Origin of the sequence: Vreelandella olivaria (assembly GCF_023507745.1) — a bacterium.
In the GTDB taxonomy this organism is placed as follows: Bacteria; Pseudomonadota; Gammaproteobacteria; order Pseudomonadales; family Halomonadaceae; genus Vreelandella; species Vreelandella olivaria_A.
On record NZ_JALPZO010000111.1, the window covers coordinates 1 to 56,334 of the forward strand.

The window sequence follows — 56,334 nt, forward strand, 5'->3', positions numbered from 1 at the left end:
ATCCAGGGCGGCAAGGGAGTCCGCGACGGCCTCCTCCACCGGGCAGGAGCGGGACTTGAGCGCCACCACCACCGCATCCACCTCGCTCAGATCAACCGCTGCCGGAGGCACACCCATCACCTGCAGGCAGCGCATGCCACTGCGCACCAGATTATTGGCGAGGTCGGTGGCCCCGGTGAAGTCGTCTGCAATGGCGCCTAATACGATTGTCATACGTTACTTCCGTCGTCAGGGGTTAGGGCGTGGCGGCTTTCATACGCGCGCGTTTAATCAGCGGCGTGATCACCGTGACTGCCAGCAGCAGGGCGGCGATAGCCAGTAGCGTGGCACTGATCGGGCGGGTGAAGAAGATGGAAATATCACCCTGGGACATCGATAGCGCACGGCGTAGTTCACTCTCGGCAATGGGGCCGAGCACCAGGCCAAGAATGATCGACACCAGCGGGAATTTGAGTTTTTCCAGCAGGTAGCCCATCACACCAAAACCGAGCATTAGCCACACATCAAACATGGAGTTGCATACTGAGTAGGTACCCACGATGCAGCACATGATGATGATGGGGCCAAGGGCCGAGTAGGGGACGTTCAGCAGCTTGGTAAACAGGGTGATAAACGGCTTGGAGAACAGCAGAATCATGAAATTGACGATGAACAAGCCTGCGAATACCGCATAGATCAGGCTGCTATGGGTCATCATAAACATCGGGCCAGGTTGCAGGCCGTGCATGATAAACGCGCCCAGAATCACCGCAGTGGTACCGCTTCCCGGTATTCCGAGGGCGAATAGCGGTACCAGGGCGCCCATCGCAGCGGCGTTATTGGCGGACTCCGGCGCTGCGATACCTTCAGGTGCCCCTTTGCCAAATTTCTCAGGGTGTTTGGACCAGCGCACTGTTTCGCTATAGCTCACCATCGCGGCAGTACTGGCGCCGATACCCGGCAAAATGCCGATGATGACGCCAATAATGGAAGAGCGCGTTAGCGTGGTGCCGATCTGGCGCAGGATGGGCAGGTCAAAAATTTTGACTTTTACTTTCTTGAGAGGTTGGTGGGTATCATGATCCAGGGAGCGCTTCATGACTTCAGAGACGGCAAAGAGACCCACGATCATGGGGATCAGCCCTACGCCTTCCATCAGGTTCAGGTTATTGAAGGTATAGCGGCTTGTGCCGGTGAGTGGGTCGATACCGATCGAAGCAATAAATAAACCCAGCGTGGCACCTATAAGACCATAAATCAGTCGCCCTCCCAGCGAGGCGACTACTGTCAAACCCAGTACTGCTAGGGCGAAATACTCAGGAGAAGAGAATCTCAGCGCTAGCTTGGCCAGCATGGGCGTAAAGATAATCAGTGTAATAGTGCCTACCAGCCCGCCAATCACCGAGCTAAGTATACCAATGCCCAGTGCTTTGCCGGCCTGACCCTGCTGGGTCATCGGATAGCCATCAAAAGCCGTCATTACCGCCTCTGGGGTCCCGGGGGCGCGGTAGAGAATGGCGGTAATCAAACCTGAGAAAACGGTCGCACCGTAAATGGCGGTTAACACCATAAAGGCGGTGGTCGGCTCCATGCCATATGTGACGGGCAGCAGAATGACCACCAGAATAACGCCGCTGATACCGGGCAGGGCGCCACCGATAAAGCCAATAAAAACGGCAGAGGTAAGTAGTAGCAGGTTGAGTGGCTGCATCACCACGGCCAGCCCGCCTAGAAAGTTCTCTAGCATCGTTAACTCCTGAAGAGGAAGCAGTAACGGTTATCGGGATGCGTCATCATGGACGGACTCATAGCGGAATACCGAGCAGCATGACGAAAACGCCCTGCATCAATACCGCAGCGACCACCACTGTGATCAGCACCGTGCGCCAGGAGTGCGCACCCAGCAGTAGTGTGCAGACGAAAGTGAACGTAATACTGGCGGGCAAAAATCCCACCAGACTGATAAGCCATGTATAGAGAACAGTGGTGGCGATCAGCCACCAGTGGCGGGTGGATGCGAAGGTGAGGCGTTGAGTGGTCTCCCCCTGGGGGCTGGGCGTAGCTTCCTGCTCGTCGTCATAGCGGGTGCCGCGTCGTGCATCACGCCAAGTGATCAGCAGCAGCGCACAGCCCAAACCAATCAGCGCGATTAATAGCGAGAGAGGCCAGACACGAGGGCCAATAAAGGTAGACACTTCCGCGGAACTGGGAAATTGCAGCGTGGGCACCAAACTGGCCAGTCCTAGCAACACCACCGCAATCGCGAAGAGAGAAATCCTGGCGTACATGATCAACCCCGGAGGGAACGTGGCTGGGCCGCTTTAACGCAAAGAACCCATACCGGTGAGTATTGAAAGGCAGGCAATATGAGTTGCCTACCTGCCCCTAGTGGTTTATTGGCTGCTTATTATTCGTTACTTAACAACCGAGAATAGAGTTGGTAGTTATTTTCCAGCCGTTGGCGGTACTCGCCGCTGCTCATCCAGCCCTCGCGATAGGTCAGGTTCACCCGCTCCGCGTAGGACTGGTAGTCTTCCGAGTCGAAAATGCCTTTCAGAACTTCCTCAAGGCGCTGGACGAGAGGAGCTGGTGTGTCTGCATGCACAAAAATTGCCCGATCATTGCCATCGGTCAGGTCCCAGCCATGTTCTACCGTGGTGGGGACATCGGGAAAATCTTCCAGGCGCTCATCGCTGAACACTAAAACAGGCATCATTTGCCCAGCTTCGATGTAGCTCAAAAGGGGGCTCAGCGATGTGGTGGTGGCATCGATATTGTTGCCCAGCACATTGGCCGTGGCATTGCCGGTGCTATCGTAGGGAATAAAGCTCATGTCCAGGCCGGAAGCGTCGCGCAGTGAAAGAAACGCCACATGGTCTGGGCTGGCCGTGTGAGTGCCTCCCACCGTTACTTTCCCGGGGTTGGCCTGGGCGTACTCCAGGAAGGATTCAAAATCAGGGTAGCGTTCTGGGTTGACGAACAGTGCCATCACGTCCGACTGCATGCGTGCCACCGGCGTGATCTGATCCAGGCCCACTGGATTTTGCCCTGCCGCCAAAGAGGTCACGTAAGTTGTAGAGGCAAAGTCCAGTGTATGGCCATCCGGCGCGCCAGTTGCAGTACGCTGGTGGGCCAGGGCGCCAGAGGCGGACGGCAGGTTGATAACGGTGATGCGCGCACCGCCAAGGGCTTCTTCAAACATGGGGCGAACAACACGAGCAAAGTTGTCGACCCCGCCCCCGGCACCGGCGGCTACCAGAAATTGAATGGGTTGCGTTGGGTAGTTGGCTGCATCGTCCGCATGTGCCACACCAGCGGCGCTGAACAAGGCCACGCCGAATGCGGTCATTTTAAGAGCGTGCTGGGTGAGCAAGAGCTTGGTAAGCATGGTGTTTCTCCTATCTGATTGTTATTGCATTGTTATTATCGCGCGTGATGCGCTTAGTGGGCCCATTGCCCTGGTGATTCCTTAGGCCAGCGTACTGGTGGTATCGACCTTGGTGGCCGGGTGGTGGTGCTGAAACAGCTCATCTTGCTTGATACGCAGCTGCTTCAGAGATGAATCAGGTAACGCAACATCCGCTAAGGTGATCGGCTGGTTCGGCTCAATATCGCGAATCACGTCGGCGCCGGGAAGCAGATAAAACGGAACTTTTTCAGTTGGGGATAGCGGCGCAGCGGGATGAAGTTCCGGGCGTAACCCTTCGATATGCCGGTGATGTCCGCGCATCTCAAGACGCTGCCCTGCCTTGATGGTCTGTGTTGTTCGTGCCGTCAGATCAAATTTAGGGGTGGTGGCGTGCCCGCCTCCGGATGTCAGGCCATTGAGCACTACATCCAGTAAGGAAATCGGTGCCTCCAGGCCCAGCAAGTGGCGGGGCAGGTAAATCATGGCGCTATGCTCATTACGGCTCAGCACATGGCCTTTATCCCGTAGCAGCGCCCATACATGGGGGTCTTCGCAACGTACGACAACAAATACGCCACCTGCAAAGCTCAACTCATCCGGGCGGCGTAAGCAGTTAAACACTTCCAAACGCCCTGGGCCTTGCAGGACACCCCCTTGCGGCTGAAGGTCCAGCAGAGTGGGGACTTCAGTGGTGCGCAGAATCATGGCGTGAAACTCAGGGCGATCCGGGCTGAGTCCGGTAGCGTTGGCCACGTTGACCATTTCGCATAGGTCGGGCACTGAAATTTGTGGGATGGCCGCGAGCAGCTTGCTGCGCGCTTCCACAACATCACGTTCGCGACCTACTGGTAATTCCCACAGCTCATCCAGGCCAGGGGCAGGAAAGGCTGTGCCATTGCAGGTAACCGTGGCGCTGGCCTCATCCCAAATAAAGTCATATTCGCTGCTTTTGCCCGCCGCAATGATTTCAAAGCCGAGGGTTTTGGCCCAGGTGAGCAAGCCGATCAAAAGGCTCGGCTGGTCGCCATCCAATGGCGTAAACAGGCGACCCTGCTGGTAGGCCAAACGGGTCAAATAAGGCCCAACCACTGATTCGGTTTCTTTGGTGGCAATGCCTACATGCTTGTCGGCAAGCAGAGCTGCTTCGGCATAGCGCGCTCCCACGTCAGGAATACCGGTGGACTCCACCAGAATATCGAAAGGGAGCGCCTGAACGGTCTCAAAGGAGGCTGTGGCGATAAAAAGGCCATTTTGCCACGCTTGCTCCGCGTCTTTGCCTGAATGGCATACCATTATTTGCGTATCTGGAATACCCGCGTGGTGCAGCGCCTCGGCGGCTTTTTCGGGGTTGATGTCGATCGCAATACGCGCAGAAAACCCTTTCATTTGTCGCGCCTGACGTAATACACCACGCCCAAAGTCGCCAGCACCCGCGATGCAGGCCTCAACCACCCTGTCTGTTTCAAAATGTTGTAAGTAGTTCATAAGGTGTGGGTATTCCCTTTGCTGGACGGTCTGCAACGGCGGACACGTAAAGTTGTGAACAGGCTGTTGTGATCAGAGATATGGTTTTTACTGTGTGTGAAATGTAGTGGTATACCATTTTGTGGGTCAATTGGTTGGCGGTAAGACTTTGGTATTGAATGGTATCCTTGCATGTTTATCTATTTGATATTTATGTATTTAAAAATAAGCGAAATATGCGATGTTAATTTGAAAGGATGATTTTGGTATGCCATTCTTGGCATTCGCTTATTATGTGAATACGCCAATGCAAGAAGTCGCCCAGTCAAATCAGCCAGGTCTGGTAGAGAAAGTTGCGAACTACTTACGCGAACACATCGTGATGGATCACTTCCAGCCTGGGCAGCGCCTGCCCGAACGAACGCTGGCGGTCGAGTTGCAGGTGTCGCGTACGCCCTTACGGGAAGCGCTGAAGATTCTCGCCGCTGAGGGGCTGGTGGTTATTTCACCTAACCGTGGTGCGGTGGTGGCGGATGTCAGCCCCGCCGATATGAAAGAGAAAGCGTATGTATTAAGCGTGCTGGAACAGGCCGCAGCAGAGCTAACCTGTGCCAATGCCAGTAATGATGATATTGCGGAGTTGCAGGCGCTTCATTATGAGATGAAAGCCTCCTTTTTAAGGCGCGATCGGCAAAACTACTTCCGCTTAAACCAGGATATCCACAACCGGATTGTGGCACTGTCTGGTAATGCCACGCTGATTGATATGCACGCAAACCTCAGCCGCCAGCTCTATCGCGTTCGTTACCTGTCGAATCAAAAAAATGAAAAATGGGCAACGGCCATGGAGGAGCATGAGGCGATTATGGCGGCGCTGGAGGCCAGGGATAGCGAGCGAGTGGGGCGCGAATTACGCAACCACCTCGGCAAAACCTGGGTCAAGTATGCCAATGGAGAGATTAAACAGCGTTGATGGCGTCGCTCTTTTATAGCGGCTTGGCTAGGATAGAGGGCAAGCTTTCAAAAGAGATAGACCATGGCAGCCACCCTTGAGCAGCGTGCTCTGAAAATATCCATTCTGGTCACCCTGGGGGTATCTACCCTGGGCATTGTCTTCGGCCTCTTATCGGGCTCTCGTTCTGTTCTTTTCGATGGTGTTTTTTCATCCATTGATGCCGCCATGTCGGGTCTGGCACTGGTGGTCGCGCGCCTGGTGGTGCGTGAAGCCAGCCAACGCTTTCAGCATGGCTACTGGCATCTGGAGCCGCTGGTAGCGGGCCTGAATGGCAGTATCCTGCTACTGCTCTGTTTTTACGCGTTTTTGAATGCTGTGCAGGGGCTGATGGATGGTGGTAATGAGCTCGCATTCGGAATCGCCATTCTATATGCCGTTGTGGTCACGGCGGTATGTACTGCCATGGCTCTCTATCAGCGCAAATTAAATCGTCAGGTCGGCTCGGAACTGGTGCGAATTGATATGCATGGCTGGGTGATGGCGGCGTCAATTACCGCGGCATTGCTGCTGGCCTTTGCTGTGGCGTGGGTGATGGAGAATACCGCCTATGCCCACTTAACACCTTATGTGGACTCCCTGCTGCTCGCGGTGCTGACACTCTGCCTGCTGCCTGTCCCCATCAGTATTGTGCGGCGCGCATTGCGGGATATCTTCCTGATTGCCCCCAGTGCTCTGGACAGTGAAGTGCATGCGGCAATGGCGCCGGTAATGAAACGGGAAGGTGTGCTGTCCTATACCAGCCATGTGGCCAAAAGTGGGCGCGGCTATTTTATCGAGATTCATATTGTCACATCGCCTGATTTTGCCAGTGATCAAGGGGTGGCTGAGCTGGATGTTATCCGCGACCAGATTGGCCAGGGGATCTCCATAGCGCCTGAGCACTGCTGGTTTACCGTTGCGTTCACAGCCGATGCACGCTGGGCCTGACGTTGGTTCGCGCAATTGCGCGGTGTTGACCATACTGATCAGGCAAATTGCCCTAACAACTCACTCATGGATGATAATGCAATGAGATACTCTCACCTGAGCCTGACCGCTGTGTTGACTTCACTGCTGCTGGCAGGCTGCACCACGGCCTCCACCCCCAGTCATGATCCACAGGATAATTACCCCCAGGCCGACTATCGCTGTGACGATGGTACGGAACTCACCGTGATTTTCGATCAGCAGGAAGATACCGCACTGGTCATGGTAGGGGGTGACACACTCCGGTTGGAAAGCCAGCGTCCGGCTTCGGGTATGTGGTATGCCTCGCCCAGGCATGAATTCCGCGGTAAAGGGGATGAGGCTACCTGGACGGTGGGACGCCGCGTGCCCACCGAATGCCGAGTGATATAAGCGTATTGTTTAGCATATGGCTCCCCCCGCCTGCAGGTGGCGTGCCATTGATGAGCGTAGCTTATAGCGTTCTCCGGGGTGAATCAGCCGGGCATAGCTGATCAGGTTCTCACCGGACCATGTTCGCCGGGTCATGCTCAGGCACGGGCTGGTGGTATCAATCTCCAGGTGTGAGGCGGTGGTGGCATCCACCAGAACCGCCTCTACCACATGCTCAATATCGGTAATCGGGCAGGCGGCTACCAGTACCTCGTTGGGGGTATGCTGGGTAAAGTCTGTTGCCAGATAGTCGGGAACCCAGCGTGGATTGACATAACGGTTCTCTAACTGAATGGGAATGGCGTTTTCGCAGTGAACAATCAAGGTATGGAACACCTGGGCGCCTAAGCGCACGCCCATATGCAGCGCTACCTCATCGTCGGCAGCCACGGATTCACTGTGAAGCACCTGGTTGCTATAGCGATGGCCGCGGTGACGCACTTCTTCGGCGATATTATGCACATCCACCAGCGATGATTCCGCTTTGCGGTCGGTAACAAAGGTGCCCAACCCAGGGTGGCGAACCAGATAGCCCTGCTGCACAAGATCGCGAATGGCCTTGTTGGCCGTCATGCGGCTAACGCCGAAATCCTTTGCGAGTTGTTCTTCGGGTGGAATCTGATGATTGGCGAGCCACGTACCGTTGTGGATGTTTTCCAGCAGATGATGCTGGATCTGCAAATAGCGGGGAACGGCAGTGGCCATGCAGCGGTGTCTCTTTAGCTGAAATATCTATACACAGACTACCATACCCCGCTTCAAGGAGGGCAGCTGTTCGCCTGGGCGTTACTGGCGGGTCGTTGGCTCGGGACGTGTCGCCAGCCATAAGGCAACGGCAGCCAGCAGGGCAACAATGACCCAGCGCAGCCAGCCTTGCCCCAAATGCCATAACAGCAGCATGGCACTGGCAAATATCATGCTGATTGCCACGTACTTCGCGCGGCGTGGAATGGCGCGCTCGGTTTCCCAGTTTTTGATCAGTGGCCCCACGTAGCGCCGCGAGCGTATCCACGCTTCGAACCTGGGTGAGCCCTTGGAGGCGCAGTAAACGGCAGCCAGCATAAACTCGGTGGTTGGCAGTAAGGGAAGAAAAATCCCGATAACGCCGATACCGAAGCTCAGTGCCGCAAGGGCTACCCAAAAGGCGCGTGCAAGCGGGCTACGGGCTGGTGATCGGTTTTTGGGTGGCGTCTCGCTCATGCTTCTGGCGTCTCAAGGTGGTGATGGTTAGTCATGGAAGGCGTCACTGAAATAGTAAGCGATTTGTTGGATATCGGCATCGTCAAGCCGCCCCGCTTGCCAGCGCAGGCTTAGCCACGCAACAAGATAGTCGTAACGGGCACGAGCCAGGTCGCGCAGCGCTTCAAAGCGCTCTCTTTCTGCATCCAGCACGTCCAAGTGGGTGCGTTCGCCACCCTGGAGGCTGCGCTGTGTTGCTTCCACTCTCAGGGCTGCTGCCTCGACAGATTGCCGATAGGCCTCTTCCCGCCGTTGGCTGCTGCGTACCAGCCGATACTGCCGTTCAACATCATTGAGAATGTCGGCGGTAGCGGCATCCAGTTCATGACGTAGCTGCTCGTAGGTGCTGTCTGCCTGACGGCTGGCTGCCACCACCCGCCCTCCTGAATAGAGCGGCAGGCTGACCTCAACGCCGATGCTATCTGTATCGTAGCGCTGACCAATAGTGTTTTCGGCACTGGAGTCGGATAGTTGGCTGCGAGCGTAAAGCTGTACCGTGGGCAGGTGCCCGGCATTCTGGGCCTGCACATGGTGCCGTGCCGCCTCCAGAGCGCTGCGCTGGGCCGCCAGTTCAGGATTATGAGCGAGCGCAAGCGCCTGCCACTCTGCCAGTGATATATCAGCCACCTCCTGTGACGATGCCAGTGCTGATCCCCACGCCACCGTGCTTAGTGGCGTCAGGGGAGAGGCTGGACGTGAACCCATCAGTAGGCTCAAGGCGTTGTGGGCATCCTGTAAACGGTCTTCGGCTTCGATCAGGCGCGCTTCGACAAGGCGGCTTTGGGCAGCAATCTCCAACTGGTCGGTGCGAGTACCCTCGCCGTGTGCCATAAAGTAAGCGCTCTTTTCAGACTCCTCTTGCAGAGAGCGCAAGTGTGCTTCGGCCAGCGCAATATCATCCTCGGCGTAGAGCACATCGGTATAGGCTTGTAGTACACGCACGGCAAGTGCTTGATAGGCGCGCTCCAGCGTTGCCTCGGCAGCATTGGCGCGTGCTTTACCCGCCTGATACTGGGCGAATGCCGCCGCATCCAACAGAGGCTGGGTCAGTGTGATCGCTGAGGTGTAGCTGGTATAGCGCATATCGTCGGTGGTGGTGCCGAGAGGGGTGGACTGTTCCACCTCCGAGCGGTTACGCGCATGCGAATAACGATAACTTAGCGAGGGCAGCAGCCGGGACCGGCCCAGAGCGTGCTCCTGTTGACCGGCATCGCGTTCGCTTTGGGCTGCCAGCCAACTCGGGTCGTAGCGGCGGGCATAGTCGTAGGCTTGCTGAAAATCCAACGCCTGAGACGATAGTGGCCAGCAGAGCCATAGGCACGCGCCAAGCGCGATAAAACGGAGAGGCAATAAACGCATCATGCATCTCCCCATGCCGTGCGCGCCCGGTCGAACAGTGGTTTGAACAGATAGTTGAGTAGCGAGCGCTCACCTGTGCGTACGAAGGCCTCTACAGGCATCCCGGCTTTCAGCGGTGCGTTGCCCAACGGGGAAAGGTCTTCGCTGGTGACTTCAATATACAGCCGATAGTAGGGCAGGCCGCTGATATCATCGACAAGACGGTCTGCGGATACCTGTTTGACCGTGCCGGGAATGCGCGGTGTACTGCTTCGCTCGAACGCTGTAAAGGCCAATTCCACCGGCAGCCCTGCCTGCACCCTGTCAATTTGATCAACGGGAAGTTGCCCCTCCACCAGCAAGGGCTCATCCTGGGGCACAATTTCCATTAGCAAGCCCCCCGGCGGCACTACTCCTCCTTCTGTATGCAGCGTCAGCCCTACCACCTGCCCTGAGCGGGGCGCACGAATCAAGGCGTGCTCAATGTCATAGGTGTTATTTTCCAGCCGCCCGGCCACCTCCTGGCTACGCAGGCGTGCCTGGGCCAGTGCATCCCGAACATCACGCTGGTACTCCTCGCTGCGTTGGGTCAGGCGCAACTGCAATTCATCCATTTGGCGCAGGGTTTGTTGCAAGGTACCGCTTTCACTGGCGATATCACCCTGCAACTGTGCGTAGCTGCCTTCGAATTCCAGTAAGCGGTTACGGGGAATGTACCCACCTGAGGCCAGTTCACGTAAGTTATCGCGCTGTTCGCGGAGTACCGACAGGCGGGCGCGTTGCTGGGCAAGTGATGCTTCCAGCCCCGCTGCTCTGGCCCGCTGGCCATCCAGGCTGGCTTCAAGGCCGGAAAGCTCAGCCGCCAGCGCGCTGCGGCGGCTGGCAAACAGTTGACGTTGCAAGGCGAGTAGGGTGTCGATCTCGATATCGCCCGTATGGGCCAGTGCTGGCGGTATGGTGATACTGTCCTGCTGGTCGCGCTCCGCTTCCAGGCGGGCCATTTCCGCCAGGGCCGAGGCATGTTGAAGGCGCAGCACTTCCGCTTCGTTTTGCAGCCGGGTGGTATCAATACTTACCAGCGGTTGCCCCTGTGTTACCTGGTCGCCCTCGCGTACCCATAACCGCTCTACCGTGCCGCCGGTGGGGTGTTCCACGGCCTGACGATTACCTGAAACCACCACCGTGGCCGGTACGGCGATCCCGTTATCCAGCGGTGCCCAGGCCGCCCAGGCCACGAACAGTAACAACCCAACCAGCAGGCAACCGCCGCCCAGGCGCCAGGGTTTGCGGGTGCGCCGCGTAGCCAACGCCTGCCAATCGGGTGGAGCGGTCGTGCCGGGTGCCTGGGGGGATAGAGGAAAGGGGTGACGTATCATGCGCGTTGCTCCTCCTGGCCCTTGATCGCTACATTGCCGTAGGTATAAGCCCCTTGTGCATAGGCGCTGTTCAGGGACGTGTTGATGGGAGCGTTGGCAGGAGCCGCTGCCTGCCGGGCGGTGTTCAGGGCCTGCAAGATTTCCTCGGTGGGGCCAAATTTCTGCAACCGGCCTTCTCGCAGCACCAGCAGGTGGGTGGTTGCCTTGAGCACTTGGGGCCGATGGGTTATCAATACCACCGTCGCCTTGCGTTCGCGTAGCTGGGTAAGGGCGGCCAGCAGCGCTTTTTCGCCGCTTTCATCGAGATTGGCATTGGGTTCGTCCAGTACGACGAACGCCGGTGAGCCATACAGTGCCCGGGCCAGCCCAAGCCGCTGGCGTTGCCCGCCCGAAAGCCCCAGGCCACCTTCTCCCAGTGGTGTGTCATACCCCTGGGGCAGGCTGAGTATCAACTCATGCACCCCTGCCATGCGGGCGGCCTCTACCACCCGTTGCGGATCGGGAGCGTTGAAGCGTGCAATGTTTTCGGCCACGCTACCGGCAAACAACTCCACGTCCTGAGGTAAATAACCAATATGTGGCCCCAGTTGCGTCTTATCCCAGCGCTGAATATCGGCACCATCAAGCCGCACGGCGCCCACTCGGGGTTTCCATACACCCACCAACAGCTTTGCCAGTGTCGACTTACCCGAACCCGACGGCCCAATCACCCCCAGCAGGCTGCCGGGTGGGAGCGCGAAGCCCACCTGAACCAGGGTTGGCGCACTGCTACCGGGTGGCATGGCACTGAGTGGTTCCACATCCAGTTGCCCCTGTGGTGTGGGCAGCGTCATGCCCGGCTGGCGGGCCGGGTGAGCCGTCAGCAGGTTACTCAAGCGCTGGTACGCCAGCCGGGTGGAACTCCACTGCCGCCACGCATTGATCACCTGATCAATGGGGCTGAGTGCACGGCCCATCAGGATAGAGCCCGCGATCATCGTGCCAGGGCTGATCTGCCCCCCAATGGCAAGCCAGGCACCCAAGCCCAACACCAGCGATTGCAACGCAACGCGCAGGCTCTTGGAGATAGCGGTGACCAGCGCGGTACGCTCGCTGGCGATCCCTTGCAGCGCTACGAAGCCGTCGTGCAGGTACCCCCAGCGTTGGGTGAACGCCGCTAACATGCCCATCGATTCAATGGTATCCGCATGGCGTAACTGCGTGTCTGCCATGGCATTGGCCTGCACGGAAAGCGCGCCAGCATCACGCAGCGGCGGCTGGGATAGCCGCTCATTCAGCCATGCCAACAGTACCAGTACCACAGCACCCCCCAGGGCAAGGCAGCCAATCCAGGGGTGGAACATAAACATCACCAGCAGGTAGAGCGGAAACCAGGGGGCATCGAAGAACGCAAATACCGCATTGCCGGTGATAAATTGGCGCAGCGAATCGAGGTCGCGGGTGGCCTGCCCCGCCTGAGCAGGCTGGCCACTTAGGCCACGCTCAAAGGCCGCGCTATAAACGCGCCCGCCCAGTTGCTGGTCAAACTGCTCCCCAATATGGATAACCGCCAGGCTACGCACATACTCCAACGCCCCCATCAGGCCAAGCAGCCCCAGCGCCATCAGCGTTAGCATCAGCAGGGTAGTGGTGTTGCCGGAGGCCAGCACACGGTCGTACACCTGCAACATATATAGCGGTGGCACCAGCATCAGTAGATTAATAACCGCACTGAAAAGGCCTACCGAACGCAGTGTGCCGCGATAGCGGCCAAGCGCCTGATTGAGTTCATTACCGGGCTGGCGGCGAGGGAGGGCGGGCATGGTGGCGTATCCTGAAAATGACATGACAAAACAACGAACGCGCTTGGGCCTTGAGGCCCCGCCATTCGTCTCGAATCCGGTCTCTCATTGATATGTTCGTCACGTCCTGCTTGACATTACGTCGAAACTGACGAGAATGCCCAGGCACCGCACCCCAGGCGCAAAGCCCGTGGTGCGGTGTTCGAATGTTGCGGCAAGGGGGCTCCCCTTGCCTTTTTTATTAGGTAGTTATAGCGATGGCGTTGCTCACGCAGCCAGAGCGAAATCGAATTCGTTGAACTCTTGAACGCCGGTTGCGGAAGCCGGAAGAGGGAAGAGGTCTCCCAGCTCTGCGGTATCAAACTCGTTCTGAGTCAGCAGACCTTCAGAAACGATGTAGCTTTCCAGCGCACTGGTATCACCGTTCATCAGCCCCCAGACGATATTGTGCACGTCATTTCCTGCTCCGCTACCAGTAGCATCAAGGCCTTCGATGGTTAGTTCCCAATTATCCAGGTCGAATGAGCCACCGGATGGCCCAGTTAGGTCGTAGCCAAACTGCACACTGTCCAGGTCACCGGCCAACACATGAGCGCCGATGTCATATTCCAGTCCGTCGGTCGTGTCACTGCCTGCAATAAACGCATATGAGTTACCTGAACCGGTAATGGCATACTCCTCTCCGGACAGGCCGCCAGTGTTGAAACCACCGGTATTTGAGTCGCCATGGTTAGAGTTTTGGAATTCGTATGACCAGTTCTCCAGATAGTCAGCCAAAGTCCAGTCGGCATATTGGGCATCGTAGGTAATGTTGAATGACATGGTAATACTCCTTTTTGGTTTAAATGAAGGGGGCTCATCCCCCTTCATGGTATTCACCCGCTTGGGTGAAGTCGTTACTCAGGGTCTAGAAGCGGTATTCCAGCATGCCCTGAAGTGTTCTGCCGCGGGCCAGTGCCACGTTTGCAAGATTCGTATCACCCATCGCGACCATATAAGCCTCGTCGGTGACATTATCCATGGCCAGGCTGAAAGTAAGGTTGTCGTTCATGTGATAAAACGCATAGAGGTCATAAACCTCGTAGCGTGGCCAAACGGCCAGAGCGTAATTGGTATAGTCGCGCTCTGCGTAGTCAACACTATTGCCTTCGCTGTAGCGCCACCGTCCGCCTACATCCAGCCTCCCATTGAGAAAACGGAGCCCCAGTGTGGCTGAAGCGCGATCCGCTGGCATAAAGACAGCATTGCCCATGGCGGCACCGCAATAGACGAGGCTGTTGCTCTCAGGATCATCAACTGAGATAGAGCCATTTTGGCGTACTGTGACGACACGGCCACTAGAGAGCGTACGCTCTTGTTCAAAGACTTCTCCGCTAGGCTCCCTGCGGCTGGCGCCACCGAGATAATATGGGTGATAGCAGAACTCGTTACTGCCCATCATCTGGGTATAACTCAAATCCGCGTAGACAAAGCCCGCATCGTAATTAAGTTGATATTCAACACCACGGAAGCGAGTGCTATTCAGGTTGTTAACGTAAGCAGATTGACCTAAGGATGCTGCATGAAAGGCACCGGGAAGACTTACATTCGTAGCCATATAGGTGAAATTATCAATTCTATTATCAAAATAGGCCACCTTGGCGGCGAAGCGGTCATTGCCAGTCAACAGCCCATTTCTGATAATATTAAAACCTGCTTCCCAGTTTTCCGAACGCTCAGGTTCTAAGTACGGGTTGGGGTACATCCTTTCGTAGCCACCACCGTGTGGGCGGCCTGTTTGAAAACTCTCTGTTACCGCTGGCGGCCGCCAGCCCTGGCCATAGCTGGTATAAAGCTGTAGCCAATCTAAACCGGGGTTAATTCCGATGCCTAACGTGGGAGATAGGCGCCCATCATTTCGATCAACATCGTAGGTGACTGGGACTTGACGCACTTGCCCGTCCGGGTCCCAACTCGGTGTGTTGTCTATATACTGGCGTACCGTCATGCCAGTTTGCCCTTTTAGCCGGTAGTGGTCGTAACGTAAGCCCCCCCAAACTGACAGCCAGTTGCCGTATTGATAGTCAATGTTGGCAAACAAGCTGCCCATTTGGCGTTCGCCTTCCGGTGTTAGCCCCTCGACATACGGCAGGTCGGTACTAATCGATGGTGAAGCCTGTTCGCCACCAGGCTTAAAGGTGTCCTGGAATATTTCGGTGCCATAGTTGATGGCCAAATCGCCCGCACTACCGAGGTAAAAGCGGGAAGTGTTTGCTGCCTGAGCGCCTAACGTATCGGTACGATAGAGAGAGGTATAAGCAGGAGTTGTGTAGGAGGAGGTAACTAACTCGTTGTTCCACTGTTCATTTTCAGTAGTAACGAAATACACTTTTGATGAAAAATCGACTAGCTCATTGTCGATAGGGTTATAGGTATAATCCAGGCCATAGCTGGTGGATGTGATATCGTTCTCACCCAATAGCCGATACTCAATATCTTCAAGCACACCTGATCTTGTGGTATTTTCAAAGCGTGCATCGTAGGACCTGGCATTTGTATCCAGGTAGGTAAACTGAAGTCTGTGATCCGGGTTGCCATCTATATTCCAGCCAAACTTGGCCAGCCTGGAATCCATATTGCTGGAGGAGTACTCGACAGGATTGTCGATCAGCATCTGCAGCCGCCCTGGCTGTTGCCACTCCTGGGCAATTTCGTCACTAAGGTTGCCTACCCCAGAGGAGCCAGCATAGTAGTCGCCAAAGTTTCGTTCACTATAAGCCAGTAAACCATCCACTTCTTCATTGCCGAAAGCGACGACTGCACTGCCAGTGAAGTGTGTACCATTCCCTTCATCGCCTATACCGTGGCCTGCCCGTAAGCGACCGCCATAACCTTTCTCTGTGTCCAGAAAGTCACTGGCGTTGATGGTATTGAAGGTGGCAATACCACCCAGGACACCCGCCCCCCCTTGGCCTGCGCTTGTTCCCTTATCGATAATCACCTCTGAGATCAATTCAGGGTCGATATACATGGTCCCGTTACGTTGCTGGTGAGCATTCTGGTTGTAGTTCTGCCGCATGCCGTCAATATTCATATTGACGCGCCCATAATCCTGGATGCCGCGGATGTTGACCGACAGGCCAGGGTCGCGTTGGTTAACGGCTGAATAAACGCCGGCTGTTTCTTCCAACATATCAGCGGCATGGCGAGGAGGGCGGCGATCAATCTGCTCACGGCTGATCACACTCACCGAGCGGGGTTCGTGGTAGACCCAATCGTCGCCGATTCGCTCTGCTTCTACCGTCAGGGTGCTAAACGCTGTTTGGTTGCCCACGGTGGCCGAGGTGGCGGGGGGAAGTAACTCGGCGGTGCGACCATTACGGTAGGAAACAGTGAGCGATGAGTCGGCCAGCAGGGTGCGTAGTGCTTCATCGGCGGTCATATCACCGTGCAATGCCGGTGCAGTGCCGTCAATAGGCTGGCCATCCTGGCGAGTTACTGCAATCTGGGTAACGCTGGTAAATTCCCCCAGTGAGTAGAGTAGGTGCTGTTCGGGAATATTGAAGCTATAGCGTTGCTGCAAAGGACCCTGTTGTGCAACCGCACTTTCGCTGGATGACGACTGCGCCTGTGCCTGTGTCGCCAGCAAGCCGAGCATGATAGCGGTAGTGGTTGTTCTAAGGGCAGGCCGATACGCGGATGCCAGACTATCTGCGAGCAGCTTGCGTGGGAAACCCGTAAAGTGCATGGAAAAAATACCCCCTTGAGATCTTAATAATAATCGTTTGTATCCTCATTAACGATTGGGAGCGCATTTTTCCTCATCAAAAAATGTAATTTTTTTGAATATGGGAGCCAGTAAAGAAATTTATTTGTTATAAGATGATGAAATATAAATGTTTTTTGGTTGTTGAGCAGGCCGCTGTAACAGGTGGCAGTTGGTTATCATAAAAAGCAAAAGGCGGCATTGATAATAAATGCCACCTTTTGGGTTCGACATGAGGGAGGCGTATCCCCTTCATGGTATTCACCCGCTTGGGTGAAATCGTTACTCAGGGTCTAGAAGCGGTATTCCAGCATACCCTGAAGTGTTCTGCCGCGGGCCAGTGCCACGTTTGCAAGATTCGTATCACCCATCGCGACCATATAAGCGCGATCCGTCGGCATAAAGACAGCATTGCCCATGGCGGCACCGCAATAGACGAGGTTGTTGCTCTCAGGATCATTAACTGAGATAGAGCCATTTTGGCGTTGAGTGTAGGTAAAGTCATTGGGAAGCATAACTTCTCGTTAGTTAGTTGCTCGCATCCTGCGCACGGTGTGCCAATGTTTCTACAAATCTGAATGCGTCACCAGCAGCTGTCACTGCTTGGGTAAGTTGCTCATCAGTGAGAGGCACGGCATCTAATTGGGCGACGAAGTTACGCCAGTGCAAGCCACGGCCATCTTCGCTGGGCGCCAGATGACGAGCGCCATAGTTAGTCGAGAGGCCAAGCTGCGCTGCGTATTTGAGTAGGAACGCGGCGCCAAGGTTTGAGCCTTCATTAACATACAGCCAGCCCAGTGCTGCTGCCTGTGAAGAGATAGTGGGGGGCGTTACGCTATCCAGCTCGGTGATGGTTAGATCGAGGGAGAGGTCTTTGCCATCACGTTGGATGGCTTCGTAGCGGCATCGCTGGGGGAGTCCTTCGAAGAGTTCGATCAGTTCGGGTTGTTCATAAAGGGGGGCAGTATGGCGTTGGAACTGGTACTGAACGCGTAGAAAGCGTTTGTACCCTTCCAGGCTGGCAAAGGGGGATAGTGCCATGATGGCTTGGTCAACACGCTCATGGGCTGCATGGGTTTTGAGCTTGAGGCGTTTGCTGAGGGGGTGCAGGTTATGCTGGGGTGTTTTGGTTGATAGTGCTTGCATGGGGATTCCCTGGTGGTGGAGTTATCACTGTTTATTAACGTCTCGGATTGAAGACGAATGAAAAATAAAATCAGTCACCGGGCGGCCAACTTTTTAGCCTGAACGGTAGGTTGGTTCTGCCGGCAAGTAGGTCGGCCTATTCTTGTGGATTCATGTTGGGCCATTGGGATGATGGTGCTGTGGTTCATGTGAAACAGGTGTTGTGGCTGCCACGCTTAGCGCGGCGATGATGGTGACGGCATGTAGCAATAAGCCGCCGATAAACGCTATCAACAATGACCAACCCAGAGAGTGGGTGCCCTGGAGTACGGCGTAAAGCGCACCGACTCCCATTGCAAAAAATAGGGTCAGGCAAAGCAGAGCGCTCCACCAGTTGAGTAGCTGTATGGCGATAGCCAGGCAATAGGAGCGTCGTTTGGGTTTCCTGTGTGGTGTTATTGGGTGCATGTGTGTTCCCTTTATGTGTTATCAGTATGTTGATTAGTACTTGTCAAAAAAGAGCTTTAATGTGTAGTGCCAAGGGTTCCCAGCCGCTAAGGGCATCCTGGGCACTGTTTGTCTTTGGCCGCTTTTTTATGTTTCCTGAAAACAGAAACGTCTCCCTCTGTGCCGTGCAGCGTTACCCATTTGTTCAGGGGCTGCTTAGCTGGTACTCGTTGCGCGCAACCAAAGCATTTCGCCAGGAAGGTAATGGGCCTCCATGACAGCCAGGTCTACCAAGGTATCAATGAGCGTGTCAGGCTGATTGGCGGGAAAGCTGCCTGAGAAGCTCAACTCCGCAAACTCCTGGGCATTAAAAAGTATGCGCCCCGGATGCATTCGCTCGAGCTGTTCGACGATGTCGTCGATACTTGCCTGGTTGAAGATGATGCGACCCTCTTTCCAGGCCAGTGCCAGCAAAGGATCGACTTCCTGAATGTCACCAAACTCACCATTCTGGACGGTGAGTTGCTGCCCGGCAGACAGTAGTGTTTGTCGGTGTTGGGCATCGCTGACGGTGACTGCTCCTTCGCCCACGGTAATGGTGGTGCGGGAGTGAAAGCGGCTAACGGAGAAGTGGGTTCCCAGCACCAGGATGGAGACTTCTCCTGCATTGATGAGCAGGGGGCGTTGTTGCTGGGCAGCATCCATCCACAGCCGTCCGCGTCGCAGGAATAGTTCCCGCCCGGTTGCGTTCATGGTGATATCGATAGCGCTATTGCCATCCAGCAGGAGGGTCGATCCATCCTCCAGCAGTGTGCGCTGCAATTGGCCCGGCGGGGTAGACATGTCAGCCATCCAGCGATCCATTCGTGCAGGGTCGCGCCAGAATTCAAAACCCAGCAGCATGGTTAACATGAGTACAGCGGCGGTTGCCCAGCCCCACCGCATTGAGCGTTTCTGTGGGCGGTGTGGTAACGAGCGAGGGCGGGCACGTTGTTGATGCCGCTGTTGGTACAACAGCAGGGCGGGGAGCTCAATCTCCTCCCACAATTGGATCGCATTCTGATAGGCGACTACATGATGCTCACTTTGGTTCATCCATGCCTGGAAGGAGTGGCGGTCCTGATCTGAAGCGCTGTCATCCTTGAGGCGTAGATGCCAACGGATAGCGGTATCCAGCAGCTCTTCGTCAAGCTGTGATGAACGCGCAGAGTCGCTGGTAGAGGTTGATGAGGTGGTCACGGTATTACCTCTTGTCAGAGTGCGATGTTGCATTATTAGTACAACGTTTGAGGCACCGTTTTTCCTCATCTGCGTACTGTTGTTGCCACTGGCGGCACAAGCGCATCGCACGCATCATGTCTTTCTCGACTGTACTGATGGAAAGCCCCATCCTCTCGGCGATAGCGGTGTAGGTTTCCCCTTCGACTCGGTTAAGTAAAAAGACCTGTTTCGCCCGCTCAGGAAGGGTATCCAGTTGATCTGTGAGGGTTTGCCACTGTTGCAGCGTTACCGATATCTGTTCTGGGCTGGGGGCTTGAGGTGGCTCGTTAGCAGCGTTATCCAGCTCTTCCAGATGGTGGCGCTGGCGCACTTCTTGGGCGCGCAGATAGTCCAATGCCAGGTGGTGTGCCGTGCGGTGCAATAAGCCGGGGGAGTCAGCTTCTTTTAGCGGGCGTTGCCATAGCTTGACAAAGGTATCCTGTACTAAATCCTCGGCCACGCTGGTGCTGCCAACCACCTGCCGGATGCGCTTAACCAGGCGCTGTCGTTCATGTTGGAACATACGCAGCAAAGCAGACGTGGACTTGGTCATGAGAGATTCTTCATCGCATGAATAAGAGCACCTAAGGCGCCAGCGCGAGAAAAGGGGAGTTCGCTGTACTGCTGTTGGGCGGTTGTAGCTCGGCTCCATACACGTCTGCAATGGTCTCCGGGGTTAGTACCTGTTGCGGCCTGCCATGGGCAATGCGCTCCCCTTTATGTATCAGCCATATCCGGTCAGCGTAGGTACCCGCCAGATTAAGGTCGTGGAGTACACCTACAATCGCCATCATGTGCTGTGCTGCCCAGGCGCGCAGTTGGCGCATCAGGCGCTGTTGCTGGCCGATATCCAGTGCGCTGGTCGGTTCATCCAACAGTAACAGACCGCCATCCCTGGCCTTGGGTGTACGGCGGGACAGCAACTGACAGGCGCCCCGGGCAATCATGACCCGCTGGCGTTCGCCACCGGAAAGCGAGAGCACACTGCGTTTGGCCAGATGGGTCAGATCCAGGTCATCCAGCAGTTCAGCGATCAGTGCTTTGCTGGGGTTACTACCCAGGCTAACCAGTTCTTCGGTTTGCCAATCAAAGCCTGGTAGTTCCTGCTGGGCAACCAGTGCCCGCCGGTTGGCAAGCTCGGTGATAGGCCATTCATGCAGTGGCTTGCCGTCCAGGCGTAGCTGCCCTTTTTCACAGGGGCGGTAGCCCGAGAGCATGGACAGCAGAGTGCTTTTGCCTGCGCCGTTTGGGCCAACAATGGCGAGTAACTCACCAGGGCGCAGCGTGCCACTCAAAGGGGAGATGGCAGGGGTGGTGGTTAATCCTGCCTGATGGAGTGTCAGCATGCCCGGTTCCTGCGCATCAATAAGTAAAGGAAATAGGGTCCACCAAGCAGGCTGGTGAGTAGCCCGACGGGAATTTCCGCTGGGGCGCCCAGGGTGCGGGCCAGGGTGTCGGCGACAACCAGCAGCAGGGCACCTCCCAGCATTGATGCGGGCAGTAGTAGACGGTGCCCTGGCCCCAGCCAGAGCCGCAAACAGTGGGGTACCAGTAAACCCAGAAAGCCAATAACCCCGGTGAGGGCAACGCACAGCCCCACACCTAATGATGTTGCGACAATAATGCGCCATTTTAAGCGGACGGCATCCAGCCCTGCGGCATGGGCAGTGGCTTCACCAAGCTGAAGCAGGTCAAGCTCGCGGGCGCTGCGAATCAGCAGCCACAGGGCCACGCTGATCAGTACCAGTGCGATGCTGGTGGTGCGCCATAATGCATTTGTCAGGGTGCCCATGCCCCACAGGCTGAGCTGGCGTAGTTGCTCGTCACTGGCAATAAAGGCTAAAACCCCACCACCGGCCCCCGCCAGGGTGTTAATCGCCAGGCCTGCCAAAAGAAGTGACATGACCGCCGCGCTACCACCCCCTTGGCGCCGGGCAATGGCAAAAATCACCACGCATACGCTCAACGCCCCAAGAAACCCTGCCGCAAACTGGCCGTACAGGCTGCCAGCACCACTGCCCTGGAACAGCACGATCCATAACGCCACAAATAGCCCTGCACCACTGGCAAGGCCCAGTAAGGTCGGGTCGGCCAGTGGGTTGCGAAACAGTCCCTGCATGGCGGCACCACTGCCCGCGAGCATAGCGCCTACCACCACACCCAGCAGTAGACGCGGTAGGCGTAGTTGCCACCATATTTGAATACTGAGTTCACTGGCGTTGCCGCTGATTACCATCCAGGGCGAAAGGCCTAGCGCTCCAGAGGTGGCGCTCCAGCCAAGAGCAATCAACAGCGCCAGGGTCAGGCCCACCAACACCCGTGTCTGACGGTTCATCGGCAGTAGTAACCGGTTGCGATAAACGTTGACACTAGAGATCATCGGCTTACCTGGGCAGTTTTTGTTGGCCTTAGCAGTGCTTCCGCGTTTTGACGCAAGGTGAACAACTGGTCTGGCGTGCGGGGGCCAAATCCGAGTAGAGCCTGGTCATCAATAACAAGCAGTCGTTGCTGGCGGCCAGCCGGTGTCAGGGCCATGCCCGGTAGCTGCCATAGCGCGGCTTCGCCCCCTATTGCCACCAAGCCCCGCTCGGACATAATCACCAGCTCTGGTGCCTTTTCTGCCAAGGCTTCCGCAGAGACACTGTGATAGCCCGTCATGGTGCCAAAGGCGTTACTCAGGCCTGCTGCTTCCAGTGCCGTGTGCGCAGCGGTGCCGCTGCCTGCTACCCGTGGTGTTAGCCCACTGTTCTGCAGGATAAACATAGCGGGCGCCTCGGGCAGTGGCGGCAGTTCGGTCAGCCGTTCCAGCGTTTCTGTGAGTGTCTGCGCTAGGCTTTCCCCTTCCTGCTGGCGGTCTGTCAATTGCGCAACGGCCCGTACTTTGGCGGGGATTGCCTCAAGCGTTGCCGGGGCGTCAATGCGTTCGACATCAACGCCCACCGCTGTCAGTTGTTCCAGCACTTCCTGGGGGCCGGCATGGCTTGCGGCCAGCACATGGTCCGGTGAAACCGAGAGTACGCTCTCTGCCGAGAGCTGGCGCAGGTAGCCCACCGAAGGCAGTGCCTCCATCTCCGGTGGATAAACAACTGTATCGTCTCGGGCCACCACATCAATATCAGCATTGAGGGCGGCGATGGTTTCTGCGATATCACCGCCCAATACCACCCAACGTTCGTTGGCTTGTGCGGCCCCAGTGGCCAGCCAGCCGACCAGCAGTATGCCCATGGCACCGAATGCGAAGCGTGTTGCGCTCATGCCACTGCCTCTTGACTGCTGAGTTCGGCAAGCAGCTGTTGCCACTCCCGGCGCTCGGCTTGGCCCTCCTGGCGCTCAGCATAAATCTGCAGCGCCAGGGAGCCTTCGGCATCGAAGGCTTCCACACTGGTAACACCGCCATCACGGTTAGGTTTGTTAACCTGCCAGATCTGATCGATAGCCGTGTCGTTAAGGTGCAGGGTAAAGTGCTCGCCAAACAGGTTCAGCCAGCCGCGCGCACGTTGCGGAGTGGGCAGGATACCAGTACGAATTTGCACGCAGCCTGGGCTTGCCACAAACAGCATGAGCGGCAGGGCGCGCTGGCTGGCGCGATGCAGCAGCGTCTCCAGGGTATTCGCGGGCAGGGCGCGGGTGAAATTGCCGTCCATTAGTTGGTTGGCTTCCAGGCGCTCCAGTTGGTGGCGCTGGAGCAGCGAGAAGAACTGATGTACATCGCTCATCGCAGCCCACTCAGTGGCCAGCGTGGGGGCTTTGGGCAACGCACGTTTGACACGTGGCACGCACTGAGTAAATGCCGGGGTATCCGTATTGCCCAGAGCGGCTAACGCCCCCCAGGGGCGTGGCTGTGGGTTTTCCAGGGCAAAGCATTTGTGAATAGCGCAGCCATGCTGGTTAAAGATTTGCAGGCTCCAGCGCCACTGCTCTTGGCCATTCTCCGTTGGCATGGGGTCGCGAATCAGGCAGGCCCAGTGCCAGTGGGCGTAGAGCAGGCGCAGGTCCAGGCCACCTGGGTCCAGTAGTAAGCCTGTTTGTGTTCCTCCGCTTAGCTCGGGGTAGTCACCGGATTGTTCCAGAACGGCCAGACGCGAGCGGGTAAGTGCTTTAACACGGCCAAGCTGGGGCAGCCAGGCGGCAACATCCCCGGGTGCGAGGGGGAGCGTCCATACGTCGCGTCCCAGCCGGGCAGCCTGTAACTCACCTTCACTAATCGATAAGCGCTCGGCTATATCAATGGCTGGCAGGCGTGGTTGCGCAGCGCGGGCTGCATCAAACGCTTCCAGAATAGCGATCTGTTGGGACTGAATCATGCTTCACCTCCGTGGGGTTACCACTGCCAATTGAGTGTTGCGAACAGGCTGCGCCCGTCGCCCAGGCTGCCATCGGGTCGGTACCAGACTTTGTCGCCAAGGTTGGCCAGGCGCAGTGAGGTATCGATAGCGGGTGAGAGGCGCCATGCCAGATGCACATCGTGCAGCCCGTAGCCGGGTAGACGCTCGTCATCACCCTGCTTATCAAAATCGCGGGCAAATCGGCCTTGCCAGCCTACCCGTACATCACTGTTGTAAAGTGCCACTTCACTGCCCAGTGTCATCTCCAGGGGGGTTTGGCTGCCCAGTGCTTCACCGCTATCACGGTCTTTGCCGGATACTTCCGAAAGTCCGACAAAGCTGGTCAGCAACGGAAGGGCGCTGGGTTGCCAGGCCACCCTGGCGTCGTAGCCCCACAATTGGGCGCGCTGTACGTTCACGGCTTGAGTGGTGCCCGCTAGAATGTCCACCTGGGTGTCGATAAAGTCATCGGCGCGGGTATCGAAGTAGCTGGCGCGTACCTGCCAATCGCCCTGATGCCACACCACGCCACTTTCCCAAGTGTGGCTGGTTTCAGGAGAAAGGTTGGGGTTGGCAACCCAGTAGTTATCAGGAACGCAGAAGAATGGGCCCGAACAGAAACCGGCAAAGTGGCGCTCATTGGCATACAGTTCGGAAAGGCTGGGAGCGCGGAAGGCTTCGGCATAGCCGGAAAACAGCATCAACCCATCATTTGGCCGCCAGGCCAGCCGAAAACGCGGTGATATCCGATCGTGAACGCTATCGGTATCGTTTTGGCCGGTGGCATCGTAGCGGTCATAGCGGGCTCCAAGGCCAACGTCAAACTGCCCGGCGCCGCCATCTGCCAGGTAGTTGCCCGCAGTGAGAGTGGACTCAAGGTACGCTGCCTGGGTGTCGATATCGGCTCTGGGGAAGCCACTGGCCTCTCCGTCCGGGCGTTGGCGTGCCTGCTCCAACTCAGCGCCGAACACCACAGTTTGCGAGAGCCAGCCATGCTCCATGGTGTGGTAACCATCGCTTTGCAGGCCAACACGTTCAAGGGTGCGGTTGGCTTCCGACTCGTCAATATCCTGTTGGCTGAAGGTGAGGCGCGATGTTATCTCTGTTACGTCAGCCGGTTGCCAGCGGTGCCCAAGCTGTACATTGTTACTTTCAACATTCCGGTCGCGGAGTAGATTGCTACTACTGCTTGTCAACTGCTGTGGGTTGGCTGGTTGGGTGGCGCGTTCATCGTAATGCTGCCAACTGATGAACACCCGCTGTTCACTGTTTGGCTCCCAGCCACCTTTCAGTAGCAGGCTGTTGAGGGTGGCATCCTCTTCTGCCTCGTCACCTCCAGCGCGGCGAATATCGCCAGACTCGCTGCGGCCTACGGAAAACAGGCCGTCCACTTGGCCGTTGGCGGTATCGCGGCGACCAAAGGCAGTCAGGCTGCCGCGTAGCTCATCACTGGCGGTGGCGCCTCCCAGGGATAAGCGTGCTCCGCTATCTTGCCCAGGGGCCAGCAGGTCGCTAGCCTCAACACTGGTGAAACTGACGACGCCCCCCATCGCATTGCTGCCATATAGGCTTGATAGTGCGCCGCGGGCTATCTGTACATCCTGAATAAGTGCTGGATCAAGGAAGAAATTACCTATATGGCCGGTGGTAATATCCTGACGTACGCCATCCAGACGAACCAGCACTCCATCGCGACCAAAGCCACGCATGCTGAGGGTTTGGCCGTTTCGGCGCCCTTGGCCAGCAACATGCAGGCCAGGCTGGCGACTCAGCACATCTTCTACACGGCTGGCTGTCGCCAGTTCTGCATCATCACGATCAATAATGTCGATAATGAGCGGTGCCCGGGAAAGGTCAGTGGGTGCTCTGGTGCCGGTCACCGTCACGGTGTTTAGGTCATTTTCATCTTCATCGGCATGAGCAGCCAACAGAGGCAGTAAGGTAAGGCAGAGGGCTAGGGTATGGGTCGGTTTCATGAGCCGGACAGTTCCAACAGTGCGTGATGGATAATGTCGCTGGCTGGGTGCTATGAGCTACCTGGCTGGCTGGTTAAGGAAGGTGGTGTCAACGTAAGTAACGAGCCGCTTAGGCCGTCAGAATCAGTTTGCCGCTCTTCGTTCTGCGCAATACATAGCGCCGCTGTTCATGGTGGATCACAAGCTGCCCGTCCTGGCCGAGCAGCGCTTGGCTTTCTACCTCACGGGGGGCAGTGTTAGATGTGCCCCTCCTGCCAGCGTTTTTAGTGTCGGGCTGCATGAGAGGTTATTCCCTGTGTTAATGATAACTATTATTGTTAGTTTATCAGTAGCTGTCCGGCGACTCAATAGAGTATTGATAGGGAAAAATGGTATCGGGTAACAGTGGCTGCGGGGGCGGTTCTTTGCGGGTAGCCAGGAGGGAGACGCAGCGCACCATGCGCTGCGAGTGGTGAGGTGGTATCCCCGTCAGTAAGGCATTGTTTGCGACTGGCGGGCACGGCGGCGCCGTAGCCACTGGCTCAGGACGCCATAGCGAGGACCGCCAAGGAAAGCCAGCATGAGACAGACGCCGGTCATGATCGCCATCATGCCGCCAATGGATACGTTCCAGTAAGCTGCCAGGTAGTAGCCTGAAACGCTGGAAATGACCGAGATGCATGAGCCGATGACGAACATCATCCACAGACGATCCGTCAGCAGATAAGCGGCTGCGGGCGGGACAATGGCAAAGGCGATGAACAGTACGGCCCCGACTGCATCGAAGGCTGCGACGGCCGTTGAACTGGTGAGCATCAACAGTATGTAAAACAGTAGTGTGGGTGTGAAGCCTAATGTTTTGGCCAGTGCCGGATCAAACGTGGCCAGTTTCAGCTCCTTGTAGAACAGCGCAATGAAGCCATAGTTGATGAGCGTCATAATACCCATCGATACTAAAGCCTGAGGGAGGTGATAGCCAAACAGCTCTGTCGTGTCGAGCCATACAAAGCCGATTTCCCCAAGCAGTACGGTATGGGTATCGATATGCACATCGCTGGCATACAGGTTGAGTAACAGCACGCCGATGGAAAACAGCGCTGGGAAAACCAGGCCGATAGCGGCATCCTGCTTGATGCGCTTGGTGCTGGCGAGCGCCTCGGTGAGAAACACCGTCAGTAGCCCCGTTAAAGCGGCTCCAATGAGTTGTACTGGGCCACTTTGTTGATGAGTCAGCAGCCATACGACAACGATGCCAAAGACGATGGAGTGACTAATAGCATCCGATAGCATGCTGTTGCCGCGCAAGATGAGAAAGGTGCCGACAGCAGATGATGCAATGCCAACCAAGGCTCCTACCAAAATAATTTGCAGTTCGATGTTATCCAGCATCACTGAATTTTCCCTTCGAGAACAGCCGTGAGCCTTTGAGCCTCTGTGATGCCGGATTTGGTTAAACTCCAGCCGGAATATGAGCGATCACTGTGTTCCCGTGCCAGGAACCCTTCTCGATATAAGCGCAAAAGAGCTAGTCGCGGCCAGAGCAATCCCTGGGCCTGGGAGCGTGTATGCGAGGAAGCATTGGCTAGCTGCCACTTGTACATGGTGTAAAGCATTTGCTGTTTGTGCAGTGTCCATTTCTGCCGGTAGTGCTTTAATACTCCCCAGAGGAGGCCGCGCTGGGGAGCAATGGCAAGCGAGACGATGACGATCGCAGAAGCCGTGAGAATGATGAGCGGCCCGGTTGCCAACCCTCTTGACAGTGTGCTGATGGTGGCGCCGGTAATGCCGCTGACAACACCGAAGCCGGCAGCAAGCACCACCATGGAGCCAAGGTGGCGGCTCCACTGTCGTGCTGCCGCTGCCGGGGCAACGATCATGGCCGCCATTAAGACGACGCCGACCATCTGTAGACCGACGACGACGGCAAGCGTGACCATGACAGTGAGCAATGCCTCGATGAACGTTGCCGGTATGCCCAGTGTGCGGGCATACTCCGCATCGAACGTGACCAGCTTGGCCTGTTTCCATAGCGCTGCCAGCAGTAGCAGCGCACCTAGTGTAATACTGCCCATCAGCCACAGATCTGAACGCAGAGTGGCAGCCGCCTGACCGAACAGAAACGCTTCCAGCCCACCTTGGGAGGCGTTATTAGTGCCCTGAAGATAGGTCAGTAGCACGATGCCAACCGCGAAGAACACACTGAGGCAGATGCCTAGCGCTGCATCGGTTTTCAAACGGCTCATACGGGTCAGAGCCAGCATGACCAGGGCGGCAAGCGCGCCGGTCGTCAATGCGCCGAGCATGATGCTTCCCATGCTGCGCCCGCCAGAAATGATGAAACCCAGGCAAATGCCAGGCAATGCTGCATGGGAAATGGCGTCGCCCAGAAGGCTCTGGCGGCGCAGTACGGCAAATGTACCCAGCGCGCCGCTGATCATGCCTAACAAGGAGGCGCCGACGATGACGTTTTGAAACGTGTAGTCATTAAGCAGAAGTGACCACTGCATGGTTTATCTCACAACTTTGGAGGCGGGAAACATCAAGGCATCGGTATCGTTGAGCAACGCGATTTGTCCGCCATAGGCCTTGCGAAGGTTATCGATAGTGAATGTGTCACTCGCTTCGCCACTTGCTATCACCTGGACATTGAGCAATAAAAGCCAGTCAAAGTAAGTACGTACCGTTTGTAGATCATGGTGTACTACGATCAGTGTCTTACCTTCATCGCGCAAGCGCCTCAGAATATCGACGATGGCGCGTTCTGTCGTGGCATCCACGCCCGCCATGGGTTCATCAAGAAAATAGATGTCGGCCTGTTGAACCAATGCGCGTGCCAGAAAAACCCGCTGCTGCTGCCCACCGGATAGCTGGCTGATCTGGCGGTCAGCAAAGTCGCCCATACTCACCATATCCAGTGCTTCCAGCGCTTCCCTTCGCTCTTTACGCCCTGGTCGTTTGAGCCAGCCCAGGCGTCCATAAAGCCCCATGGTAACAACGTCCAGCGCTGTGGTCGGGAAGTCCCAATCGACGCTGGAGCGTTGGGGAACATACCCGATGCGCTTACGCTGTTTCGCGTAAGGGCGCCCGTAAACCGCTACATCACCTGATAAGGTAGGTACCAGCCCCAAAAGACTTTTTATCAGGGTGCTTTTGCCTGCACCATTGGGGCCGACGATGCCTGCCATTACCCCGGAAGGAATGTCGAGGTCGATATCCCAGAGGACCGGCTGATTATGGTAACTCACCGTCAGGTTTCTAATGCTTAGGGCTGTGCCTGTTTCGTCGGGTATAGCCATACTTAATCCGCTTTCTCTGGTTACGATTAGTGAGTGATATCCCACTGGTCAGCCCATTCGGCTAATGCTGTAGGTAGCGGCGCAAGAGTTCCACCCAATGCTTCTACGATGTTTTGGGTATTACTGTAAATCATGCCGATATAGGTGCCATCGGCTGTTCCGTCATCTCCCATCGCATCGGAGTACAGCTCACCGCCGATGATCACGTCATGTCCGCGTTGCCTGGCAGCATCAATAACGGCTTGAACTGTACGCGGGTTGATCGTGCTTTCAATAAATACGGCGGGCACGTCTCGTTCAACGACGACATCCGTCATGCTACGAATATCTGCAATACCCGTTTCAGTCTCAGTACTGATGCCCTGTATACCTTCCACTTCAATGCCATAGGCGCGGCCAAAGTAATTGAACGCATCGTGCGCTGTCACAAGAATGCGCTGCTCTTCGGGAATGTTGGCAATGCTCTCTATTACCCACTCATGCAAGGCTGTCAGTTGTGCCTCATAGCGCTCGATATTGGCTTCAATCATCTCTGCGCAATCGGGGCGGGCTTCGCTAAACGCAGCGCCGATGGTGGGAAGGGTTTGTGCCCAGAGTGATACATCCATCCACAGGTGAGGGTCGATACCATAGACATCCTGTGCCGTGATCAAGGAAGCAGGCTCAATGGATGCCGGTGAAACCGCAAGTGTCGGGGTGCGCTCGGAGAAGTTTTCCAATACATCTCCCAGTTGGCCTTCCAGTGAATAACCCGAATAGAGAATTTGCTCGGCATCTCTTAGTAACGCAACATCCCTGGCGCTTGCCTGATACAGGTGTGGGTCCACTCCAGGGCCCATCATGGCATCTACAGTGACGCACTCCCCTCCCACTTCTTGAGCCACATTGGCAATCATGCCGATGGTCGCCATAACGTTAAGCGGTGGTTCATCCGCTAACGCTACCGTTGCCAGGGGGAGTGTGCCCAATAAAGCGGCCATACGTTTCATCACCATTACCAAGCTCCTATATATCCATAAAGTGTTAGCGCGTCACTGGTGCAAAGCGTGATAGTTGTTTTTCTGAAGCAACAAAAATAGCCTTTGCTAAGTTTGTTACCTTAATGAAATATTGTCAATACTGGGTGAGTTGATTGGGCAGGGGTAAAAATAAGCGGCCAACGCCTCCAGGTTGCCTTGCGGTTTCGCTAAGGACCACTGGTGAGTGTTAGCCGCTGCTGGTAAGTAGGGTGAAAAACCATGTTTTTACCGATACTTATCGGCTGGTTTGATTCGCCTGACCGGAGGTGGGGGCGGGATGAGGGGGTTGCTGCCGGAGTGCTTCCAGTGTGTGGATGGCATCGACGTTATATGGTAATTGGTTGGCCCATAGAATGTCCTTACGAGAGTGCCCCATGTCGTTCAGCAACTGATCATCATAGGCCAGTAACGGTAAGATATGGCGACGGAAAAGCCGCCTGCGTCGATATCTCCACCAGCGCATCTCCAGTGTATGGATTAATCCCAGGGGCGGCATGGCAGGCATATAAAATTCAAGCCGGGGTGGCGCTGGTGGTGGCGCCAGACGGCTGGCTTTCTCCCATGCCCGGCGGACATGCTGTGTATGTTTTTCATCATTCATCGCGCACCTCTCTTCACCACGTACAGTGCAGCACACAGTCGCCAGCGTGCTGACTGGCAAGTGATATCGGTAACTGGGTAAGTGGAGGGTCGCGACCTCTAGCCAATAGTTTGTTATGCAGCTTTGGATCAATCAAACGAAAAGAACTACAATGAGCATTCAGTTTTTCTGAAGGGCTGGTGAGATGAATCAATTGTCTAATGCGGCTCCTGCCCGAGGTGCTTTGCCGCTGCTGGATAGTGAAGTGTTACGTACCTTTGTAACGATTGCAGAAAGTGGCAGCTTTACGCGAGCCTCTCAGCAGCTGTTCCGCACCCCTTCCGCGCTTAGCATGCAGATCAAACGCTTGGAGGAGACGCTTGGGCAAACACTGTTTGTACGCGAGGCGCGTTATGTACGCCTAACAGCAGAGGGGGAGATGCTGTTAGGGTATGGGCGAAGATTGCTGAAGCTCAACGCGGAAGCCGTTACGCAATTTTTGGCACCCACATTAGAGGGGCGGGTGGGGCTGGGGATGACAGATGATGTGGTCGGTCATATTCTGCCCAATGTGTTATCCCAGTTTGCCCGCTCGCATCCAGCGGTACAGGTAGATGTGGTGGTTGCCCGGAGCGTAGAGTTGCTGGCAAGGCTGGATGAGGGGGAGCTGGATTTAGTGTTGGTCATGGCCGGGGAACCTGGTCAGCCGTCACGGGGTGACATTGTCCATAGTGAGCCGCTTGTATGGGCTGGTCGTGTCGATGGAGTTGCTGTTCAGCGTACACCGTTGCCGGTCACCCTGGCCCAACAGGGATGCGCCTGGCGCAGAATCGCGCTAAACGCCCTGAACAGTGCGGGTGTTAATTACCGTATTGCCTACTCGTGTGATCATTGTGCCGGTCAGGAGGCTGCGATGTTGGCAGACCTTGCCATTTCACCGTTTCCCAAAAGTTTGGTCCGGCCCCCTCTTAAGCGGTTGAGCAGTGAATGGTTGCCGCCGTTAAGTGATTATCAGGTAGCTCTTGTTAAGCGCGCGGGTAGTGGTGGTGCCAGTGAGGTGCTGGCTGAACGCGTAGTGGAGGCGTTTCGGGAGGGTTAGATGCTAACATTATGCACTAATCGCCCATTAGCGTGCGAAGTGGCAGTTGTTCTTTATTAATGGGTGTCTTGATAACGATATAGCTGAAATATTTTTCAATGCCGATTTCATCTTCAATGAGTGTCTCCATAACGCGCTGATAATGCGCGATACTGCGCGCAATAAATCGCAGTAGATAATCATAGCCGCCACTAACCAGGTGGCACTCCATCACTTCATCGATTTGACGGATTTTTTGCTCAAAGCGTAGAAAATCTTCTCTATGATGGTCTGAAAGGGTGACTTCGGTAAAAACGGTAACGCTTTCCATCATTTTCGAAAGATCGAGCCGAGCTTGAAACGAGGTGATATAGCCCGCTGCCTCTAATCTTTTAACTCGTTGGAGGCAGGGGCTGGGCGAAAGCCCAACTGCATCGGCCAGGTTGACGTTAGTCATTCGTCCATCTGATTGAAGTTGGACGAGAATATTAATATCAATACGATCAAGACGAACGCTAGCTACCATGTGAAGTCCTTTACTTGCTAAGGGGCGCTGAGAGACGCTCCATGGGTTTCATATGCTACCTTTGTCTAAATCAATTCGCCGCGCAGGGCAAGCTGATGCGCATAAATAAAATCGCTTAGCGAAATAAAAGCCTTTCCTATGGGCTGGTTGGCTATAGCATTACGGGTTATACGGCAGTGTCCCGCCTGGCTATTGGTTGAGGCAGGGCCAGCTGTTAATAGCAAGACATTGCTATCCGTTTCTATCTCCCGAATCTTGGAGCGAGCAGCAACAAAACTACCGGTAGTTAGTCGCTCAAGGCCTGAAAGCCCCATGCGTTGATTAAAAGCAACAAACTCCTGCTCATTAAGAGATGTTACAACTTTGAGTTGATAGAATTTTCGTAAATAGTGAATAGCTCCAGGAGCATCTTCATAAAGTGTTCCAAACCCTAGTGAACTGGCGAATTCGATGCTTTGTTGCCAGCCTGTTTCTACCCCCCACCGGTTGGCCAGAGCTCGGTAGACAATGCAGTGAGCCGACACAGCGCCCATCTGCTCATCAGTTAGCTCATGCAGTGCATGCACATAGTCTTCCAATATCTGTTTTCTGGGAGGCGGCTTAGGCATCATCGCCAGCAGTGATGACAGGCCCCGTAAAATATCTCTGTCCCGATCAATCAGCACACCATGTGCGTCCATGCATAGCGTCGTATAGTTGGTCAATTGCATGACGTCCTGCTCTCCTTGCGGTCGCGATTAACTAGTGCGTGGCGATGGATAATACGTTATCCAAAATTGCCAGTGCCTCGTCGATTTGCTGGTTACTGGTATTCAGTGGAGCCAAAAAACGGATCACATTGCGGTAAACGCCGCATTTAATAACCAACAAGCCTGCTTCGCGACAGTTATCAATGATTTGTTGCACCAGCGCGGTATCCTCTGGTGTAGCTCGCAGGCCCTGCATAAGTTCAATGGCAAGCATTGGCCCCTGCCCGCGGACCTCGGCCACCAGTGGGTGCTTGGCTTGCAGTTGGCGTAGTCCTGCTTCCAGGTACTTGCCCATGGCTAGGCCACGTTCAAGCAGTTGCTCATCATCAAAAATATCGAGCACCGCCAGTGCTGCTGCACAGCTCAGCGCACTGCCTCCATAGGTACCTCCAAGCCCACCAGGTGAGGGGGCTTGCATGATCTCGGCGCGTCCAACGACCCCGGAGATCGGTAAACCTCCGCCCAGGCTTTTAGCAACAGTGACGAGATCAGGCAGGATATGGCTGTGTTCAAAGCCGAACATTTTGCCCGTGCGCCCGAAACCGGTCTGGATTTCATCGGCGATCAGCACAATACCGTGCTGTTCAGTCAATGCGCGAAGTGCCTGCATAAACTCAACCGGTGCAGGAAGGAAGCCACCATCACCTTGTACTGGCTCAATCAGGATAGCGGCGACCTGGTCGGGAACGACTTCTGTGGCGAATAGTGTCTCCAGCTCAGCCAGCACATCCTCACTGCTGATGCCACGCAGTGCATCCGGGTAGTTAACATGGTGAATGGCAGGTGCAAAAGGCCCAAAATTTTGTCGATAGGGTTGGCTCATGCCGGTGAGCGTGGTGCCAAGCAGTGTGCGCCCATGAAAGCCCCCGCGAAAGGCAATCACGTTTGGTCGTCCAGTGTGGGAACGGGCAATTTTGATGGCGTTTTCCACCGCCTCTGCACCGGAGGTAAATAGCACGCTTTGGTATGTGTTGGTGCCACCTATTAGCTTGGCCAGTTGGCTAGCGAGTTCTATATAGCCAGGGTAGGCAGCCACCTGGAAGCTCATGTGGGAAATACGTTCAACCTGGGCCTGAACAGCCGCCACCACCCGGGGATGATTGTGGCCTACATTGAGTACGCCGATGCCACCGACGAAATCCAGGTAGCGTTGGCCATCCACGTCAAAGACCTCGCTGCCGTGGGCATGAGAAATCACGATAGGGTGAGCATTCACAATACCACGCGGAATACACTGCTCGCGCTGGTGTAGCATAGGGTGAGAAAAGTTGGTGTCGCTATTCATCTGTAGGCTCCAGGAACTGTCACTATTATCGTTGCTGTTGTGTGTTGGAGCCGCTTGGAAAACCGTGCAAAGCGAGCGCCAACACGTTTATGAGCTTACCGCTGTTACTAAAACAGAGGAGCCTGCCATTGCCTTGGTAACCGCGTAATCCTGCTTATTTTCTAGCTTGCGCAGCATGATCCACTGTCAATGGGGAGTGCAGTGTAATCTGCGTCTTCATCACGGATTTAGGCGCAATGTATCGCGTTATAACAGCCAAAACAGTATCTGCTGCCTCTCATGCCACCGTAGGATGAAGCTTTGGCTAAGGACACTATCCATGGTACTGCTATATAAATCTGACCCGGAGCGTGGCGCTCGCTGGAAAGAGCTTTTTGCCCAACATGCGCCTGATATTGAGTTTCGCCAATGGCCTGAGGTTGGCGACCCAAACGAGATTCGCTATTTATTGGCGTGGCTGCCCCCGGAAAACTTAATGCAGCGCCTGCCATCCCTTGAGGTGCTTTTTGCCACTTCCGCCGGTGTCGATCAGTTTGATGTTGCCTCATTGCCTGCGGAGCTGCCGGTTGTACGTATGCTCGACCCTGCCATTGAGAGTGGGATGATTGAGTACGCCACCTTTGCAACGCTGTGGTTGCACCGCCGGATGGGCGATTATGTGCGCCAGCAGCGCGAGAGAAGATGGCAGGCGCATATGCTGGTGCCTGCGGTTCATCGGAGTGTCGGGGTCCTTGGTTTAGGCCAGTTAGGCAGCGCTATTGCCACGCATCTGGCTGCCTACGGCTTCGCTGTCAGTGGCTGGGCCCGATCCCCGCGACAAGTGCCAGGTGTTGCCTGCCACCATGGTGAAGAAGCGCTGGATAGTTTCCTCTCTTTGAGTGATATCCTCATTTGTGTGCTGCCGCTAACTGATGCTACCCGTGGCGTGCTCAACAAAGCCCTCTTTGAGCGTCTGCCGGAAGGAGCCGGGTTGATCAATATAGGCCGTGGCGAGCACTTGGTTGACCACGACCTTACTCAAGCCCTTGAGGATGGGTATTTGAGTGCGGCGGTATTGGATGTGTTGAGTGAAGAGCCACCAGCCGATGATCATCCTTTCTGGCGAGATGAGCGTATTTTGTTGACCCCTCATGTGGCAGCCATGACGCAGCCCGATAGTGCCTTTCCAGTACTGCTGGACAACCTGCGTCGTTATCAACGCGGTGAGCCAATGATTGGCAGGGTTGATGGTAAGCGTGGTTACTAAGGTGACAGCATGAAGTGCCCGCGATACCACGTACCACGGGCACTTCGATGGCGTTACCAGGGCTAGTTCAGCCCGCCCATGTGAAACGCTTTTTCCTCCAGGTATTCATCAAGTCCCTGCCGGGCGCCTTCCCGGCCTAAACCAGACTGCTTCATGCCGCCAAAAGGGGCCACTTCCATTGAAATAGAACCGGTGTTGAGGCCGATCATGCCGAACTCCAGTGCTTCGCCGACCCGCCAGGCGCGCCGTAGGCTTTCGGTAAAGAAATAGGCGGCTAACCCGTAGGGAGTTGCATTGGCAATGCGAATGGCGTCTTCTTCACTCTCGAAACGCATGATGGGCGCAACGGGGCCAAACGTCTCCTCCTGTGTTATCAGCATGGCTTCGGTAACGTTTTTCATCAGTATCGGTGCCACAAAGCAATCCTGACCGTTGGGTACGTCGCCGAGCACCAGTTCAGCGCCGTGAGATAAGGCATCATCGATATGTCGGGCCACTTTGCTAACGGCTTGATCGTTAATTAATGGCCCTATGGTCGTGCCTTCATCCATTCCGTTGCCACAGCGTAATGCTTCTATTTCAGTCGCCAGGCGTGCAACAAAACGGTCATGGATGCCGGACTGAACCAGAATGCGGTTAGCGCAAACACAGGTCTGCCCGGCGTTGCGAAATTTGCTCACCATGGCACCGGATACCGCGAGTTCCAGGTCGGCATCATCAAAAACGATCAGCGGGGCGTTGCCACCCAGCTCCAGGCTGAGGCGTTTAATATCATCTGCACTTTGGCGCATCAGTAAGCTGCCCACCCGGGTCGAGCCAGTGAAGGAGAGCTTGCGCACGATTGAGTTGGATGTCAGTTCGCCGCCAATCCCTTCGGGCAGCCCGGTCACTATATTGATGACTCCTGGAGGAAAGCCGGCTCGCTCTGCCAGTTTCGCCAATGCGAGTGCCGATAACGGCGTCAGTTCTGAAGGCTTGATCACCATCGGACACCCGGCCGCCAGCGCTGGGGCGCATTTACGCGTAATCATGGCGATGGGGAAGTTCCAGGGGGTGATGGCCCCGCAAACGCCCACTGACTGTTTGAGGATCACAATGCGGCGATCCGGGCTGGGGGAGGGGATTGTCTCACCATAGGCGCGGCGCGCCTCTTCCGCAAACCACTTGATAAAACTCGCTCCGTACTGAACCTCCCCCCGTGCTTCACTAAGCGGTTTGCCCTGCTCAAGGGTCATTAATACCGCCAGGTCGTCGCTGTTTTCCAGTATCAGGGCATACCAGCGCTCCAGTATTGCCGCGCGATTGGCTGCCGGGCGGGCACGCCACTCAGGCCAAGCCGCTGCGGCAGCTTCAATCGCACGACGGGTTTCGCTGGCGCCCATGCTGGGCACTCTGGCTAGCTCTTCACCGGTGGCGGGATTAGTGACTGACAGTGTGGCAGCATCGTCGGCATCACTCCAATGAGCGTTGATGAAGGCCTGCTCGCGTAGCAGGTTGCCATCTTTAAGGGGCAGTTTCGCCATGCTTTTCTCCTTGCAATAGACCTGATGGGGGCGTCCAGATGGGGCATGTTAAATGTAATAAATAAGGCTGGTTTTGAATCGGGCTGCACGGCTCAACGTCACCGTTTTAAACGGCTACGGTGGACGGTTGCGTATGAGTCGACCATTGGCACGCTTCCAGCCAACCCGGCTGTAACTCTGGCACTGAGCCAATCAGCTTGCGGGTGTAATCGTGCTGCGGTCGGTTGAGAACCGTACTGCAAGGGCCGAATTCCACACACTTGCCCTGGTAAAGCACCATGACGTCGTCGCATAGCGAGCGTACCGTCGAGATGTTGTGGCTAATAAACAGGTAGGCAACACCAAGCTCCCGGCGCAGTTCGGCAAGCAGCTCAAGAATGGCGGCACCCACCACGGTATCCAGTGCAGAGGTCACTTCATCGCAGAGTATCAGGTCGGGTTCTGCGGCGAGCGCTCGGGCGAGATTGACGCGCTGCTTCTGACCGCCCGACAGCTCGCGTGGCTTGCGGTCGAGCAGGGTGCGTGGCAGCTTGACCAGGTCCATTAACTCTTCAATTCGACGCTGCCGAGCATCGCGGTTCATGTGAAAATAGGTTTCAAGCGGTCGGCTGAGCAGTCGCCTAACGGTGTGGGCCGGATTAAGCGCATTGTCAGCGCTCTGAAAGACGATCTGGATACGGCGAAACTGATCTGGCGTGCGTCCGCGCAGTGTTGGCGATATTTCACGGCGATTAAATTGAACTGCACCCCGTGACGGTGCCACTAAACCAGAGACTGCCCGGGCTAGCGTCGATTTCCCTGACCCCGACTCACCGATGACGCCTAACGCCTGACCGCGATCGATCCGCAGCTGGATGTGATCAAGCACGATGTTATCCGGCTCCCCTCTACGATTACAGTGCCCATAGCCCACCTGCAGATCATCAATGCGCAGCAGCTCTTCACCCGTGCGATGTTTGTTGGATATGGGTGCCTGGGCGGGTGGTCGTGCCGCTGCCAATAGGCTGCGTGTATAGGCATGGTCCGGCTGTTCCAGGATTTGTGCGACGGAGCCTTGCTCCTGCTCCTCACCGGCTTTAAGTACTAAGACGTGATCGGCAATCTGTGCGACCACGGCAAGGTCGTGGGAAACATACAGCGCTGTGGTGCCTCGTTCGTGCATAACCCGTTTGAAGGCCCGCAGTACATCGACCTGGGTGGTCACATCCAGCGCCGTGGTGGGTTCATCCAGAATCACCAGTGCAGGATCAGTAATCAAGGCCATGGCGGCCATGAGACGTTGTAGCTGGCCCCCCGAGACCTGATGAGGGTAACGGTTGCCGATGTGTTCAGGGTCGGGCAGTGCCAACTCGCCAAATAGTTGAATAGCTTTCTGTTGCGCTTGTTGTCGATCCATAACACCGTGGATGAGTGCGCCTTCAATGACTTGATCCATCAGACGGCGCGAAGGGTTGAAGGCAGCTGCAGCGCTTTGGGCGATATAGGTTACCCGGTGGCCGCGCAGCGCACGCGTTTCCACCGGCGAGAGGGAAAGTACATCCGTCTCCCCAAGCTGTACACTGCCGCCGGCGATCCGGCAGCCGCGCCTGGCATACCCCATCATGGCCAACGCAATAGTGGTTTTACCCGAACCGGATTCACCGATTAACGCCATCACCTCACCTGGCTTGAGGGCGAAATTAATCTGGCTGACAATCGTGTGCTCATCCTCACCAGGCGGTGTCGCGCAGATATCTAGATCGCGTACGATCAGCGATTCACCTTGCATAGCGTTACTCCTTCTGGTTATCGCGGCTATTCGATAGGCTGTCGATCAACAGGTTGGCACCGACGGTTAATGAACCAATCGCCAGCGCGGGGGCAATCAGTGCCAATGCCCCTTGGCTAAGGCCGCCGATGTTTTCACGCACCAGGGAGCCCAGGTCGGCGACTGGCGGCTGCACGCCCAGACCCAGAAAGCTCATGCCACTGAGCAGTAATACGATAAAGACAAAGCGCATGCCCATGTCGGTGAGTATGGGCTGGATCATGTTGGGAAAAATTTCTACCGTGGCGATATACAGCCTTCCTTCTCCACGGGTACGGGCTACTTGAACGTACTCCAGAGTGGCGAGATTTTTGGCCAGGCTATGGGCAATACGGAAAGCGCCTGGCGCATAGCTGAGCACTGCTGCCAGAATCAGCAGCGGAATAGACGTACCAAAGGCTGAGACCATCACCAGGGCCATCATTTTGCTGGGAATGGAGATGAGCGTATCGAATATCCGTCGGATGCTCTCCTCCAGCCAGTACGGCAGTAACACCGTCAACATGCCAAATCCTGCCCCGACGAGACTCGACAGTAACGCAGCCACCAGCGCCAGGCCGACGGTATAGCGTGCCCCTGTGAGCATGCGGCTGAGCATGTCGCGGCCCATGTAGTCGGTGCCCAGCAGGTGAGACGTGCTTGCACCAGCGTAAATCTGTTCAGATACAAAGGCACTCATGGGATACGGTGCCAGCAGTGGCCCAAACAGCGCCACTAATAGCCAAAAGCTGAATAAGCTAAGACCAATCCAGCGGGTTAGTTGTAACCCTGAACGGTTGCGCTGTTTGGGCACGACCATGGGCAGATGGCTGCCTGTTGTTACGTAGTGCTGACGCTCGCCCTTGGCGGCGGGTATTGTATTGGTGTCACTCATCGGTTTCGCAGCCTCGGGTTGGAGAGGATCGCGCACAGATCAGCCAGCATGACCAGCAGTAGATAAGCACCGCAAAAAATCATTGCGCAGGCCTGCACAAGGGCGAGGTCGCGGTTGGAAACCGCATCGACCATTAAGCTGGCGATGCCTGGATAATTGAAAATGGTTTCGACGATGATCACCCCACCCAGCAGATAAGAGAGGCTCAGCGCCACCGCGTTGGCAATCGGGCCGATGGCGTTAGGCAGTGCATGGCGCAGCACTCGTCGCATCGGTGGAACGCCTTTGAGCCGTGCCATCTCGATGTAAGCGCTGTCGAGCTGATCAATTAAGGCCGCGCGCGTCATACGTGCCATTTGGGCAATTAATACACTACACAGGGTTAGCACCGGCATCGCGTAAACTTTCATAAAGGCGCCCAAACTATCGACGGTGGAGACATAGGAGAGCGCCGGTAGCCAGCCGAGTTGCACGGCGAAAATCAGTACCGCCAGCGTGGCCACCAGAAACTCTGGTACTGCCACCATCGATAAGGTGATCAGGTTCAATGTGCGGTCAAGTACGCCGCCGCGGCGCATGGCGGCGGCGATACCCATAATCAGCGCTACGGGGACAGAGATGACGGTGGTAATCGCGGCTAACAGCAGCGAATTGGGTAACCGGTCATTGACCAGCTGTATGACATCCATGCCGTTACTGGCAGAACGCCCTAAGTCGCCAGTGGCAAAGCCACTCAGCCATTGCCAGTAGCGCAACAAGGGAGGTTGGTCGAGACCTAGCTGGGTACGCAGTGCCTCCACCTGTTCAGGGGTGGCAAACTGGCCAAGAACCTGCTGGGCTGTGTCTCCTGGCAGCAGTGAGGTAATCGCAAAGATCACCAGCGATACCAGCAGTAGAGTAATGAGACTGGAGGCTAAGCGACCTAGCACCAGTCCAAAGAGAGAGTCGCGCATCTTGATTCTCCGGCTCAAGGGCCATGCCCATCATCACCAGATGCCGGTAAGACACTACGGTGATGATGCCCATGGCCTGGGATACCAGTAAGGAGAGCGGGAATTAGCCTTTCCACCAAATATGCTCGGCGAACATATAGCCCATAAAACTACCCAGAGGGACGGTGCGGTCCATTCCGCCAATACGCGCATCGTAGCCTTCCAGGTCGCTTAGGAAGACGGGGATGCCGATGCCGCCCTCTTCATGAATCATGGTTTGCATGTCGGCGTACATCTGCTTGCGGGTGGCCTCATCGGGTTCACTCCGCGAGGCAATCACCAATTGATCGAACTGCTCGTTATGCCAGCCGGCTTCGTTCCACGCGGCATTGGAGAGGAAAAACTGTGAGAGCAAAATATTGGCGGTTGGGCGCGGATTGATATTGCCGAACCCGAGTGGGTGCTTCATCCAGTGATTGGACCAGTAGCCGTCTGAGGGGACGCGGTTGATATTCAGGTTTAGCCCAGCCTGGGCTGCAGACTGCTGTAGAAGCACGGCCATATCTTCCGATGAGGCAGCCGCAGGAGACGCCACGATTGGAACGGTAGCACCAGCCAAGCCTGCTTTCGCAAGCAAGGAGGCTGCCCGTTCAGGATCATACTCACGCTGGGGTAGCCCATCAAAGTAATAGGGCGAGCTTGAGATAATCGGCTGATCGTTAGCGATCTCGCCATAACCGCGCAGGGCTACGCGCTTGATCTGTTCGCGGTCGAAGAGATACTTCATCGCCTCGCGAAATTCGGGGCGACTGGTGGGCTGTTGGTCAAAGCGCATTACCAGGTCAGTGTAGTTACCGGAGTTGGTCGCTTTCACCTGGTAGCTGTCATTGGTTTTCATGCGCTCAGCGGAGTTACCACTAACATTATTCACCATGTGAACATCGCCAGAGAGCAGTGCGTTGACCCGAGAAGGTTCATCGCTGATACCCACCATCTCAATAGCATCCAGATAAGGATAACCATCGCGCCAGTAGTTCTCGTTGCGCACCCCAACCGAACGCACGCCGGGAGTGAACTCCTGGCACTTAAAGGCGCCGGTACCGATGCCATTCGAGAAGTCAGTCGTGCCGTCTGCCACAATCACCAGGTGCGAAACGGCCAGGATAGAGGGTAACTCAATATTGGGAGAGGAGAGGGTGAACTCGACACGCTGATCATCCAGAGCCCTGATGCTTTCAATCTGGTCGACCATGGAGACGACCTTTGAACCCGTGGCGGGGTCTTTATGGCGCATGATCGAGAAAATCACGTCTTGGGAGGTCAGCGGTTTACCATCATGGAAGGTAACACCCTGGCGCAGGGTAAATATCCAGTGGCTGCCGTTGTCGGTATTTTCAAACGACTCCGCCAGACAGGGCTGGGGTATCAGATCTTCATCGTACTGTGTCAGGCCGTTATAAAACATATAAGCGCGGGCATAGTCGATGGCCGTTGCCCCTAAGGCAGGGTCCAGGGTATCCATCGTGGATGTCGAGTGCGCCGCGACCCGAATACGGCCGCCGTACTGAGGTGGTGCGTTTTCGCTATTCGCCGCCCATGCCGAAGAAATGCTGGGGAAGGCACCGGCCGCAGCAGCAAATACGCCTGCTGCGCCAATGACTTTCATGGCTTCGCGTCGAGAGACCCCGCGCTGCATGGCGTTGTAAACCTGCATGCTTTGTTCGGGAGAAATAAACAGATCATCGGGTTTTGTTTCACGCGTCATACGCCTTCTCCTTACTGTGATTAGATGTTGTTGTGGGTCTGGCGGCGCTTGCTTAGTTCTTTTTTGTTAACAGCAGTATTGGCTGATCGCTTTCTTGGCGAGTTTTTGTATCAATATTCGGGATGTCGTTGTGGCTTAATGCAATCGATCCTGTAGCCGGTACCAGCTACCCACCAGGGGTAAAAACCACGGCTTGCCAAAATGGCCGGGGATGGCTGGCCACTTAGTGTCCTGCCAAGGGTGGCTCCGGCGCTTTCCCAGCATGACATTGGCCATGACATGCCCCATATGCACCGACATCTGTACCCCATGGCCGCTATAGCCCATGGCGTAATACATCCCGTTGTGTTGCCCGGCATGAGGCAGGCGATCCTGGCTCATATCCACCAGCCCACCCCAGCAATAGTCGAGCCGCACCCCTTTAAGTTGGGGGAAGGCCTCTTCCAGGCCCCGGCGTAGTATCTCGCCGCTTTTGGCATCCGACTGGCTGCCGGACATGGCAAACCGAGCCCGTCCTCCAAACAGCAGCCGGTTATCGGCGGTAAGTCGGAAATAGTGGCCTACAATGCGGCTGGTGACATAAGAGCGCCGCTGGGGCAGTAGCTGAGCACACTGCGCTGCTGAGAGCGGCTCAGTGACGACGATAAAGCTGCCCACCGGCACCAGGCGGCGGCGAAACCAGCTCAGCGGTCCTGTTTGCGAAGCACCGGTGGCCAGTAGCACGTTTTCGGCACGAATATCGCCACTGGGTGTGCCTAGTCGATACGTTGACTGCTCGTGCGTTAAGCGGATCATGGGCGTATGTTCAAAAATATGTGCGCCATGCTTGGCTGCTGCTTCTGCTAAGCCGACGCCGAAGCGCCCCATATGCATCTGGCCACCATGATGCTGAAGCAGCCCGCCATGGTAGAGCGATGAACCGACCTCATCTTTAACGGCGGTTGCGGACAGCATCTCCACGTCGCCATCGACATCACGACGAATGGCGTCGCAAGTGCGCGCAAGCTTGTCGTAGTGCGCCGGCTTGGCGGCCAGTTTTAGTTTTCCGTGGCGGAGATAGTCGCAGTTGATCGCCTCTGCGGTAATCACCTGCTCGACACTGGAGACCGCTTCGGCATAGGTTGCGTAGTGGGCCATTGCTTGCTCGCGGCCAACTTTCTCGACCATGCTGGCGTAGTCTTGAGCCACGCCTGTATTACATTGGCCGCCGTTGCGCCCTGAGGCTTCACCAATAATCTGACCTGCCTCTAGCAGCGCGACGCGGGTGCCGTCCAGGGCCAGCGTGCGAGCAGCCGATAGCCCGGTAAAGCCACCGCCCACCACCGCGACATCGTAGTGCTCCTGGGTGAATGCCTGTTGCCCTCTGCCAAAGGCGGGAGCCGTGGACAGCCAAAAGGAGTTAAGTTGCATGGGCGACTCCTGCACGATTCATGAAATACTCGGCTTAGAGACCTACTAGCGCAGGTAAGTCACGGATATCATTAATTTTGGTGGCCCCATACCCATCGCAATAGGGTTCGTGGTTGCGTGCCACAAAAGCTTTGTTTTTGATACCCATCAGGTGGGCTGAAATAAGGTCATAGCGGAAGCTTGATGAGACGTGCAGGAGTTCTTCTGGGTGGCAGCCTAAGCTGTCAATCATGGCTTCGAAGGCGGCTAAACGTGGCTTGTAAACTTTGAATGTATCGGCGGTGAAGACCTTGTGGAATGGCACCTCAAGCTTGTTGACATTAGCCATGATTTGGCTGTCATCGGCATTGGAATAAATCACCAGCGGAATTTTGTCGGCAATTTTAGCCAGTCCCTCAATCACGTCAGGGTGAGGCCCCCATGTAGGGACGGCCTGGTAATACAGCATGCCTTCGTTATCACGGTATTCGATGCCCCAACGTTTGCAGGTGCGCTTCAGTGCCTCGCAGATAACGTCAGCGTAAGGTTTCCACTCGCCGAGCACTTCATCGTATCGGTAGGCGCCAAAATCCTGCACGAAGCGTTCCATGCGCTCGGCGTCAGGAATACGGTCGGCAAACATTTCGCGCGTCATGTGCCCCATCTGGAAGTTGGTGAGAGTGCCATAGCAATCAAAGGTGATGTACTTAGGGCGCATAATCTCGCTCATACTGTTTGATCCTCGTTTCTATTGATCGGTGGTTGGGGCCTTAACGCAGTGACTCATTTCATTACAGCATTCCCGAGCAGGCGCCAGACGCTGAAAGTGCGCGTTTGGTTAACACAAACCGGCTTTTTTTTGGATGGATGCAGCACAGAATGCGGCAGGCCGCTCACATCATTTCTGGTTGACGGATACGGCTGCCATCGGAAAAACGTTTGAGGTGGTAAGGCGTGGGGTCCACCACGGGGGTTGCATTTGTCGCCAGATCGGCGGCCAGTCTTCCCGCCCCAGGCCCAACGCCAAAACCGTGGCCGCTAAAGCCAGCGGCGACGATAAAACCAGGGATGGCCGCAACCGGAGAGATGATGGGGATCATATCTGGCGTTGTATCGATCATGCCGCCCCAGGCGCGGGCAATATGGACACCTTTGAGTTCGGGGTACTCTGTTTGCAGTGCTGCCAGGGCGGCACGTGCCTGGGGTATGTCTGGGGTAGGGTCAAGAATGCGCTGACGTTCAAACGGCGATACCTGATCAAACTGCCAGCTGCCTGCCGCTTCAGGCCCATTAAAGAAAGAAGCGCCAATGCGTATCTGCAGTTTTTTGGCTAATTTACTGCGGTAGGTGGTGTAGAATTTGCTTGCGTAGCGCAACCCTTGGGGGCTGATTTCCACGCGGCCATGCCCTGGAAGCGCCAAGGTGTAGCTGCCATCCAGACGGCGGCGCAGAGCCACCCTGGGGGTGATCAGACAACCCGGTGTGACTTCAGGCGCGGCGGTGGTCTGCAACGCAGTTCCCATGATATTGGCCGAGGGCAACTCAACACCATGGCGACGGCAGAAACGAGAACTCCAAGCGCCGCCAGCACAGATAACCGTCGAGGTTTTTATCAATCCGTGCTCGGTCCAAACGCCACTAATATGCCCCCCTTGTTGCTCCAGCCCACGCACAGCGCAGTTTTGGTGGATGTAGGCACCTTGCTCCTGTGCCCCGAAGGCGATCGCTGAACATGCCATTGAGGGCTCGGCCTGTGCATCGCTGGGCGACCAAACGCCGCCGATACACGGTGTGGTACTGCCTAACGCGCGCTCACGTGCTTCTTCGGCACTCAAAATATGGCTGATAAAGCCCTGCTCGCGGGCCTGTTGTCCCCATGCCTCCCATTTAGCAAGGCTGGCTTGACTATCCGTAGTGTAGACAATGCCATTGCGGCGAAACCCCACATCACGCCCAATTTCTTTGGAGAATGCCTCCCAACGATCAAGGCTGTACATGGCAAGCGGTAGTTCGAACATGTCGCGATTCTGCTGGCGTACCCAGCCCCAGTTACGGCTTGACTGCTCACCACCGATGAGCCCCTTCTCCAACAGTGCAACCGACACTCCTTGCCGGGCCAGCTCATAAGCTGCCGTTGTGCCTACAATGCCGCCCCCTATCACCACCACATCAACCTGCTCGGGAAGTGCGGGAGTGTCATGTACGGCGTCCACGTTGATAAACATGCTTGCTACCTCTGTTTGGTAGATTAAAGAACCATCCAATACGCTTTGATACTCAGTGGTCGAGGTCAATCAGCACACTTTTATGTTGCTGGCAGGCCTCAAAGGCAGCGCGTCCCAGGTCCCGGCCAATCCCGGAGCGTTTGTATCCGCCAGTGGGAAGAATGTAGTCGTTACTGCGGCCGTAACGGTTAACCCATACCGTACCCGTCGATAGCCTTCTTACTGCGCGCAGCGCACGCCCCAGGTCAGCGGTATGAACGCCTGCAGCCAAACCATAAACATCGTGCTCGGCCAGCGTTAACGCCTCTTCTTCATCCTCGAAGGTTTGAATGGTTAACACGGGGCCGAAGATTTCTTCTTTTACGGCGGGGTTGTGGCAGTCGGTTACATGCAACAGGGTGGGCTGGTAAAAGTAACCGTTGTCGTTTCGCTCATAGCGCTTGCCACCGCTCAGTAGCTCAGCGCCAGCGTCTCGGGAACGCGCCACGATCGACTCAATGCGAGCCAGTTGAGCGCTGGAAATAATCGGTGAAAACCAATTGCCCGTTTGCCAAGTGGGGCCAGGGGTGAGCGCTTTGAAAAGCCTGCCCAGGCGCGCAATCATGGGTTCAAACAGTGCTCGTTGGATCACAAGCCGCGAGCCCGCGACACACACTTGGCCTGCGTTGCCAGTAATCGCCGCGGCGAGGGTCGCAGCGGTACGATCAATATCTGTGATATCGGCAAACACCAGTTGAGGGCTCTTTCCACCAAGCTCTAGCGTGACTGGTTTGGGGCCGGTTTCTGCACAGGCAGCCATGATGGCACGCCCGGTTACCGTTGAGCCGGTGAACGTTACCTTTGCCACATAGGGGTGGCGGCAAAGCGTGTCTCCGGTCAGCGGCCCATTGCCCTGAATGACGTTGAAGACCCCCGGCGGCATGCCCGCCTCAATGGCTAATTCGGCCAGCCGCACGGCGGTGAAGGGGGTCAGCTCTGAGGGTTTAAGCACGACAGTGTTACCTGCTGCCAGGGCGGGGGCTACTTTCCAGCAGGTCATGCTGAGCGGAAAATTCCAGGGCGCGATTGCGCCAACGACGCCCAGTGGCTCGGCAATCTGCATGCCCAGGTGGTCGTGGGCGGTCGCCGCTACTTCGCCGCCATGCTTATCGGCGAATTCAGCAAAGAAACGAATACCCTCTGCGGTGTATGGCACGTCCCAGGACCGCACCTGATCAATCGGCCGGGTAGATCCTAGCGCTTCCAGTGGCGCGAGATAGTCAATATCGGCTTCAATCAGATCCGCCCAGCGGCGCATAATGCGTGCCCGCTCGCGCGGTGCGCAGCGTGACCAGTCACCGCGCATAAACGCTTGGTGGGCACTGGCGGCGGCATCATCGACGCGATTGGCACTGGCCATGGGGAGTTCGGCATAAACAGTACCATCAGAAGGGCGCGATACACTGAGTGCACCTGGGTCAATAATGCGCTGGCCCTGAATAAAGTGCGCGCTGGGAAGGGCCACGCAGGAAGGGTCGAAACCTGGCATGTTAATCCTTGTGGATGGGGGCAAGGGGGAACACCTAATTAGGATGCCTCGTTTGCTTACCATCCTAGGGCGGATGCCTCAGCATGGGGTGCTGAGTACAGGGTGCTTGGGCGCAGGTGATGCGCTCACATTTGGCAGCGACGGTTAAATCTGCTGAATTGCGTCCAGCTGCCTTGCATGGCGTGGCATAGTGCTTTCCTGAGTGCCAAAGTAGCTGCTAACCGATTAACACGCGTGCAAGGAAAATAGTGTGATGGCCCATTCCCCAGTGACGCTTGCTTCAGCTAAAGCTCCCTCTCGTTTTAATGGCCATGACTTACACTGGCGAACCATGACCGTTAATGATCTCCAGGCAGCACATGGCTTGTCGCTCAGGCTTGGCTGGCCCCACCGCGTCGATGACTGGCACCAGATGCTTGGTGTGGGAGAAGGCGTGGTAGTGGAAAACGTCGACGGTGAACTGATTGGCACGGGGTTCTGCCTCAATCAAGGCATTGTTGCCAACCTGGGGTTGGTAATTATTCGCGACGAGTGGCAGGGCTGTGGGTTGGGGCGAGAGATGATGACACGCCTGATGGCGCTCGCGGGCAACCGAACACTGCTATTAGTGGCCACGACCGCGGGCTTGCCCTTATACCAAAAGCTGGGCTTTGAACCCTGTCATCGTATTTGCCAATACCAAGGGACGGTTACTGGTGCGCTGCCTGTGTTGCTGCCTGGCTTGCGCAGGATGCAGGCAAACGATCACGCTGCACTGCTCGCCCTCTCACCCGCCAGCCCGGCCCATGCGGCGGCTGTTCAACAGGCCAGCGGTGGGGTGGTGATTGAAAATGAGGGGGTTATTGAAGGACTGGCACTTAAGCGCCCGTTTGGACGCGGCGAGCATATTGGCCCCATTATCGCTCGCAGCCCTGGACAGGTTCAGGCGCTGGTATTGGCGCTGCTGGCGGACGCTGAGGGCGGGTTTGTGCGCATCGACTTAGTCGATCCCGATGACGATAGCTGGCTGACTGCAGCAGGGCTCACCTGCGTTGATCAGGTTACCCGTATGCGCTGTGGTGAATCTGTCGCGGAAGGGCCGTTAACACAGTTTGGCTTGATTACTCAGGCGATGGGTTAGCAGTGGAGTTGCCTTATGAACGTTAACATCGTGGATGCTGCCAACGCTATCAGCCACAAACTCTATACTCAACGGCGTGATTTTCATCGCTACCCCGAGCAGGGGTGGATGGAGTTTCGCACTGCCAGCCATGTGGCTGAGCGGCTAAGTCAGCTGGGTTTCACTGTTCAGTTGGGGAGAGAAGTTGTCAGTGACAGTGCGCGTATGGGCGTGCCTGATACACAAACGATGGAGGAAGCATTGGCGTGTGCGCGCACGCAGGGGGCCATTGAGCGCTGGTTGCCTGCCTTGGAGGGGGGCTTTACCGGCGTGGTGGGTACACTGGATACGCAGCGCCCTGGGCTGACTCAGGCATTCCGCTTCGACCTTGATGCACTACCAATCGTTGAATCCGAGGATGCGCACCACCGGCCTTATAAGGATGCGTTTCACTCGCTGAATAATGGTTCGATGCATGCCTGCGGCCATGATGGTCATGCCACTATTGGGTTAGGGATGGCCAAGCTGCTAAGCCAATTTGCCAGTCAGTTATGCGGCAAAATAAAATTGATTTTTCAGCCAGCCGAAGAGGGCGTACGGGGCGCTCAATCGATGGTCGAAGCGGGGGTAGTGGAGGATGTTGACAGGTTGATCGCCACACATTTGGGACTTGGTCACCCCAGTGGCCATGTTATTTGTGCCGCTGATGGTTTTCTTGCCACTACCAAGCTGGATGTTCACTTTTCGGGTAGAGCGGCCCATGCCGGAGGGCAACCGGAGTTTGGCCAAAATGCTTTGCTGGCGGCAGCCCAGGCTACCCTCGGTTTGCACGCCATCGGCCCACATAGCCAGGGTGCTTCGCGAATCAATGTTGGGCAACTGGCAGCAGGAAGTGGGCGTAATATCGTGGCCGATAGTGCACTGTTAAAGCTGGAGACCCGTGGAGCCACCGCAGGCATAAATAGCTATATGGAAAGTCGTGCCTACGACGTGCTTAAAGGCGCTGCCGCTATGCAGGGGGTTGGCATCTCCATTGAACGGGTAGGTGCCGCGAGTGCGTGTACCGCTAGCCCGGACCTGGTGGAAAATATAGCCTCATGCCTAACCGATTACCCTGGCATCACCCAACTGGTGAGGCACGATATAACACCTGCGGGCTCTGAAGATGCCACCTCGCTAATGGCTAGGGTGATGGCGCGTGGCGGGCAGGCAACCTACATGATTTTTGGCGCCGACCTTGCTGCCGGGCACCATCACGCCTGCTTTGACTTTGATGAAACGGTGCTCCCTCTTGCGGTGGGAGCATTGACGAGGATAGCGCTTAATGACTGAGTTTATTGATTGCCATATCAGCCCCAATTACCGTTAGGCCACCTGCCTCTCTTGTTCGGCGGGAATTAAAAAAATTACGCAGAGTCATTTCCACCCGGTGCCTTGACTCAGCATGTTCAAAGTCAAGTAACGTGGCCTATAGTGGGTGCTACCAAGAAAGCACAATGGATACCGTCAACAAGGGCAGCATAGATACAGGCTTCCCTGCGAGTGCAGGGAGCCTCAGTTCAATCGCTCAGTACGCTACGCTAAAACGCTGATTTGGATGACGTGGGCTCTCCAGTTCATCCAGCATAGCTACCGCATAATCCTGCACTGAAATGCGGCTGTTACCTTCGCTATCTGTTAACAGCATGTCTCCGCCAAGCCTGAAATTGCCGGTGCGTTCGCCTGGAAAAATCTCTGCGGCTGGGGAAAGGAACGTCCACTCTTGCGCTGTTTGGGCACGTAAAATCTCAAGTGCTGCCTGTGCTCCTTCCGCGGTAGCGCGATATTCGGAGGGGAACTCGGGGGTATCCAATAGCTGTTTACCTGGGGCGACCTCAAGGGTGGCGGCACCTCCCACGACCAGTAATCGGGGCACGGATGCTTGCTGAGTGGCTGACAAAATGGAGCGAAAGCCTTTGAGGTAGTAGCCGAAAACGTTTTCCTGGGCATGGCCGCTGAATGCACTGATGACAGCATCCGCGCCGCTTAACTGCTGGGCAAGCGCCTCGGTGTTTAAGGCATCGCTTTTTACGCTAATAAGATTTTCCTGGGGGGCTATCCGTTCTGGCCGTGTAACGAGCGCGGTCACATGATGACCGCGGGCTAATGCTTCTTTTAACAGAGCCGCGCCGATAAATCCGCTAGCGCCGATCAGTGCAATTTTCATCGCCATACTCCTTTAGTGATTAGTGATGGCATTGTCGGATGAATGATTGATTTGAAAAATAGCCGGATAAGTAATTTACTGTTATCAATTTGATAACAATTGGCGTGCTGTAATGACCTGTGCCAACGAATTCGATCTGAATGGACTGCCGATCTTTACTGCCTTGGTGGAAGCGGGGAGCTTTACGGCCGCAGCGGAGCGGTTAGGCTGCACAAAAACCAGGGTCAGTCTGCAAATCCGGCAGTTGGAAGCGCGTTTGGGGGTGACACTGTTCCACCGTACCACCCGGCGTGTTCAGCTTACCCAGGCAGGGGAAATGCTTTATCACCAGTGCCAACCCTTACTGCAAGGATTGCAGGATGCGCTCGCCAGCACGGTGAGCGATGAGCATCAATTACACGGTGAATTGCGGCTAACAGCACCGGAAAATTACGCAGCAGGTGTTCTGAGTGAGGCCGTTGTAGCGTTTAGTCGCTTGCACCCCGCACTCTCTATTGAACTGCGTAGCGGGGACCGGGTAAGCGACATGGTTCAGGAGGGCATTGACCTGGCGTTTCGCTTGGGATGGCTTAAAGACTCAACCCAACGGGCACGTCGTCTAGGCACGTTTCAGCAGTATGTAGTCGCCGCTCCAGACTACCTGACACGCTATGGCATACCGGCGCACCCCAGCGCATTGGCAGAACATAAATGGATTGCCTTTACCCCTCTTAATGCGCCTTTAACATGGACTTTTCAACACATAGAGGAGCGGGTGGCAGTGCAAATGCATGCGAGTCTGGCGGCCAGCTCAACAGCAGGTTTAGTGGCACTGATGGTGACCGGCGGTGGCCTCTCGGTACTGCCTGATATAACCGCAGAACCTGAAATAGCCGCTGGACGTTTAGTGCGCGTATTGGAAGAGTGGTCGTTACCTGAAGGAGGTGTTTATGCTGTTTACCCTCCGGGTCGCCATGTCCCTGCCAAAGTACGCGCATTTATGGCTTTTTTTGAAGTGTTTTTAGGCAGACAGCGCTAGTGTGGTTGGGTGATTAACTCGCTTTGAAGCTCACCAGTTAGACTGGTTTACCAGCGTCTACTAACACTCAGTGATCAACAAGCGGCTTGAATGCGCGACATATAAGGATAGCGACGAATGAGTAAAACGATTGAACAGGCGGTGGCAGAGCAGGGCCTTACATTACCAACGATTCCCAAGCCAAGAGGTATGTTTCTACCCTGGTCCCGGTTGGGTAGTCAGCTGTTTTTAGCAGGCCAGATATGTGAGCGCGACGGTGCTGTGCTTTATCCGGGAAAGGTGGGTGCTGAGTTCGACCTTGAAGCCGGTAAGCTGGCGGCACAGGCGTGTGCCTTGAACCTCTTGGCGTCGCTCAGTGATGCCGTCGATGGCGATTTATCCCGTGTGGTGCGCTGTGTGCGTATGAATGGCTTCGTCAATGTGGCGCCCGGCTTTCATGATGTACCGCTCGTCATTAATGGTGCATCTGAGTTATTTGTTGCCCTGTTTGGTGATGCGGGGCGCCACGCCAGAACCGCCATTGGGGTTGCCGCCTTGCCGGGTAATGCGGCGGTGGAAGTCGAAGCGATCTTTGAAGTGTGCTAAACGCTATAGGGAGGTGTGTAAAACATGCAGGACTCACCGGTTTTTCTACCCCTGCGCGAACAGCGCGCACGGCTTCGTGATGGCACATTAACGGCAAGCGCGCTGGCGGAAGCCTCCATTGCTGCCTACCAGAGCCGTGGCGAGCACGATCATGCCTACCTTACCTGGAACGGTGGGCAGGCGTTGGCAATGGCCAGGGCTACCGATGCCGTGTTCGCTCAGGGCGGCGATGCGGGCGAGCTAATGGGGATAACCGTCTCTATCAAGGATATCTATGCGGTGCCGGGGCTGCCCACCTATGCCGGGTCTTCCCGGCGCTTGCCAAGCCAGTGGGAACGCCCTGGCCCAGTTGTCAGCGCAGTGTTGAAACAGCTGCCCTCGATCATGGGGAAAACCCATACGGTTGAGTTTGCGTTTGGTGGGCTGGGAACTAACGCCCACTGGGGGGCTCCGCGTAACCCCTGGGATATGGCGCTTCACCGTACTCCCGGCGGATCAAGTTCCGGTGCGGGCGTATCACTGGTCAGTGGCACCGCTAGCCTGGCACTAGGCACCGACACCGCCGGGTCGGTACGTATTCCCGCCGCAATGACCGGCGTGGTTGGCCTGAAAACCACCGCTGGACGCTGGTCGACCCAACAGATTGTGCCCTTATCCACCACGCTGGATACCCCAGGATTACTGGCGCACAGAGTGGATGATATCGCTTTTGCATTCGATGCGTTGGATGGAGCCCTCAGCGGTAATGATGAGCAGGTGCCGGCGACGCCCTCGCTTGCCGACCTGACGTTTGGCGTGCCGGAAACGTTCTTCTGGGAGGCGTGCAGCCCAGGTATTGCCGAAGCGGTGCAGGGGGCGATTAAACAGTTGGAAGCTGCTGGTGCGCGGATCGTGACGTTGGAGCTACCCGGCATTGATGAAGCGTATGAGTTATTTAAATTAGGTGGCGTGGCTGCCGCGGAACTGGCGGCGTTTCTAAAAACGCAACTACCCGAGATGGCCGATGCGCTTGACCCTAACGTCGCCGCCCGTGTTGCCGCTGCAGATGATATGCCCGCCTGGGAGTACGTGCGTCGCCGTGCCGTGCTGGATTCTCTGTATCAATCGGCTGCTGCCCGGATGATGGATGTGGATGCAGTGCTGACCCCAACGGTAGCCATTACTCCACCCACTATTGAGAGCCTGCAGCCCGAAGGCGCCTATCCCAAAGCCAATATGCTCGCGTTGCGCAACACGGCGATTGCTAACTTCCTGGGGCTGTGTGCCCTAACGCTGCCGGTTGGAAAAGATGCCGTAGGTATGCCCGTTGGCCTGCAAGTGCTTGCTGGGCCTTGGCAAGACGCTAAGCTTTTGGCAATTGGTCAGGCGATTGAAAACGAGTTGGGGGCGGGATTCGATATTCTTGGTCGTCCACCTGGCGTTACTGAAAGCTGATGGGGGTTAAGTGCTGCCCCCAGCCTGAAGTGTAAAGCCGACATCGTGCTGGCGGCGGTAAACACTTTTGCCGCCAAGCCGACGGATCAGCTCGGTGGCGGCCAGTCGGCCCATCTCCTCTCTAGGCGAGAGGATGGTGGTGAGTTGAGGTGTCACGTGTTGCCCCAGGGGGAGGCCGTTGAACCCGGCAATGGCGATGTCCCTGGGGATAGATAACCCTTGCCGCTGAGCAGCCAACAGCGCACCCGCGGCCAGATCGTCGTTGGCGAAGTGAATGGCCTGCGTATTGGGGTATTGGGCCAATACCTGGGCCAGACTTTCGGCGCCTGCCTGCAGGCTGCCAAGTGTATCTAACTCTACGATAGGAGCGCGGAGTCCATGGGCCTCCAGTACCGCTCTATGCCCTTCATAACGCATCCCCGCACGATAATCCTGGCTGAGCAGGGCACCTACATAGACAATATGCCGGTAGCCTTTGTCGATAAGGTGCGTTGCCATACAGCGGCCCGCAGCCACATGGCTCAGCCCGACGTTGAGATCCATCCCCTGGCCCAGCTCCATGACTTCCATGATGGGGTGGTCCCAATTATCCAGCAGCGTATGGCATGCCTTGTTATGACGCAGCCCTGCGATCACCAGAGCCGAGCAGGACCAGCCCAGAAAGGTGCGTACCAGCTGATATTCGCGGTCCAAATCATAGTCAGTATTGCCGAGTAGTATTTGGTAGCCCTCCGCTTCCAGGGTCTCTTGCAGTCCTTTGATAACCTCCACAAATACCGTGTTGACCAGGGAGGGGACAATAACGGCAATCAGCCGGGAGCGTGAAGATGCAAGGCTGCCCGCCACCAGGTTGGGCACATAGCCCAAACGCTCGACGGCCTCCAATACACTTCTTCGTGCACGGTTACTGACCTTATCCGGGTGGTTCAACGCCCGTGATGCCGTAATAGGGGAGACCCCGGCAGCCTGCGCAACCTGGCTCAAGGTTACTTGATCAGAGCGGCGGCGCTGTTTAACCGCATGGGGGGAATCTTTAGACATTGGTCGCACGTCCCTGAGGTTCAGCTTGTTGTTACGGGAAGAATAAACTAAAAGGAATGGTAGCGCTATCATGACAGCGCTACCATCAAGGTTTTGACGCCAGTAAAAATATAACAAGAGTGGGGTACCGGCAGGTGAAGCAAAACGAACAATCGTCACTGCATGTAGGCGTTATTGGACTCGGCTCAATGGGGCTGGGAACGGCCACTGCGCTGCTTCGCCAGGGGTTTCATGTAACGGGCTGTGATATTGCTGCTGACGCACGGACTGCGTTTGCCTCGGCAGGTGGCCGTAGTGTTTCATCACCTGCGGAGCTCGCCCATTGCCATATTGTGCTGGTCGTTGTGGTGAATGCTGCCCAGGTAGAGCGTGTACTGTTTGGGGAGCAGGGTGTGATTCGCCAACTGATGCCGGGCAGCCTGATTATGCAGTGCGCGACGGTAGCCCCCAGCCAGGCTAGAGAACTCGGTGAACGCCTGGCGGCGCAAGGTATGCTGTTGCTGGATGCACCGATTAGTGGAGGGGCCGCTAAGGCCAAAAGCGGTGAACTATCGGTGATGGCCTCTGGCGCACCAGAGGCGTTTGCCTGCGCTCAGCCGGTATTGGCTGCTATGGCAGCCAAGGTATATCCGCTTGGGGATACGCCTGGCGCTGGTTCCAGCATGAAGCTGGTCAACCAATTACTGGCCGGTGTGCATATTGCCACCGCTGCCGAAGCCATGGCGCTGGGCATTCGCATGGGGCTTGATCCTGAGGTGATATTCGAGGTGATTACCCATTCGGCGGGTAACTCCTGGATGTTTGAGAATCGCGTGCCGCATATCCTGAGCGGTGATTACACACCACTTTCCGCTGTGGATATTTTCGTTAAAGACCTCAATATCGTTCATCAAACCGGGCGCGAGCTGGCGCTGGCTACCCCGATCGCATCCAGCGCGTTGCAGCAATTTACCGCTGCCAGCGGGGCTGGATTTGGTCGCGAAGATGATTCAGCGGTGATTAAAGTCTATCAGCGGTTATCGGGTATTACGCTGCCGGATGCCGCCAATGATGCTCAGGGGGCCTAGGTATGGGTACCGGTACGGGCATTGTCTTAGGCGCCATTGCAGACGACTTCACCGGGGCCACCGACCTCGCCAATAATCTGGTGCGCGGTGGCATGCGCTGCCTGCAGGTGATGGGTGTGCCTCAGGCCGCGGTTGATCTGAGCGAGGTGGATGCGGTGGTGGTGGCGCTCAAGTCCCGCTCCTGCCCGGTGGAAGAGGCCGTCGCGGACTCCCTTGCCGCCCTGGAC

General features: G+C 56.1%; 54 protein-coding genes. 12 read left to right on the forward strand and 42 right to left on the reverse strand.

The window, feature by feature from the left end:
- The 5 genes from HP566_RS09325 to HP566_RS09345 form a co-directional block, all read right to left on the reverse strand.
- The coding region (locus HP566_RS09325; protein ID WP_249976987.1) for a four-carbon acid sugar kinase family protein at nt 1-213 on the reverse strand (213 nt) is incomplete at its 3' end.
- Nucleotides 214-235: 22 nt separating this feature from the next.
- On the reverse strand, nt 236-1,726 hold the full coding sequence (locus HP566_RS09330; protein ID WP_249976988.1) for a tripartite tricarboxylate transporter permease: 1,491 nt from the start codon (nt 1,724-1,726) through the stop codon (nt 236-238).
- Between the two features lie 58 nt (nt 1,727-1,784).
- A complete protein-coding gene (locus HP566_RS09335; RefSeq protein ID WP_249976989.1) occupies nt 1,785-2,267 on the reverse strand; it encodes a tripartite tricarboxylate transporter TctB family protein in 483 nt (160 codons plus the stop codon).
- A 119-nt stretch (nt 2,268-2,386) separates the two neighbouring features.
- Nucleotides 2,387-3,367 carry a tripartite tricarboxylate transporter substrate binding protein gene (locus HP566_RS09340; protein ID WP_249976990.1) on the reverse strand — a complete coding sequence of 327 codons (981 nt, stop codon included), beginning with the start codon at nt 3,365-3,367 and terminating at the stop codon, nt 2,387-2,389.
- 81 nt (nt 3,368-3,448) lie between these two features.
- Nucleotides 3,449-4,873, reverse strand: a complete 1,425-nt coding sequence (locus HP566_RS09345; RefSeq protein ID WP_249976991.1) for a flagellar biosynthesis protein FlgA — start codon at nt 4,871-4,873, stop codon at nt 3,449-3,451.
- A gap of 247 nt (nt 4,874-5,120) precedes the next feature.
- On the opposite strand from HP566_RS09345, the gene HP566_RS09350 reads away from it, so the two are divergent.
- The 3 genes from HP566_RS09350 (at nt 5,121) to HP566_RS09360 (ending at nt 7,205) form a co-directional block, all read left to right on the forward strand.
- A complete protein-coding gene (locus HP566_RS09350; RefSeq protein WP_249976992.1) occupies nt 5,121-5,825 on the forward strand; it encodes a GntR family transcriptional regulator in 705 nt (234 codons plus the stop codon).
- A gap of 63 nt (nt 5,826-5,888) precedes the next feature.
- Complete coding sequence (locus tag HP566_RS09355) at nt 5,889-6,794, forward strand: cation diffusion facilitator family transporter (RefSeq protein ID WP_249976993.1); 906 nt, start codon at nt 5,889-5,891, stop codon at nt 6,792-6,794.
- 81 nt (nt 6,795-6,875) lie between these two features.
- Complete coding sequence (locus HP566_RS09360) at nt 6,876-7,205, forward strand: MliC family protein (RefSeq protein ID WP_249976994.1); 330 nt, start codon at nt 6,876-6,878, stop codon at nt 7,203-7,205.
- A gap of 9 nt (nt 7,206-7,214) precedes the next feature.
- On the opposite strand, the gene hutC is transcribed toward HP566_RS09360, so the two are convergent.
- From hutC to HP566_RS09475, 23 genes are all read right to left on the reverse strand, one after another.
- A complete protein-coding gene (hutC, locus tag HP566_RS09365) occupies nt 7,215-7,949 on the reverse strand; it encodes a histidine utilization repressor (RefSeq protein WP_249976995.1) in 735 nt (244 codons plus the stop codon).
- An 81-nt stretch (nt 7,950-8,030) separates the two neighbouring features.
- The gene (locus HP566_RS09370; protein WP_249976996.1) at nt 8,031-8,444 is read right to left on the reverse strand and encodes a YbaN family protein; all 414 of its coding nucleotides are present in this window, start codon (nt 8,442-8,444) and stop codon (nt 8,031-8,033) included.
- A 27-nt stretch (nt 8,445-8,471) separates the two neighbouring features.
- Nucleotides 8,472-9,845 (reverse strand): TolC family outer membrane protein, encoded by a 1,374-nt coding sequence (locus HP566_RS09375; protein ID WP_249976997.1) that lies wholly within the window; start codon nt 9,843-9,845, stop codon nt 8,472-8,474.
- Nucleotides 9,842-11,197 carry an HlyD family type I secretion periplasmic adaptor subunit gene (locus HP566_RS09380; protein WP_249976998.1) on the reverse strand — a complete coding sequence of 452 codons (1,356 nt, stop codon included), beginning with the start codon at nt 11,195-11,197 and terminating at the stop codon, nt 9,842-9,844. The genes HP566_RS09375 and HP566_RS09380 overlap by 4 nt, the downstream gene beginning before the upstream one ends.
- Nucleotides 11,194-12,999, reverse strand: coding sequence for a type I secretion system permease/ATPase (locus tag HP566_RS09385; RefSeq protein ID WP_249976999.1), 1,806 nt, complete (start codon nt 12,997-12,999; stop codon nt 11,194-11,196). The genes HP566_RS09380 and HP566_RS09385 overlap by 4 nt, the downstream gene beginning before the upstream one ends.
- Nucleotides 13,000-13,245: 246 nt before the next feature.
- Nucleotides 13,246-13,800 (reverse strand): heme acquisition protein HasA, encoded by a 555-nt coding sequence (locus HP566_RS09390; protein ID WP_249977000.1) that lies wholly within the window; start codon nt 13,798-13,800, stop codon nt 13,246-13,248.
- 85 nt (nt 13,801-13,885) lie between these two features.
- On the reverse strand, nt 13,886-16,705 hold the full coding sequence (locus tag HP566_RS09395) for a TonB-dependent receptor (protein ID WP_249977001.1): 2,820 nt from the start codon (nt 16,703-16,705) through the stop codon (nt 13,886-13,888).
- Between the two features lie 311 nt (nt 16,706-17,016).
- A complete protein-coding gene (locus tag HP566_RS09400; RefSeq protein WP_249977002.1) occupies nt 17,017-17,238 on the reverse strand; it encodes a hypothetical protein in 222 nt (73 codons plus the stop codon).
- Nucleotides 17,239-17,251: 13 nt separating this feature from the next.
- Nucleotides 17,252-17,869, reverse strand: a complete 618-nt coding sequence (locus HP566_RS09405) for a biliverdin-producing heme oxygenase (protein WP_249977003.1) — start codon at nt 17,867-17,869, stop codon at nt 17,252-17,254.
- Nucleotides 17,870-18,019: 150 nt separating this feature from the next.
- Nucleotides 18,020-18,316: a hypothetical protein gene (locus HP566_RS09410; RefSeq protein WP_249977004.1), complete on the reverse strand. Its 297-nt coding sequence runs from the start codon at nt 18,314-18,316 to the stop codon at nt 18,020-18,022.
- Nucleotides 18,317-18,511: 195 nt separating this feature from the next.
- Nucleotides 18,512-19,534: a FecR family protein gene (locus HP566_RS09415; protein WP_249977005.1), complete on the reverse strand. Its 1,023-nt coding sequence runs from the start codon at nt 19,532-19,534 to the stop codon at nt 18,512-18,514.
- A 4-nt stretch (nt 19,535-19,538) separates the two neighbouring features.
- A complete protein-coding gene (locus HP566_RS09420; protein ID WP_249977006.1) occupies nt 19,539-20,108 on the reverse strand; it encodes an RNA polymerase sigma factor in 570 nt (189 codons plus the stop codon).
- A gap of 31 nt (nt 20,109-20,139) precedes the next feature.
- Complete coding sequence (locus HP566_RS09425) at nt 20,140-20,901, reverse strand: ATP-binding cassette domain-containing protein (RefSeq protein WP_249977007.1); 762 nt, start codon at nt 20,899-20,901, stop codon at nt 20,140-20,142.
- On the reverse strand, nt 20,895-21,935 hold the full coding sequence (locus HP566_RS09430; RefSeq protein ID WP_249977008.1) for a FecCD family ABC transporter permease: 1,041 nt from the start codon (nt 21,933-21,935) through the stop codon (nt 20,895-20,897). The genes HP566_RS09425 and HP566_RS09430 overlap by 7 nt, the downstream gene beginning before the upstream one ends.
- The gene (locus HP566_RS09435) at nt 21,932-22,810 is read right to left on the reverse strand and encodes a heme/hemin ABC transporter substrate-binding protein (RefSeq protein WP_249977009.1); all 879 of its coding nucleotides are present in this window, start codon (nt 22,808-22,810) and stop codon (nt 21,932-21,934) included. Before HP566_RS09435 ends, HP566_RS09430 begins: the two co-directional genes overlap by 4 nt.
- Nucleotides 22,807-23,859 (reverse strand): ChuX/HutX family heme-like substrate-binding protein, encoded by a 1,053-nt coding sequence (locus HP566_RS09440; protein WP_249977010.1) that lies wholly within the window; start codon nt 23,857-23,859, stop codon nt 22,807-22,809. Before HP566_RS09440 ends, HP566_RS09435 begins: the two co-directional genes overlap by 4 nt.
- A gap of 17 nt (nt 23,860-23,876) precedes the next feature.
- Nucleotides 23,877-25,856: a TonB-dependent receptor domain-containing protein gene (locus tag HP566_RS09445; RefSeq protein WP_249977011.1), complete on the reverse strand. Its 1,980-nt coding sequence runs from the start codon at nt 25,854-25,856 to the stop codon at nt 23,877-23,879.
- 109 nt (nt 25,857-25,965) lie between these two features.
- The gene (gene hemP / locus HP566_RS09450; RefSeq protein WP_249977012.1) at nt 25,966-26,136 is read right to left on the reverse strand and encodes a hemin uptake protein HemP; all 171 of its coding nucleotides are present in this window, start codon (nt 26,134-26,136) and stop codon (nt 25,966-25,968) included.
- A 188-nt stretch (nt 26,137-26,324) separates the two neighbouring features.
- Nucleotides 26,325-27,224: a metal ABC transporter permease gene (locus HP566_RS09455; protein WP_249977013.1), complete on the reverse strand. Its 900-nt coding sequence runs from the start codon at nt 27,222-27,224 to the stop codon at nt 26,325-26,327.
- A complete protein-coding gene (locus HP566_RS09460; RefSeq protein WP_249977014.1) occupies nt 27,224-28,342 on the reverse strand; it encodes a metal ABC transporter permease in 1,119 nt (372 codons plus the stop codon). The genes HP566_RS09455 and HP566_RS09460 overlap by 1 nt, the downstream gene beginning before the upstream one ends.
- 3 nt (nt 28,343-28,345) lie before the next feature.
- A complete protein-coding gene (locus HP566_RS09465) occupies nt 28,346-29,131 on the reverse strand; it encodes a metal ABC transporter ATP-binding protein (protein ID WP_249977015.1) in 786 nt (261 codons plus the stop codon).
- A gap of 26 nt (nt 29,132-29,157) precedes the next feature.
- Complete coding sequence (locus HP566_RS09470) at nt 29,158-30,126, reverse strand: metal ABC transporter solute-binding protein, Zn/Mn family (RefSeq protein WP_249977016.1); 969 nt, start codon at nt 30,124-30,126, stop codon at nt 29,158-29,160.
- Nucleotides 30,127-30,385: 259 nt separating this feature from the next.
- Entirely contained in the window at nt 30,386-30,751 is a 366-nt protein-coding gene (locus HP566_RS09475; RefSeq protein ID WP_249977017.1) for a hypothetical protein, read from the reverse strand.
- Nucleotides 30,752-30,935: 184 nt separating this feature from the next.
- Here HP566_RS09475 and HP566_RS09480 point away from each other — a divergent pair, with 184 nt between their 5' ends.
- On the forward strand, nt 30,936-31,829 hold the full coding sequence (locus tag HP566_RS09480) for a LysR substrate-binding domain-containing protein (RefSeq protein ID WP_249977018.1): 894 nt from the start codon (nt 30,936-30,938) through the stop codon (nt 31,827-31,829).
- 16 nt (nt 31,830-31,845) lie between these two features.
- Here the strand turns inward: HP566_RS09480 and HP566_RS09485 are convergent, their stop codons facing one another.
- From HP566_RS09485 to gabT, 3 genes are all read right to left on the reverse strand, one after another.
- Nucleotides 31,846-32,334 (reverse strand): Lrp/AsnC family transcriptional regulator, encoded by a 489-nt coding sequence (locus tag HP566_RS09485; protein WP_249977019.1) that lies wholly within the window; start codon nt 32,332-32,334, stop codon nt 31,846-31,848.
- A 65-nt stretch (nt 32,335-32,399) separates the two neighbouring features.
- Nucleotides 32,400-33,044 carry a hypothetical protein gene (locus tag HP566_RS09490; protein ID WP_249977020.1) on the reverse strand — a complete coding sequence of 215 codons (645 nt, stop codon included), beginning with the start codon at nt 33,042-33,044 and terminating at the stop codon, nt 32,400-32,402.
- A gap of 31 nt (nt 33,045-33,075) precedes the next feature.
- Nucleotides 33,076-34,368 (reverse strand): 4-aminobutyrate--2-oxoglutarate transaminase, encoded by a 1,293-nt coding sequence (gabT, locus tag HP566_RS09495; RefSeq protein ID WP_249977021.1) that lies wholly within the window; start codon nt 34,366-34,368, stop codon nt 33,076-33,078.
- A gap of 319 nt (nt 34,369-34,687) precedes the next feature.
- Between gabT and HP566_RS09500 the strand changes: the two genes are divergently transcribed.
- Nucleotides 34,688-35,614 carry a 2-hydroxyacid dehydrogenase gene (locus HP566_RS09500; RefSeq protein WP_249977022.1) on the forward strand — a complete coding sequence of 309 codons (927 nt, stop codon included), beginning with the start codon at nt 34,688-34,690 and terminating at the stop codon, nt 35,612-35,614.
- 62 nt (nt 35,615-35,676) lie between these two features.
- On the opposite strand, the gene HP566_RS09505 is transcribed toward HP566_RS09500, so the two are convergent.
- The 9 genes from HP566_RS09505 to HP566_RS09545 all read right to left on the reverse strand — a co-directional run bounded on the left by HP566_RS09505 (nt 35,677) and on the right by HP566_RS09545 (nt 47,657).
- On the reverse strand, nt 35,677-37,137 hold the full coding sequence (locus HP566_RS09505) for an NAD-dependent succinate-semialdehyde dehydrogenase (RefSeq protein WP_249977023.1): 1,461 nt from the start codon (nt 37,135-37,137) through the stop codon (nt 35,677-35,679).
- 106 nt (nt 37,138-37,243) lie between these two features.
- Nucleotides 37,244-38,905: an ABC transporter ATP-binding protein gene (locus HP566_RS09510; protein ID WP_249977024.1), complete on the reverse strand. Its 1,662-nt coding sequence runs from the start codon at nt 38,903-38,905 to the stop codon at nt 37,244-37,246.
- A gap of 4 nt (nt 38,906-38,909) precedes the next feature.
- Nucleotides 38,910-39,818: an ABC transporter permease gene (locus HP566_RS09515; RefSeq protein ID WP_249977025.1), complete on the reverse strand. Its 909-nt coding sequence runs from the start codon at nt 39,816-39,818 to the stop codon at nt 38,910-38,912.
- A complete protein-coding gene (locus tag HP566_RS09520) occupies nt 39,815-40,771 on the reverse strand; it encodes an ABC transporter permease (RefSeq protein ID WP_249977026.1) in 957 nt (318 codons plus the stop codon). The genes HP566_RS09515 and HP566_RS09520 overlap by 4 nt, the downstream gene beginning before the upstream one ends.
- Nucleotides 40,772-40,874: 103 nt before the next feature.
- Nucleotides 40,875-42,515, reverse strand: a complete 1,641-nt coding sequence (locus HP566_RS09525) for an ABC transporter substrate-binding protein (protein ID WP_249977027.1) — start codon at nt 42,513-42,515, stop codon at nt 40,875-40,877.
- 135 nt (nt 42,516-42,650) lie between these two features.
- Complete coding sequence (locus tag HP566_RS09530; protein WP_249977028.1) at nt 42,651-43,925, reverse strand: NAD(P)/FAD-dependent oxidoreductase; 1,275 nt, start codon at nt 43,923-43,925, stop codon at nt 42,651-42,653.
- 34 nt (nt 43,926-43,959) lie between these two features.
- Nucleotides 43,960-44,634, reverse strand: coding sequence for a haloacid dehalogenase type II (locus HP566_RS09535; protein ID WP_249977029.1), 675 nt, complete (start codon nt 44,632-44,634; stop codon nt 43,960-43,962).
- Between the two features lie 163 nt (nt 44,635-44,797).
- A complete protein-coding gene (locus HP566_RS09540; RefSeq protein ID WP_249977030.1) occupies nt 44,798-46,129 on the reverse strand; it encodes an NAD(P)/FAD-dependent oxidoreductase in 1,332 nt (443 codons plus the stop codon).
- A gap of 52 nt (nt 46,130-46,181) precedes the next feature.
- Nucleotides 46,182-47,657 carry an aldehyde dehydrogenase family protein gene (locus tag HP566_RS09545; RefSeq protein WP_249977031.1) on the reverse strand — a complete coding sequence of 492 codons (1,476 nt, stop codon included), beginning with the start codon at nt 47,655-47,657 and terminating at the stop codon, nt 46,182-46,184.
- Nucleotides 47,658-47,910: 253 nt separating this feature from the next.
- On the opposite strand from HP566_RS09545, the gene HP566_RS09550 reads away from it, so the two are divergent.
- A complete protein-coding gene (locus HP566_RS09550) occupies nt 47,911-48,777 on the forward strand; it encodes a GNAT family N-acetyltransferase (protein WP_249977032.1) in 867 nt (288 codons plus the stop codon).
- 15 nt (nt 48,778-48,792) lie between these two features.
- Nucleotides 48,793-50,088, forward strand: coding sequence for an amidohydrolase (locus HP566_RS09555; RefSeq protein ID WP_249977033.1), 1,296 nt, complete (start codon nt 48,793-48,795; stop codon nt 50,086-50,088).
- A 235-nt stretch (nt 50,089-50,323) separates the two neighbouring features.
- On the opposite strand, the gene HP566_RS09560 is transcribed toward HP566_RS09555, so the two are convergent.
- Entirely contained in the window at nt 50,324-50,962 is a 639-nt protein-coding gene (locus HP566_RS09560) for an NAD(P)-dependent oxidoreductase (protein ID WP_249977034.1), read from the reverse strand.
- A gap of 112 nt (nt 50,963-51,074) precedes the next feature.
- On the opposite strand from HP566_RS09560, the gene HP566_RS09565 reads away from it, so the two are divergent.
- The 3 genes from HP566_RS09565 (at nt 51,075) to HP566_RS09575 (ending at nt 53,999) form a co-directional block, all read left to right on the forward strand.
- Complete coding sequence (locus tag HP566_RS09565; protein ID WP_249977035.1) at nt 51,075-51,980, forward strand: LysR family transcriptional regulator; 906 nt, start codon at nt 51,075-51,077, stop codon at nt 51,978-51,980.
- 117 nt (nt 51,981-52,097) lie between these two features.
- A complete protein-coding gene (locus HP566_RS09570) occupies nt 52,098-52,565 on the forward strand; it encodes a RidA family protein (RefSeq protein ID WP_249977036.1) in 468 nt (155 codons plus the stop codon).
- Between the two features lie 24 nt (nt 52,566-52,589).
- Nucleotides 52,590-53,999: an amidase gene (locus tag HP566_RS09575; protein WP_249977037.1), complete on the forward strand. Its 1,410-nt coding sequence runs from the start codon at nt 52,590-52,592 to the stop codon at nt 53,997-53,999.
- A gap of 6 nt (nt 54,000-54,005) precedes the next feature.
- Here the strand turns inward: HP566_RS09575 and HP566_RS09580 are convergent, their stop codons facing one another.
- Nucleotides 54,006-55,040 (reverse strand): LacI family DNA-binding transcriptional regulator, encoded by a 1,035-nt coding sequence (locus HP566_RS09580; RefSeq protein ID WP_249977038.1) that lies wholly within the window; start codon nt 55,038-55,040, stop codon nt 54,006-54,008.
- Between the two features lie 134 nt (nt 55,041-55,174).
- Here HP566_RS09580 and ltnD point away from each other — a divergent pair, with 134 nt between their 5' ends.
- Both ltnD and HP566_RS09590 read left to right on the forward strand, forming a co-directional pair.
- Complete coding sequence (gene ltnD / locus HP566_RS09585; RefSeq protein WP_340163071.1) at nt 55,175-56,107, forward strand: L-threonate dehydrogenase; 933 nt, start codon at nt 55,175-55,177, stop codon at nt 56,105-56,107.
- Nucleotides 56,108-56,109: 2 nt separating this feature from the next.
- A partial coding sequence (locus HP566_RS09590) for a four-carbon acid sugar kinase family protein (RefSeq protein WP_249977039.1) occupies nt 56,110-56,334 on the forward strand: 225 nt, incomplete at its 3' end.

Coding starts and splice junctions, on each gene's coding strand:
- HP566_RS09360 (WP_249976994.1), top strand. CDS start 6,876: ATGAGATACTCTCACCTGAGCCTGACCGCTGTGTTGACTTCACTGCTG.
- HP566_RS09580 (WP_249977038.1), bottom strand. CDS start 55,040: ATGTCTAAAGATTCCCCCCATGCGGTTAAACAGCGCCGCCGCTCTGAT.
- HP566_RS09520 (WP_249977026.1), bottom strand. CDS start 40,771: ATGCGCGACTCTCTCTTTGGACTGGTGCTAGGTCGCTTAGCCTCCAGT.
- HP566_RS09455 (WP_249977013.1), bottom strand. CDS start 27,224: ATGCTGGATAACATCGAACTGCAAATTATTTTGGTAGGAGCCTTGGTT.
- HP566_RS09540 (WP_249977030.1), bottom strand. CDS start 46,129: ATGTTTATCAACGTGGACGCCGTACATGACACTCCCGCACTTCCCGAG.
- HP566_RS09405 (WP_249977003.1), bottom strand. CDS start 17,869: ATGCAAGCACTATCAACCAAAACACCCCAGCATAACCTGCACCCCCTC.
- HP566_RS09340 (WP_249976990.1), bottom strand. CDS start 3,367: ATGCTTACCAAGCTCTTGCTCACCCAGCACGCTCTTAAAATGACCGCA.
- HP566_RS09510 (WP_249977024.1), bottom strand. CDS start 38,905: ATGCAAGGTGAATCGCTGATCGTACGCGATCTAGATATCTGCGCGACA.
- HP566_RS09480 (WP_249977018.1), top strand. CDS start 30,936: ATGAATCAATTGTCTAATGCGGCTCCTGCCCGAGGTGCTTTGCCGCTG.
- HP566_RS09385 (WP_249976999.1), bottom strand. CDS start 12,999: ATGCCCGCCCTCCCTCGCCGCCAGCCCGGTAATGAACTCAATCAGGCG.
- HP566_RS09515 (WP_249977025.1), bottom strand. CDS start 39,818: ATGAGTGACACCAATACAATACCCGCCGCCAAGGGCGAGCGTCAGCAC.
- HP566_RS09330 (WP_249976988.1), bottom strand. CDS start 1,726: ATGCTAGAGAACTTTCTAGGCGGGCTGGCCGTGGTGATGCAGCCACTC.
- HP566_RS09370 (WP_249976996.1), bottom strand. CDS start 8,444: ATGAGCGAGACGCCACCCAAAAACCGATCACCAGCCCGTAGCCCGCTT.
- HP566_RS09550 (WP_249977032.1), top strand. CDS start 47,911: ATGGCCCATTCCCCAGTGACGCTTGCTTCAGCTAAAGCTCCCTCTCGT.
- HP566_RS09400 (WP_249977002.1), bottom strand. CDS start 17,238: ATGCTTCCCAATGACTTTACCTACACTCAACGCCAAAATGGCTCTATC.
- gabT (WP_249977021.1), bottom strand. CDS start 34,368: ATGAATAGCGACACCAACTTTTCTCACCCTATGCTACACCAGCGCGAG.
- HP566_RS09335 (WP_249976989.1), bottom strand. CDS start 2,267: ATGTACGCCAGGATTTCTCTCTTCGCGATTGCGGTGGTGTTGCTAGGA.
- HP566_RS09345 (WP_249976991.1), bottom strand. CDS start 4,873: ATGAACTACTTACAACATTTTGAAACAGACAGGGTGGTTGAGGCCTGC.
- HP566_RS09475 (WP_249977017.1), bottom strand. CDS start 30,751: ATGAATGATGAAAAACATACACAGCATGTCCGCCGGGCATGGGAGAAA.
- HP566_RS09380 (WP_249976998.1), bottom strand. CDS start 11,197: ATGATACGTCACCCCTTTCCTCTATCCCCCCAGGCACCCGGCACGACC.
- HP566_RS09410 (WP_249977004.1), bottom strand. CDS start 18,316: ATGCACCCAATAACACCACACAGGAAACCCAAACGACGCTCCTATTGC.
- HP566_RS09430 (WP_249977008.1), bottom strand. CDS start 21,935: ATGATCTCTAGTGTCAACGTTTATCGCAACCGGTTACTACTGCCGATG.
- HP566_RS09445 (WP_249977011.1), bottom strand. CDS start 25,856: ATGAAACCGACCCATACCCTAGCCCTCTGCCTTACCTTACTGCCTCTG.
- HP566_RS09440 (WP_249977010.1), bottom strand. CDS start 23,859: ATGATTCAGTCCCAACAGATCGCTATTCTGGAAGCGTTTGATGCAGCC.
- HP566_RS09350 (WP_249976992.1), top strand. CDS start 5,121: ATGCCATTCTTGGCATTCGCTTATTATGTGAATACGCCAATGCAAGAA.
- HP566_RS09485 (WP_249977019.1), bottom strand. CDS start 32,334: ATGGTAGCTAGCGTTCGTCTTGATCGTATTGATATTAATATTCTCGTC.
- HP566_RS09575 (WP_249977037.1), top strand. CDS start 52,590: ATGCAGGACTCACCGGTTTTTCTACCCCTGCGCGAACAGCGCGCACGG.
- hutC (WP_249976995.1), bottom strand. CDS start 7,949: ATGGCCACTGCCGTTCCCCGCTATTTGCAGATCCAGCATCATCTGCTG.
- HP566_RS09465 (WP_249977015.1), bottom strand. CDS start 29,131: ATGGCTATACCCGACGAAACAGGCACAGCCCTAAGCATTAGAAACCTG.
- HP566_RS09570 (WP_249977036.1), top strand. CDS start 52,098: ATGAGTAAAACGATTGAACAGGCGGTGGCAGAGCAGGGCCTTACATTA.
- HP566_RS09460 (WP_249977014.1), bottom strand. CDS start 28,342: ATGCAGTGGTCACTTCTGCTTAATGACTACACGTTTCAAAACGTCATC.
- HP566_RS09555 (WP_249977033.1), top strand. CDS start 48,793: ATGAACGTTAACATCGTGGATGCTGCCAACGCTATCAGCCACAAACTC.
- HP566_RS09535 (WP_249977029.1), bottom strand. CDS start 44,634: ATGAGCGAGATTATGCGCCCTAAGTACATCACCTTTGATTGCTATGGC.
- HP566_RS09560 (WP_249977034.1), bottom strand. CDS start 50,962: ATGAAAATTGCACTGATCGGCGCTAGCGGATTTATCGGCGCGGCTCTG.
- HP566_RS09565 (WP_249977035.1), top strand. CDS start 51,075: ATGACCTGTGCCAACGAATTCGATCTGAATGGACTGCCGATCTTTACT.
- HP566_RS09375 (WP_249976997.1), bottom strand. CDS start 9,845: ATGATGCGTTTATTGCCTCTCCGTTTTATCGCGCTTGGCGCGTGCCTA.
- HP566_RS09525 (WP_249977027.1), bottom strand. CDS start 42,515: ATGACGCGTGAAACAAAACCCGATGATCTGTTTATTTCTCCCGAACAA.
- HP566_RS09490 (WP_249977020.1), bottom strand. CDS start 33,044: ATGCAATTGACCAACTATACGACGCTATGCATGGACGCACATGGTGTG.
- HP566_RS09420 (WP_249977006.1), bottom strand. CDS start 20,108: ATGACCAAGTCCACGTCTGCTTTGCTGCGTATGTTCCAACATGAACGA.
- HP566_RS09545 (WP_249977031.1), bottom strand. CDS start 47,657: ATGCCAGGTTTCGACCCTTCCTGCGTGGCCCTTCCCAGCGCGCACTTT.
- HP566_RS09435 (WP_249977009.1), bottom strand. CDS start 22,810: ATGAGCGCAACACGCTTCGCATTCGGTGCCATGGGCATACTGCTGGTC.
- HP566_RS09425 (WP_249977007.1), bottom strand. CDS start 20,901: ATGCTGACACTCCATCAGGCAGGATTAACCACCACCCCTGCCATCTCC.
- HP566_RS09390 (WP_249977000.1), bottom strand. CDS start 13,800: ATGTCATTCAACATTACCTACGATGCCCAATATGCCGACTGGACTTTG.
- HP566_RS09355 (WP_249976993.1), top strand. CDS start 5,889: ATGGCAGCCACCCTTGAGCAGCGTGCTCTGAAAATATCCATTCTGGTC.
- HP566_RS09530 (WP_249977028.1), bottom strand. CDS start 43,925: ATGCAACTTAACTCCTTTTGGCTGTCCACGGCTCCCGCCTTTGGCAGA.
- hemP (WP_249977012.1), bottom strand. CDS start 26,136: ATGCAGCCCGACACTAAAAACGCTGGCAGGAGGGGCACATCTAACACT.
- HP566_RS09395 (WP_249977001.1), bottom strand. CDS start 16,705: ATGCACTTTACGGGTTTCCCACGCAAGCTGCTCGCAGATAGTCTGGCA.
- HP566_RS09505 (WP_249977023.1), bottom strand. CDS start 37,137: ATGGCGAAACTGCCCCTTAAAGATGGCAACCTGCTACGCGAGCAGGCC.
- HP566_RS09500 (WP_249977022.1), top strand. CDS start 34,688: ATGGTACTGCTATATAAATCTGACCCGGAGCGTGGCGCTCGCTGGAAA.
- HP566_RS09470 (WP_249977016.1), bottom strand. CDS start 30,126: ATGGTGATGAAACGTATGGCCGCTTTATTGGGCACACTCCCCCTGGCA.